Source organism: Pedobacter antarcticus (assembly GCF_900103515.1).
Taxonomy (GTDB): Bacteria; Bacteroidota; Bacteroidia; order Sphingobacteriales; family Sphingobacteriaceae; genus Pedobacter; species Pedobacter antarcticus.
Map to the genome: position 1 here is coordinate 115,344 of NZ_FNGZ01000002.1, position 57,671 is coordinate 173,014.

At 40.1% G+C, this 57,671-nt stretch carries 46 protein-coding genes and 1 tRNA gene (2 of these 47 cut by a window edge); 32 read left to right on the forward strand and 15 right to left on the reverse strand.

The features are described from left to right. Positions 1-968, forward strand: partial view of an alpha-ketoacid dehydrogenase subunit alpha/beta gene (locus BLR53_RS04135; RefSeq protein WP_074587488.1) — the end only. Its footprint begins 1,456 nt before the window's first position; 968 of the gene's 2,424 nt are visible here — the last part of the coding sequence; its start codon lies off the left edge, out of view; the stop codon is at positions 966-968. Between the two features lie 40 nt (positions 969-1,008). On the opposite strand, the gene aroC is transcribed toward BLR53_RS04135, so the two are convergent. The 7 genes from aroC to BLR53_RS04170 all read right to left on the reverse strand — a co-directional run bounded on the left by aroC (position 1,009) and on the right by BLR53_RS04170 (position 7,847). Next, complete coding sequence (gene aroC / locus BLR53_RS04140) at positions 1,009-2,097, reverse strand: chorismate synthase (RefSeq protein WP_037443747.1); 1,089 nt, start codon at positions 2,095-2,097, stop codon at positions 1,009-1,011. After that, positions 2,097-3,368, reverse strand: a complete 1,272-nt coding sequence (gene aroA / locus BLR53_RS04145) for a 3-phosphoshikimate 1-carboxyvinyltransferase (RefSeq protein WP_074587490.1) — start codon at positions 3,366-3,368, stop codon at positions 2,097-2,099. The genes aroC and aroA overlap by 1 nt, the downstream gene beginning before the upstream one ends. 12 nt (positions 3,369-3,380) lie before the next feature. Next, positions 3,381-4,520 (reverse strand): chorismate mutase, encoded by a 1,140-nt coding sequence (locus tag BLR53_RS04150; RefSeq protein ID WP_037443741.1) that lies wholly within the window; start codon positions 4,518-4,520, stop codon positions 3,381-3,383. A 61-nt stretch (positions 4,521-4,581) separates the two neighbouring features. Continuing rightward, positions 4,582-5,415 carry a prephenate dehydratase gene (locus BLR53_RS04155; protein ID WP_037443739.1) on the reverse strand — a complete coding sequence of 278 codons (834 nt, stop codon included), beginning with the start codon at positions 5,413-5,415 and terminating at the stop codon, positions 4,582-4,584. A gap of 266 nt (positions 5,416-5,681) precedes the next feature. After that, positions 5,682-6,584: a sterol desaturase family protein gene (locus BLR53_RS04160; RefSeq protein WP_037443736.1), complete on the reverse strand. Its 903-nt coding sequence runs from the start codon at positions 6,582-6,584 to the stop codon at positions 5,682-5,684. Continuing rightward, complete coding sequence (aroB, locus tag BLR53_RS04165; RefSeq protein ID WP_074587493.1) at positions 6,574-7,641, reverse strand: 3-dehydroquinate synthase; 1,068 nt, start codon at positions 7,639-7,641, stop codon at positions 6,574-6,576. Before aroB ends, BLR53_RS04160 begins: the two co-directional genes overlap by 11 nt. Next, positions 7,641-7,847 (reverse strand): RNA-binding S4 domain-containing protein, encoded by a 207-nt coding sequence (locus BLR53_RS04170; protein WP_037443732.1) that lies wholly within the window; start codon positions 7,845-7,847, stop codon positions 7,641-7,643. Before BLR53_RS04170 ends, aroB begins: the two co-directional genes overlap by 1 nt. Before the next feature lie 102 nt (positions 7,848-7,949). Between BLR53_RS04170 and BLR53_RS04175 the strand changes: the two genes are divergently transcribed. After that, entirely contained in the window at positions 7,950-9,128 is a 1,179-nt protein-coding gene (locus BLR53_RS04175) for a proline dehydrogenase family protein (RefSeq protein WP_176763516.1), read from the forward strand. Positions 9,129-9,203: 75 nt separating this feature from the next. Here the strand turns inward: BLR53_RS04175 and BLR53_RS04180 are convergent, their stop codons facing one another. The 3 genes from BLR53_RS04180 to BLR53_RS04190 form a co-directional block, all read right to left on the reverse strand. Then, positions 9,204-10,712 carry a catalase gene (locus BLR53_RS04180; RefSeq protein ID WP_037443730.1) on the reverse strand — a complete coding sequence of 503 codons (1,509 nt, stop codon included), beginning with the start codon at positions 10,710-10,712 and terminating at the stop codon, positions 9,204-9,206. A gap of 92 nt (positions 10,713-10,804) precedes the next feature. Beyond that, complete coding sequence (locus tag BLR53_RS04185) at positions 10,805-11,131, reverse strand: Mpo1-like protein (RefSeq protein WP_037443728.1); 327 nt, start codon at positions 11,129-11,131, stop codon at positions 10,805-10,807. A 1-nt stretch (position 11,132) separates the two neighbouring features. Then, positions 11,133-11,771 (reverse strand): HAD family hydrolase, encoded by a 639-nt coding sequence (locus BLR53_RS04190; RefSeq protein ID WP_170844846.1) that lies wholly within the window; start codon positions 11,769-11,771, stop codon positions 11,133-11,135. A gap of 65 nt (positions 11,772-11,836) precedes the next feature. On the opposite strand from BLR53_RS04190, the gene BLR53_RS04195 reads away from it, so the two are divergent. The 3 genes from BLR53_RS04195 to BLR53_RS04205 all read left to right on the forward strand — a co-directional run bounded on the left by BLR53_RS04195 (position 11,837) and on the right by BLR53_RS04205 (position 14,051). Beyond that, positions 11,837-11,910 (forward strand) — tRNA-Ile (locus BLR53_RS04195). Between the two features lie 637 nt (positions 11,911-12,547). Continuing rightward, positions 12,548-13,198 carry a type A chloramphenicol O-acetyltransferase gene (gene catA / locus BLR53_RS04200; RefSeq protein ID WP_074587499.1) on the forward strand — a complete coding sequence of 217 codons (651 nt, stop codon included), beginning with the start codon at positions 12,548-12,550 and terminating at the stop codon, positions 13,196-13,198. A gap of 16 nt (positions 13,199-13,214) precedes the next feature. Then, entirely contained in the window at positions 13,215-14,051 is an 837-nt protein-coding gene (locus BLR53_RS04205) for a GNAT family N-acetyltransferase (protein ID WP_037443722.1), read from the forward strand. Positions 14,052-14,104: 53 nt separating this feature from the next. Here BLR53_RS04205 and BLR53_RS04210 read toward each other — a convergent pair whose 3' ends face one another. Then, positions 14,105-14,299, reverse strand: coding sequence for a hypothetical protein (locus BLR53_RS04210; protein WP_143007823.1), 195 nt, complete (start codon positions 14,297-14,299; stop codon positions 14,105-14,107). A gap of 41 nt (positions 14,300-14,340) precedes the next feature. Between BLR53_RS04210 and BLR53_RS04215 the strand changes: the two genes are divergently transcribed. Further along, positions 14,341-14,865 carry a GNAT family N-acetyltransferase gene (locus BLR53_RS04215; RefSeq protein ID WP_074587508.1) on the forward strand — a complete coding sequence of 175 codons (525 nt, stop codon included), beginning with the start codon at positions 14,341-14,343 and terminating at the stop codon, positions 14,863-14,865. A gap of 128 nt (positions 14,866-14,993) precedes the next feature. Here BLR53_RS04215 and BLR53_RS04220 read toward each other — a convergent pair whose 3' ends face one another. Further along, positions 14,994-15,197: an ArsR family transcriptional regulator gene (locus BLR53_RS04220; RefSeq protein WP_074587513.1), complete on the reverse strand. Its 204-nt coding sequence runs from the start codon at positions 15,195-15,197 to the stop codon at positions 14,994-14,996. A gap of 392 nt (positions 15,198-15,589) precedes the next feature. On the opposite strand from BLR53_RS04220, the gene BLR53_RS04225 reads away from it, so the two are divergent. The 9 genes from BLR53_RS04225 (at position 15,590) to BLR53_RS04265 (ending at position 25,235) form a co-directional block, all read left to right on the forward strand. After that, positions 15,590-16,054 carry a GNAT family N-acetyltransferase gene (locus BLR53_RS04225; protein ID WP_176763517.1) on the forward strand — a complete coding sequence of 155 codons (465 nt, stop codon included), beginning with the start codon at positions 15,590-15,592 and terminating at the stop codon, positions 16,052-16,054. Positions 16,055-16,326: 272 nt separating this feature from the next. Then, positions 16,327-17,013, forward strand: coding sequence for a hypothetical protein (locus BLR53_RS04230; protein ID WP_074587516.1), 687 nt, complete (start codon positions 16,327-16,329; stop codon positions 17,011-17,013). 192 nt (positions 17,014-17,205) lie between these two features. Beyond that, positions 17,206-17,697, forward strand: coding sequence for a peptide-methionine (S)-S-oxide reductase MsrA (gene msrA / locus BLR53_RS04235; RefSeq protein ID WP_037443712.1), 492 nt, complete (start codon positions 17,206-17,208; stop codon positions 17,695-17,697). A gap of 31 nt (positions 17,698-17,728) precedes the next feature. Beyond that, complete coding sequence (locus BLR53_RS04240) at positions 17,729-18,466, forward strand: hypothetical protein (protein ID WP_074587519.1); 738 nt, start codon at positions 17,729-17,731, stop codon at positions 18,464-18,466. A 270-nt stretch (positions 18,467-18,736) separates the two neighbouring features. Next, entirely contained in the window at positions 18,737-19,675 is a 939-nt protein-coding gene (locus BLR53_RS04245; protein WP_074587523.1) for a GLPGLI family protein, read from the forward strand. Then, complete coding sequence (locus BLR53_RS04250; protein WP_074587528.1) at positions 19,672-22,329, forward strand: peptidase associated/transthyretin-like domain-containing protein; 2,658 nt, start codon at positions 19,672-19,674, stop codon at positions 22,327-22,329. The genes BLR53_RS04245 and BLR53_RS04250 overlap by 4 nt, the downstream gene beginning before the upstream one ends. A gap of 130 nt (positions 22,330-22,459) precedes the next feature. Further along, a complete protein-coding gene (locus BLR53_RS04255; protein WP_074587532.1) occupies positions 22,460-22,960 on the forward strand; it encodes a GNAT family N-acetyltransferase in 501 nt (166 codons plus the stop codon). A 29-nt stretch (positions 22,961-22,989) separates the two neighbouring features. After that, positions 22,990-23,910, forward strand: coding sequence for a LytTR family DNA-binding domain-containing protein (locus BLR53_RS04260; RefSeq protein WP_074587535.1), 921 nt, complete (start codon positions 22,990-22,992; stop codon positions 23,908-23,910). Positions 23,911-23,996: 86 nt separating this feature from the next. Then, entirely contained in the window at positions 23,997-25,235 is a 1,239-nt protein-coding gene (locus tag BLR53_RS04265; RefSeq protein ID WP_074587537.1) for an acyltransferase family protein, read from the forward strand. On the opposite strand, the gene BLR53_RS04270 is transcribed toward BLR53_RS04265, so the two are convergent. Then, positions 25,211-28,273: a beta-L-arabinofuranosidase domain-containing protein gene (locus BLR53_RS04270; protein WP_074587540.1), complete on the reverse strand. Its 3,063-nt coding sequence runs from the start codon at positions 28,271-28,273 to the stop codon at positions 25,211-25,213. The genes BLR53_RS04265 and BLR53_RS04270 overlap by 25 nt on opposite strands. A gap of 307 nt (positions 28,274-28,580) precedes the next feature. On the opposite strand from BLR53_RS04270, the gene BLR53_RS04275 reads away from it, so the two are divergent. The 14 genes from BLR53_RS04275 (at position 28,581) to BLR53_RS04340 (ending at position 52,072) form a co-directional block, all read left to right on the forward strand. After that, on the forward strand, positions 28,581-31,331 hold the full coding sequence (locus BLR53_RS04275; protein ID WP_244889449.1) for a DUF5695 domain-containing protein: 2,751 nt from the start codon (positions 28,581-28,583) through the stop codon (positions 31,329-31,331). 3 nt (positions 31,332-31,334) lie between these two features. Further along, the gene (locus BLR53_RS04280; protein ID WP_074587544.1) at positions 31,335-32,732 is read left to right on the forward strand and encodes an aminopeptidase P family protein; all 1,398 of its coding nucleotides are present in this window, start codon (positions 31,335-31,337) and stop codon (positions 32,730-32,732) included. Positions 32,733-32,744: 12 nt separating this feature from the next. Beyond that, on the forward strand, positions 32,745-34,436 hold the full coding sequence (locus BLR53_RS04285; RefSeq protein ID WP_218122970.1) for a M1 family metallopeptidase: 1,692 nt from the start codon (positions 32,745-32,747) through the stop codon (positions 34,434-34,436). 123 nt (positions 34,437-34,559) lie between these two features. Beyond that, positions 34,560-35,477: a dihydrodipicolinate synthase family protein gene (locus tag BLR53_RS04290; RefSeq protein ID WP_037443691.1), complete on the forward strand. Its 918-nt coding sequence runs from the start codon at positions 34,560-34,562 to the stop codon at positions 35,475-35,477. An 11-nt stretch (positions 35,478-35,488) separates the two neighbouring features. Next, a complete protein-coding gene (locus BLR53_RS04295; protein WP_074587549.1) occupies positions 35,489-37,069 on the forward strand; it encodes an aldehyde dehydrogenase (NADP(+)) in 1,581 nt (526 codons plus the stop codon). Then, a complete protein-coding gene (locus BLR53_RS04300) occupies positions 37,066-38,064 on the forward strand; it encodes a 4-hydroxyproline epimerase (protein WP_037443687.1) in 999 nt (332 codons plus the stop codon). The genes BLR53_RS04295 and BLR53_RS04300 overlap by 4 nt, the downstream gene beginning before the upstream one ends. 27 nt (positions 38,065-38,091) lie before the next feature. After that, positions 38,092-39,333, forward strand: coding sequence for an NAD(P)/FAD-dependent oxidoreductase (locus BLR53_RS04305; protein ID WP_074587552.1), 1,242 nt, complete (start codon positions 38,092-38,094; stop codon positions 39,331-39,333). A 110-nt stretch (positions 39,334-39,443) separates the two neighbouring features. Further along, complete coding sequence (locus tag BLR53_RS04310) at positions 39,444-42,419, forward strand: SusC/RagA family TonB-linked outer membrane protein (protein WP_074587554.1); 2,976 nt, start codon at positions 39,444-39,446, stop codon at positions 42,417-42,419. Positions 42,420-42,435: 16 nt separating this feature from the next. Beyond that, positions 42,436-44,034, forward strand: coding sequence for a RagB/SusD family nutrient uptake outer membrane protein (locus tag BLR53_RS04315; protein ID WP_074587556.1), 1,599 nt, complete (start codon positions 42,436-42,438; stop codon positions 44,032-44,034). 170 nt (positions 44,035-44,204) lie between these two features. Continuing rightward, on the forward strand, positions 44,205-45,104 hold the full coding sequence (locus tag BLR53_RS04320; RefSeq protein ID WP_037443679.1) for an AraC family transcriptional regulator: 900 nt from the start codon (positions 44,205-44,207) through the stop codon (positions 45,102-45,104). Between the two features lie 48 nt (positions 45,105-45,152). After that, the gene (locus BLR53_RS04325; RefSeq protein ID WP_074587559.1) at positions 45,153-46,970 is read left to right on the forward strand and encodes a DUF885 family protein; all 1,818 of its coding nucleotides are present in this window, start codon (positions 45,153-45,155) and stop codon (positions 46,968-46,970) included. 2 nt (positions 46,971-46,972) lie between these two features. Further along, on the forward strand, positions 46,973-48,385 hold the full coding sequence (locus tag BLR53_RS04330; protein WP_074587561.1) for an APC family permease: 1,413 nt from the start codon (positions 46,973-46,975) through the stop codon (positions 48,383-48,385). Next, positions 48,382-50,679, forward strand: coding sequence for a S9 family peptidase (locus tag BLR53_RS04335; RefSeq protein ID WP_074587564.1), 2,298 nt, complete (start codon positions 48,382-48,384; stop codon positions 50,677-50,679). Before BLR53_RS04330 ends, BLR53_RS04335 begins: the two co-directional genes overlap by 4 nt. 82 nt (positions 50,680-50,761) lie before the next feature. Beyond that, on the forward strand, positions 50,762-52,072 hold the full coding sequence (locus tag BLR53_RS04340) for a POT-type proton-dependent oligopeptide transporter (protein WP_083331997.1): 1,311 nt from the start codon (positions 50,762-50,764) through the stop codon (positions 52,070-52,072). A gap of 16 nt (positions 52,073-52,088) precedes the next feature. Here BLR53_RS04340 and BLR53_RS04345 read toward each other — a convergent pair whose 3' ends face one another. Beyond that, complete coding sequence (locus BLR53_RS04345) at positions 52,089-53,951, reverse strand: MGH1-like glycoside hydrolase domain-containing protein (RefSeq protein WP_074587569.1); 1,863 nt, start codon at positions 53,949-53,951, stop codon at positions 52,089-52,091. 227 nt (positions 53,952-54,178) lie between these two features. Between BLR53_RS04345 and BLR53_RS04350 the strand changes: the two genes are divergently transcribed. Both BLR53_RS04350 and BLR53_RS04355 read left to right on the forward strand, forming a co-directional pair. Then, on the forward strand, positions 54,179-55,156 hold the full coding sequence (locus BLR53_RS04350; RefSeq protein WP_143007824.1) for an alpha/beta hydrolase: 978 nt from the start codon (positions 54,179-54,181) through the stop codon (positions 55,154-55,156). Positions 55,157-55,221: 65 nt separating this feature from the next. Then, complete coding sequence (locus tag BLR53_RS04355; RefSeq protein ID WP_074587573.1) at positions 55,222-55,737, forward strand: phosphoglycerate mutase family protein; 516 nt, start codon at positions 55,222-55,224, stop codon at positions 55,735-55,737. A 19-nt stretch (positions 55,738-55,756) separates the two neighbouring features. On the opposite strand, the gene BLR53_RS04360 is transcribed toward BLR53_RS04355, so the two are convergent. Beyond that, on the reverse strand, positions 55,757-56,605 hold the full coding sequence (locus BLR53_RS04360; protein ID WP_037443668.1) for a hypothetical protein: 849 nt from the start codon (positions 56,603-56,605) through the stop codon (positions 55,757-55,759). A 76-nt stretch (positions 56,606-56,681) separates the two neighbouring features. Here BLR53_RS04360 and BLR53_RS04365 point away from each other — a divergent pair, with 76 nt between their 5' ends. Beyond that, positions 56,682-57,671: the start of a mechanosensitive ion channel domain-containing protein gene (locus BLR53_RS04365; RefSeq protein WP_244889450.1), read on the forward strand. 1,497 nt of this gene lie beyond the right edge of the window; the window shows 990 of its 2,487 coding nt (coding positions 1-990); it begins with the start codon at positions 56,682-56,684; its stop codon lies off the right edge, out of view.

Below are 57,671 nucleotides of genomic sequence, written 5' to 3' on the forward strand. Positions count from 1 at the left end.
ATTTCAGACGCGATCCGAGATTGGTTGCGTTCGGAGAGGATCTGGGTAGCATCGGTGACGTAAATCAAGGATTTGCAGGTCTTCAGGCTAAATTCGGAGAGTTACGGGTCACTGACACCGGAATCAGGGAAATGACCATTGTAGGGCAGGGGATAGGCCTTGGATTAAGGGGCTTAAAACCTATAGCGGAAATACAATATCTGGATTACCTGCTTTATGCGATTAATATTTTAAGTGATGATCTGGCCAGCCTGTCTTACCGGACTAAAGGCGGACAGAAATCTCCTGTAATTATCCGTACCCGCGGACATCGTCTGGAAGGGGTATGGCATTCAGGATCACCTATTGCAATGATTCTCGGTTCGTTGAGAGGCCTGCATATCTGCGTACCGCGTAATATGACGCAGGCAGCCGGTATGTATAATACACTTTTCCGTTCAGATGAACCTGCTTTGGTTATTGAGTGTCTGAATGGTTACAGACTGAAAGAAATGATGCCTGATAATGTTGGTGAATATACAGTTCCCTTAGGCCAGGCCGAAGTGATTAGAACCGGAACCGATATTACTGTCGTTTCTTATGGTTCAACGCTCAGAGTGGTAGAAGAAGCTGCTGAGGAATTACTGAAAATGGGGATCTCGGTAGAGATTATTGATCCGCAGACTTTACTTCCTTTCGATCAGGAACAAGTATGCCTGGCTTCTCTTCAGAAAACAAATAAATTACTGGTTGTTGATGAAGACGTACCAGGAGGAGCGTCTGCCTATATTCTACAGCAGATTATGGAACAGCAGGGCGGATATTATTATCTGGATGCACAACCACAGACTTTAACAGCAAAAGCCCACCGTCCGCCTTATGGTTCTGACGGTGATTATTTCACAAAACCTTCCGTGGATGACGTGGTAGAAACTATTTATGGGATGCTGAATAAACATAACCAACAAAAATACCCTGCTATTTATTAATAACAGGGTATTCAATTGATATTTAAAACCAGTCGGCTAATTAAAGCTTGCTGGTTTTATTTCTTAAAAGCAGATCTGCGATAACCAGGGCCGCCATTGCTTCAACAATGACAACTGCACGTGGTACAACACATGGATCGTGTCTTCCTTTTCCTTTTATTTCTGTAATCTCTCCAGCCGCATTGATGGTTTGCTGGCTATGCATGATCGTAGCAACCGGTTTAAAAGCGACATTAAAAGTAATTTCCATTCCGTTGGAGATACCACCTTGTATACCCCCCGAGAAATTCGTCACTGTTTTTGCCCTTGTTCCACCAGATAGAAAGATATCATTATGCTCAGAACCACGCATTTCGCTTCCTGAGAAGCCAGAACCATATTCAAAGCCATGTACAGCATTAATGCTCAACATCGCTTTACCCAGCTCAGCATGGAGTTTGTCGAAAACAGGTTCTCCGATTCCTGCAGGGCAATTACGAATAATACAGCTGACTTTTCCGCCGACTGTGTCACCATCCTTCCTGATGCCGTCAATGAATTCAATCATCTCTTTTGCTACTGCCGGATCGGCACAGCGAACGATGTTTTCTTCTCTGATTTGCAGCAGTTCCGGAATTTCCAATGCCTGTAGCTGCGGCGCCTGTATGGTACCAACAGCAGAAACGTGTGCGAATATCTCTATCCCGTGATGCTTTAAAAGGAGCTTGGCAATTGCACCTGCCGCAACTCTGGCCGCCGTTTCTCTTGCTGAAGACCTCCCTCCGCCACGGTGATCACGAATCCCATATTTTGCGTCGTAAGTATAGTCTGCATGTGAAGGACGGTATACAGTTTGATTATGGTTATAATCTTTTGAACGCTGGTCTTCATTAGGGATTAACAGCGCTATCGGTGTCCCTGTACTTTTTCCTTCAAATATTCCTGACAGGATTTGTACAGTGTCACTTTCCTTTCGCTGCGTGGTAATTTTACTTTGCCCAGGTCTGCGTTTGTCGAGCTCTGCCTGAATAAAATCAAGGTCCAGCGGCAAGCCTGCGGGGCAGCCATCAATGATAACGCCAATAGCAATACCATGAGACTCCCCAAAAGTAGAAATGCTGAATAATGTTCCGAATGTATTGCCTGCCATTATGAATGAATTAAAGTTTCAACTTCTTTTACCGTAAAGCCAGCTATTTCCAGGTCTTTCCAGAAATCCGGATAAGACTTTTCTACAACATGATAATCTTCAATTTCAACCTCTTTAATCAGCAGGCTGAGTGGTGCGAATGCCATTGCCATCCGGTGATCGTCATAGGTGCAGAATGTTACCTTTTCCGGAAAAGCCAGCTTACTGCAGTCAAGGGTGTAAATTTCCTGCTCTTCTTTTAGAAGAACCCCGATTTTAGCTAATTCCTGTTGCAGGGCGAGTACACGATTGGTCTCCTTAATTTTAAGGGTCTCCAAACCGGTAAAGGCGAGATTCAGTCCTTTAGCTGCTGCACAAACAATAATAGTTTGCGCAAGGTCCGGACAGTTTTTAAGGTCAATGATTTGATCTATCTGCTGTGAAGTGCCGGATTTCAATGAAATACCTCCTTGTATATGTGCAGTTCTTACACCAAGATCAATCATTAATTCTTGAATCTGGCTGTCTCCCTGCAAGCTTTCCTGCCGCAGGTTGGATAAATTAATTACTGCGTTATCAGCCAGAGAAGCAATACTGTACCAGTAAGATGCAGCGCTCCAGTCGGGCTCTACAGTTAAGGTAGCAGGCTGATGATTTTGTTTTTCGATTCTGATTGTATCTGCTGTCCAGGTATGCGAAATTCCAGCTGCGGCGAGCATGTCCAGTGTCATTTCCAGATAGGGTCTGGAGGTTAATCCGCCTTCGATATGAAGGGTTAAACCGTTTGTTAGGCTGGAAGCAATGATCAGCAGCGCAGATAGATACTGGCTGCTGACATTTCCTTTGATAAATACCTCAGCTGATGGAGCGTTCAATCCACCTTTAATATGCAAAGGTGGATATCCGTCATTTTTCGTATAACTGATATCCGCACCGATACTTTTTAAAGCGTCAACCAGAATTCCGATTGGTCGCTCCTGCATCCGGGAAGATCCTGTGAGCAGGAATTCTTCATGGATAGTAGAAAGGTAAGCTGTCAGAAAGCGCATAGCTGTTCCGGCATGACCAACGTTTACTGTTCTTAGCCCGGCAGCAGGCGTTTCCAGTTCCTTCAGTATTCTTTGAAGGGTAACGGTATCAGCTGCGTCCGAAAGGTTCTCTGCTTTAACCACTCCGCCACTCAAAGCAGCGATAACCAGCGCTCTGTTGCTTTCGCTTTTAGAGCCGGTCAGGGAAATCCCGGCTTGAATGTCTTTAGGTCCTGTAAAGGAAATAACTGCGTTTGGTTTCATCAGGAATCTTATTTAGTTTGTTGCTTCTTCTGCTGCTGCTTTAGCTACTTCTTCTTCAGTTTTACCTTCATTCATAATCTCGTTTTGTTTACGGATTGATTCACCGTGTACCAATTCAAGGAATTTTTCTGTGAAGTTGAGGTCTAATTTCATCGCTCTTGCAAAAGCACTTCCTTTTTTAAGGATTTCATCCCAACGGTTAACCTGAAGGATAGTTACTTTGTTATCTCTTTTGTACTGACCGATTTTTTCAACGATAGCCATACGCTCGCCTAATTTCGTAATCAGTGTATCGTCAATCTTATCAATTTGCTTACGTAATTCTGCCAGTTTATCTGAAAATGCCGGATTTGTAGATTCTGGTTCACGCACACTTAATCTACTTACTAACTCTTCCAGCGCAGCAGGAGTTACTTGTTGTTTCGCGTCTGTCCATGCAACTGAAGGATCAATATGAGATTCGATCATCAGACCTTGCATATCCATATCCAGTGCTTTTTGTGAGATATAAGGAATCAATTCACGGTTACCACAGATGTGTGAAGGATCATTGATGATAGGAAGTTCCGGGCAATGTGTTTTCAACTGGATAGCAAGTTCCCACATTGGTTCATTGCGGAAAGAGCTTTTCTCATACGAAGAGAATCCGCGGTGAATTGCACCTAATTTGGTAATTCCTGCATTGTTAATTCTTTCCAGTGCGCCGATCCATAAAGAGATATCAGGATTAACCGGGTTTTTAACTAATACAGGGATGTCAACGCCTTTCAATGCATCAGCAATTTCCTGTACTGTGAAAGGATTTGCAGTAGATCTTGCACCGATCCAAAGGATATCAACGCCTGCTGCCAATGCTTCTTCAACGTGTTTCGCAGTTGCCACTTCAACAGCTGTAGGAAGGCCTGTTTCGGCTTTTGCTCTTTTTAACCATTCCAGTCCAATGCTGCCAATACCTTCAAATTCCCCCGGACGGGTACGTGGTTTCCAGATTCCAGCTCTTAAAACAGATACTTTTCCGGTTGCTGCCAGTAAATGTGCGGTAGACAGTAATTGTTCTTCAGTCTCTGCACTGCAAGGACCAGAAATAATAAGAGGTTCGCTTTTAAGGTTTATCCAGCTGCTTAATGGTTGGATGTTTAAATTCAATTTCATGTTAAGGTGATTTTAATTCGTTTATTGTTGTTTAATTGTGATTTTCTTGTTTTTGACGGGATTATACTTTATCGTTCTTCTCGTATTCACCCATAATATTAAAGTTTACCGTATATTTTAATGACCTACGGATCGCTTCGTCATATTTGGCTATGTCTGACCACTCCATGTCTACATAGAAGTAATAATCATTTCTTTTACCCAGAACAGGCATAGATTGAATTTTACTTAGATTGACATCTTGTTTTGCGAAAATATTCAGGACTTCAGAAAGTGCTCCGACATGGTTGCCCACCTGAAAACAGATAGATGCTTTATTGATAATGCCAGGGTTTTCTGCTTTATCGTTTTTTAGGATAAGAAAACGGGTGTAATTCTTTTTATTTGATTCTATTCTTCTTTCAATAATATCCAATCCGTATAGCTCTGCAGCCATTGCATTCGCCACAGCGACAGTATCAGTTAACTGCTCTTCTTTTATTTTTTTGGCACAAGCTGCCGTATCTACACTTTCTACTATTTTTAAATGAGGAAATTCATCGAAGAAATCAATACACTGACGGATTGCAATAGGATGGGAGGTTACATATTTAACATCTTCTATTTTAACACCTGGTAATGCCATCAAATGTAACTGAATACCCAGGTAAACTTCTCCGGTAACTGCAAAGTTGTACTCTCTGATCAAAGTGTAGTTCGGTAACAGGCTGCCGGCAATGGAATTTTCAATTGCCATTACCACATAGTCAGCTTCACCTGCAGCAAGCACATCACAGGTTTGCTTGAAGGAATTACATTCTATGGTCTGGATATCCTTACCAAAGAATTTGAAGGCAGCTTCTTCGTGAAATGAGGCCTTGATTCCCTGTATAGCTACTTTTGTCAGTTTTTTCATTGGTTTATCTTCTTTTTAATTTTTTTTGATAAAAAAAAAGTCCCGGCGTTTTGCCGGGACTTTTCATATACAATTATCTTGATTATTTTGATTGCATATCAGTCCCGGCTCTTACTAAAGAAGTAAAAGTTAAAAAACCAATATGTAGTGATATTTCTCATTGTTTGTTTCTTGTGGATATTCTTATTAAAATATCTGTGTTTGTTGTTTTCGTTCTGCCAAATGTAACAACAAAATTTAATTTGTCAATATTAAAATAAAAAAAATTATTTTTTGTTCTCCTGTTCTCTTAATTCGTCCTGCAATACTTTCGCGATCTGTGTGCTGCCGTCGTGGCTCCATCCGGGAGGACAAAACACATATTTTATCTTATTCTTCCATCCAGGTGCTTTTCTGACATCTGATGACAGGGCGAAAAACTCATGGAAAACCGTACTTACCGGCCCGGTATCATCAGGTTGATGGGTGAGACCATAGGTGATGGGTTCTTGATCTTCAGGAAGTTCTTCCTGGAACGTTCCAAATAATCTGTCCCATATGATTAAAACCATACCCATGTTTTTATCGAGATATCTGATATTACTGGCATGATGAACGCGATGATGGGACGGGGTTACGAAGATATACTCAATCCAGGGATGTAATTTTCCTACAGTCTGCGTATGAACAATATTTCCATAAATCTGTGTAATCAGGTATGCATACAGGATATCCAGTGCGGAAAACCCCATAAAAGCGAGCGGAAGGTAAAAGAATACGCGATAAAGAGGTTCAAACACTGTAGACCTGAACCCTGTTGTCAGATTGAAATAAGACGAGGAATGGTGGGTGACATGCATGGCCCAGAAGAACCGGATATAGTGACCTGAGGTATGGAGAATCCAGTAAAGCAGGTCCTGAATTAAAATTAAAGTCAGCCAGTATAGAAAGACATTTTTAATTTCGAACAGACGGAACTGATAACAATAGTCTAATAAAAAAAAGGTCCCTGCCTTAGTTGACAGGTTGATGAGGAATGCGAGCCCCATCAGGTAAACGTTTGTCCAGGTATCCTTTTTTGTATAAAGCTTCCTATCGTGAAAATAACTAAAGTACATTTCAGCTATGGAAACCAGAATTACGGTGCCGAAAAGTGTTCCTATCGTTAAACTTCTAGAATCAAGTAGCATAAATTGAATTGTAAAACCTTAAACTCTCATTAATGTCGGTTTCAGAAACGCGACAGTTATAAGTACACTTACCAATCTTTTCTAAAAGGGAGAAAAGAATATGACCATTTTCATTTTTCTTGTCACTCTGCATCAATTTTGCCAATGCTTTGAATGACTTCTCTTTAATGTGGTAGGCTGGGTAAACTGAGGCGATGTAAGTTTTAACTTCTTCGAGTTCAGTCTCAGTCAGTGTACTGTTTTTCCAGGAAAGCCAGGCTTCACAAATCATACCAACAGCGATTGCTTCGCCATGGGTAAGAGATTTTTTATCATTATTTAATGAATAACTTTCAACTGCATGGCCGATTGTATGGCCAAAGTTTAAGATCTTTCTGATATTCTTTTCGAGCGGATCAGCAGTGACGACTTCATTTTTAATCTGCACCGAACGGTAAATTTCCTCTACTGGAAGCTCATTGAAGCGCTGTGCTTTTAATCTTTCGAAGTAAGCACTGTCGGCAATAAGACCGTGTTTGATCATTTCAGCAAAACCAGAAAGTAATTCTCTCTCCGGTACTGTTTTTAGAAAAGCAGACTCGATAAATACAGCTTTTGGTAAAGTGAATGTACCGACCATATTTTTTACATTATCGATATCAATTCCCGTTTTGCCACCGACTGAAGCATCTACCTGCGATAAAAGTGTGGTTGGAATATTTATGAAATCAATTCCTCTTTTATAAGTGGAAGCGACAAAACCACCCATGTCTGTAATAACACCACCGCCGAGATTAATCATCAGCGCTTTACGATCGGCACCGAAATCAAGTAATGTTTTCCAGATACCGATGCAGAAATCAATGTTCTTATTTTCTTCACCAGGATCGGTTTCAATCAGATCAAACTCGCTGAAATCATCGAGCATTTCACGGAAAACAGGTAAACAATGTTCCGATGTATTGATGTCAGCAAAAACAAACACCTTACTGTATTTTCCTTCTTCAATTAATGCGGTTATCGGCTCAAGGGAAGTCTCGAAATGTATATAAGTACCTGCACTTTCTAACTTCTCCATTAAACTACTTTTACTTTTTGTCCCATAAAATCAATCAGATCTCCCTGACGCACCTTTAAGCGTTTACGGTAATCTACTTCGCCGTTATATTTGACCAGCCCATCTTCTACAACAGTCTGTGCTTCACCACCACTTTGAACAAGTCCGGTGGCCTTTAACAGCTGTATCATGGGGATAAATTCGCCTTCTAATTTAAATTCTATCATAGCACAGCAAATTTACAATTAATTTCCAGACAGATATGCCCTTGTAAGTATCGGAATTTATATTTTTGCCTCCGATTGACCAATTATCCAATTAAAAACCAAATGTCTCAGGGAACAAAATTAAATTTTGATAATACGGAAATTGCTTTCCGTAGTAAATCTAAAGCCGAATTGAACAGTGCTTACTGGCTGTTTAAAATTATGAGCAGCAACTTTTTAACCCAGGTGGGGCCGCCGGTTACCAATCTGATGTTAAATGTAGGCCTGCCAATTCAGGGAATTATTAAAAAAACTATTTTTAAGCAGTTCTGTGGCGGTGAAACCATTGCTGAATGCGAAAAGACAATCGCTCAGTTAGGCACTGTAAAAGTTGGTACAATCCTGGATTATTCTGTGGAAGGAGAGGAGGAAGAGCATGTGTTTGATTATACCTGTGCAGAAATTATCCGTACAATTGACAGGGCAGAAGGAGATCCCAGGGTTCCAATCACAGTATTTAAAGTGACAGGTATCGGGCGTTTTGGATTATTGGAGAAACTGGATGCGAAAGCAGAATTAACAGCGGATGAGACGGCGGAATTTGAAAAGGTAAAAAAACGCTGTGAAAGAATCTGTCGTACTGCTTACGAAAAGAATGTTCCGATCATGATAGATGCAGAAGAGACCTGGATTCAGGAAACAATTGATCAGTTGGCGATTGATATGATGATGTTATTCAACAAGCAAAAACTGATCGTTTATAATACTTACCAGATTTACCGTCATGATAAGCTGGCCGATCTTAAAGCTGACCATCTGATAGCTAAGGAAGCGGGTTTTATTCTCGGCGCCAAAATCGTAAGGGGCGCCTATATGGAGAAAGAAAGAAAAAGGGCTGCAGAGATGGGTTATCCTTCGCCTATACAGCCCGATAAAGCAGCTACCGACCGGGATTATGATGCTGCGATTACTTATTCGGTTGAAAATGTAGAACAAATTGGCATCGTCTGCGGAACGCACAATGAAAATAGCTGCCGTATTCTTGCAGATCTGCTAGATAAATATCAGATTCCACACAATCACCCGCATGTTTACTTTGCACAGCTACTGGGTATGAGTGACAACCTGAGCTTCAATCTGTCCGATTCTAACTATAACGTGGCTAAATATGTTCCATATGGTCCGGTAAAAGCTGTGATGCCGTATTTGTTCAGAAGAGCACAAGAAAACACTTCTATTGCCGGTCAAACCAGCAGAGAACTGGATTTAATTTTACGGGAGAAAAAAAGAAGAAATATCTGATTATAAAATATGCTTTAAGCGAAAAGCCTGCATCTCAGCTAATGAGTGCAGGCTTTTTGCTTATTGGTGTGTTTTTTAATGTTGTTGTTTTTGCATTGCTGCAGCGGCATCAATCCCTAAACCACTTGCAACGGCCATTCCCAGGCTAATGTCAGCTCTAAACCAATGGCAAAGCTGTAAATTGATTATTTGATCTCTTCTCGGACCGCTTATACCGCTCATCGCACCTACAATGTTATTGATGAGGTTCTGACGGTCAGCATCAGTCATTACTTTACGGAAAAGGTCACCAGGTTGTGTATAATGGTCATTATCGCCTTCACCTTCATTTCTGTCATACCAGTCTGCAACATTCGATTCAAGCTCCCATGCTGGTTCTTTATAACTTTCATCAGGGACAACATCGCCGAAACTATTTGGATAATAGTTAGGGTCTTCATTACCATTTCCATCTACTCTCATCTGACCGTCCCTGTGATAATTGCTGACCATAAATGGACAGGCATTTACCGGGATCTGCTCGTAGTTAACGCCCAGGCGGTAGCGATGTGCATCTGCATAAGAGAGAATCCGCCCCTGTAGCATTTTGTCAGGTGAGAATCCAATCCCATCGACCAGGTTTGATGGCGCAAAAGCAGCCTGCTCCACATGTGCAAAGTAGTTTCTTGGTACTTCATTCAATTCGATTTCGCCTAAATCGATTAAAGGAAATTCTCCATGAGGCCATATTTTTGATAAATCGAACGGGTTCCAGCGGAAAGTTTTCGCTTCTTCTTCTGTCATTACCTGAATTTTAACACTCCATTTAGGGAATTCTCCGCGGTCAATTGCTTCTACCAGATCTCGCTGTGAATGATCCATATCCTGTGTGCGCATGGCATCTGCTTCAGGTCCGGTGAAGTTTTTAATCCCCTGCTGGGTTTTAAAATGGAATTTAACCCATACGCGTTCATTTTCGGCATTAATCATAGAATAGGTATGACTACCAAAGCCATCCATATGACGGTAGGAGTAAGGGGTTCCACGGTCGCTCATTAAAATCATAACCTGATGGAGGCTCTCCGGATTTAAGGACCAAAAATCCCACATCATGGTCGGGCTTTTCAGATTCGTCCTTGGATCACGTTTCTGTGTATGTATAAAATCACTGAATTTTTTCGGGTCTTTAATAAAGAAAACCGGTGTATTATTACCAACCAGATCCCAGTTTCCATCTTCTGTATAGAATTTTAACGCAAAACCTCTTGGATCTCTCTCGGAGTCTGCACTTCCTTTTTCACCTCCAACGGTAGAAAATCGCAGGAATATCTTGGCAGTTTTGCCGATCTGATTAAATATTTTAGCTTTCGTATACCTGGATATATCATGGGTGACTTTAAAAGTTCCATATGCACCTGTTCCTTTTGCATGGACAACACGTTCAGGAATCCGTTCCCTGTTGAAGTGCGCCATTTTCTCGTGAAGTATAAAGTCTTGTAATAAAAGCGGACCTCTTTTTCCAACTGATTGGGAATTTTCGTGCTCTGCATAAGGTCTTCCGGACGCAGTTGTCAATTTTCGGTTAGTCTTTTTGAATTCTTCCATGATTTTTCTGTTTACGGTGATAAAAGTAGCTCCTATTTAATGAGTGTCAAAACACGTAATTTCTATAGTGGTATAGAGTGAAACTATATGGGCTAAAATTTCTGTTTTCCCATCATCAGGTCACCAAATAATGCGAAATCGCCTATTAATGTCCATAAAGGATATTTAAATGTGGATGGTTTGTTCTTTTCGAAATAGCGATGTCCTATAAATGAGAAGACTGAAACTGATACAGGCATCAGGGCAAAGAAGATGACTTCATGGAAAAGCATTGCCGCAACAAATAGTAATGCCGCGAGTCCTACGCCTGTAAAATGAAGAGCCCTGTTTGTCGAGTTCTGATGTTCAGCCAGATAATAAGGATAGAATTCTTTAAGTGTATTGAATTTTTGAGGTTTGCTTGTATTGTCTTGAATCATTTTAAAAGTTTATTCCATTATTCTTAAGGAAAGAGCCCAGATTTGCGGGATTCTCCGTCATCAGTAAAGTATGTAATCCGGCAGCTTTAGCTCCAACAAGGTGCTGCGGACTGTCGTCTATAAATAGCGTCTCAGCGGGCTCTAGATTATTCTCCTGTAATACTTGCTGGAATATTTCCACATGAGGCTTACGCAGCTTCATTTCATGGGAATAATAGGCCTTTTCAAAGAGGTGACTATTGTCCGGTACCTGAAACTCATCCTGCAGATATTGCATAATATAATCAAAATGAATCTGATTCGTATTACTTAACAGAAATGTCCGGTATTTTTCTTTCACCTGAAGTAGCACATCCTGTGTTTGGGGCTTAACTCCTATGAGTAAACTATTCCAGGCAGCATCAATTTCCTGATCCGAAAGCCCATTTTTTTGTGCTGCAGAGCGAATTCCATCACGAAATTCCGCAGTTGTAATGGCGCCGGTCTCTAAAAGATCAAATAAATTATTATGCCCTTTATGTCCGAAAAAGGTGTCAACGTCCGGTATACCTAATTGTGCCAGAGCATTTTGAGCTATCCTGAAGTCTATCTCAAAGATTACATTCCCATAATCGAAAATGATATTTTTAATTTTTTGCATTAAACTATTTTTAAAATCCGTTACAAATATGTAACATTGCACTCGCAAAATCTAATAGATTTTCGGGGCCTATAGCTCAGTTGGTTAGAGTAGAAGACTCATAATCTTTTGGTCGCTGGTTCGAGCCCAGCTGGGCCCACAAACCCTCTTTACAATCCGTAAAGAGGGTTTTGTTTTTTTGTCGGAATATTTATAGGCCTTGATAGTAGTGCAAAGGCTGTTTTATGATTCGAGCCCATTGATAGCTATATAATCATCTTGCATAAATAATGCTGAGTCTTATGAGCGGTCTGTTTTGATAACCTGCATATATTCAACAAAAGACCAAACCATCGAAAATTTGCAGGCAGCCTTAGACAAAGTGTCATTTACTTCGCCAGCGTTAATTATTCATCACTCTATCCTGATTCAGCCAGTCCTATAATTAATCCTACTGGCAATTACAATCCCATGTGCAAAATTGGATATGCTTTGCCCTGCCCAGCTAATTCTGACCTTTTTAATTACAAATGATACAGAATAGTGTAAATTAGCTTTCCTTTCTAAAATGGAACAAAGGCAAACAATTGGTCGAATAGATTATAAATGCTTTAAGAAAATGAAGTTCCGCCTTTTGGCAGGTGTTGTGAACTCATGAACCAGTTATCTCCTGAGATTAGAAAATCAATCGTGGAAGTCTGCAACGGGATTTTCAAAACTCTGGAAGAATTAATGCCATTTAGACTGGAAAACATAAACCGGACAAAGGCAATAAAAATTAAACACAGCATCTAAGAATGAATACAACATATCAAGCAATTAATATCGAAGAATGGAAACGGAAAGAGCATTTTAATGCTTATCGTAATACGGTAAAATGCGGATTTAGCCTGACTTTTAAGCTTGATATTTCACATGTAATTCCGTTTATTAAGGAACAGGGGTATAAATTTTATCCAGTGATGATTTATCTGCTTTCAAAAGCAGCAAATAAACATCCTGAATTTAAAATGGCAATGAAAGAGGGTGAATTAATAGTCTGGGATCGGGTAGATCCGGTCTACACTGTCCTGCATCCGGAAACGAAAACTTTTTCGGCACTTTCGTGCCGATACACCGAAGAGCTGACGAAATTTGTAAAAGCGTACGATCAAACGGCAGAGCAGCACCACAACGACTATCGTTTTTTTTCAGAAAAAGCGCCAGAGAATCATTTTAACATTTCGGCAATTCCGTGGATCAATTTTGACAGTTTTAACCTGAACATTGCTGATTTCACCGATTATTTTGCGCCTTCTTTTACAATGGGGAAATACCAAAAAGATGGAAACAATATCTTGATGCCCATGGCAATACAGGTTCACCATGCAGTATGTGACGGGTTTCACGTGGCCAAATTCATTGAAACCTTGCAGGAATATTGTTTAAATATTGAAAATTTTAAATAAACCTAGAACATAAATAGTGCAGATACGTAAATTAACACAACAAGATATCCCTGATTTATTAAACGTTATTAACGGTGCTTTTGCCGATTATATCGTACCATATCAGCTGAATACAGAACAGTTACAATTTAAAATGGCATCGGAAAACATTTTGTTAGAATGGTCCGTTGGTGTTTTTGAAGCAGAAAAACCGGTTGCCTTTATCATGCACGGGGTACGGATAGCGGAGGGCAAAACTGTGGTGTACAATGCCGGAACAGGAGTACTTCCTGAATATCGGGGACAAGGTTTGGTGGGCAAAATGTACGACTATATACAGCCGTTTTTTGAGGAGAATAAAGTGAATCAGCTTGTCCTGGAAGTACTTGAATGTAATCAATCTGCCATTCGTGCGTATCAGAAGAACGGTTTTGCCATTCGTCGAAAACTATTATGCTTTGGTGGTGAATTAAAGCCAACATCTCACTCAAATACAGCAACGATTAAGCCTTTACAAGATTTTATATGGGAGGATTTTCGTTCCTTTTGGGATATCTCACCAAGCTGGCAAAGTGCCATTCCAAGCATGGATATTACAAAACCCAATGCTTTCGGTGCCTTTATTGATGCAGAACTGGTCGGATATGTCCTTTTTAACCCGGCCAATAAACGCATCTACCAAATTGCCGTAGCTCCTAAACATAGAAGAAAAAGCATTGGCACGCAGCTACTGACAGCAGTACAGCTGCAAATGTCAGGCGAAGAAGTAAAGCTCAACAATATGGACGAAGAAGCAGAAAACTTGAAATTATTTTTAGAAAAGCAAGGTTTAAGCAACCACATCAATCAATTTGAAATGCTAAAGAGTTTATGATGATACGGGTCGTGACATTGATGATTTTGATATAACAGTAGATACTGGACACCTTATATCAAAATCATTTTCTTGTTATTCCTCCAAGAGTTAAATAAATCTGCCAATGGCAACTGCCATTCTATGAATTGATCTGGCTCTGCTGGTTTCGCTGACGGAACCTCAGCATTTATAGCAAAGACGGCTTTAATTGCAGCATTAGATCCGTTTTTTATCGTGTTTGAAGACTGTAGTTCTGGAATTACCATATAGAGATTTAAAGGCATATATTCGTTCAATATAATAACCTATGTGGTCTCAGATAAAAATAGAAACCAAAAGATTAAACCTGATATCTGTATCTGATAAATATAAGGATGAGATTCTTATTGAGTTTACACCTCAGATTACTAGGTATATGCCTTATACACCTAATGGTAATGAGGGGGAAGTTCAAGATTTTTTGGACAAAGCTAAACTAGGCTTAATTAATGGTACCGATTTTGTTTTCGCTGCTATTCAAAAAGATAGTGATGTTTTTTTAGGATGTTGTGGGATTCACAATATCACAGAGGATTCTATAGAGCTAGGGCTTTGGTTGAAATCAGATGTGCATGGTCGGGGACTGGGGACTGAAATTATCGAAGGGTTAATCAATTTTATAGAAGAAAAATTGAAATTCAACTATTTGATTTATCCTGTTGATAAGGATAATGCACCAAGTAGGAGAATTCCTGAAAAGCTGGGTTTTTCTATATTTGGAGAGTATAAAAAAGCGAAAGATGAAAACACATTTCTCAATATTATTGAATACCGGAAATATTGTAATATTTAATGTCTCTACGCTTTAAATTCCATCATCTTTTTATTAAATCCACTTCTTTTCCACAAAGTCGTTAAATGGTGTGTACGAACTCCGTGTCCTCTAATAACTTAATCGTATTTTTTATAAATTTCATCAGGTTATGATGTAATTTTTGAGAGGTCAAGCCCAAGTTTAGTGAATTCTGTTTGTCCTTTTTCGGTAATGAAAAAATGTTTATCTGTTGGATCAGTTTTTTGTAGCCAGTCCTCATCAATAAACATTTTCAGCAACATTTCACCCAGTTTACCACCAATATGGTCATAACACGGTTTCGCGGATTTGATAGTTATATTTTTTGTCATCGTCACACTGTTTTATAGTTTCAATGCAAATTTATTTAAATGAGAAAAAGGATAATATGTCCTTTGTCACATAAAAAAATGATTCAGATAAGAATACTCATCATCAGTCCTATATCAGTCTTTTTTCCATTTTCATAGTTTAATGTGTATTTCCTTACCAAAGTCATTTAGTACCCTGTATTTTTGAAGTAAGTGAGGAATGAAAAAATCTAACATTGTTGTTTTTTTCTATTCCATTTCCATATATTAACATACAGCCTTCCCCTATATTAGTGCACGGGTGAGAATACGTAAATGGGAGAAAGAAAAGGAATAAAATGGGGATAAATGCAATTTGCAATGTATGATTAGCAAAGTAGTGGCTAATGATCTGGAAATAATCGAAAATGTATATGAACGCTGATCATATGGCTATGCACATAATTAAATATATTCCGGATTTTCAAGAGCATTGCATTGAAATCTTTAAAAGTAATTCGCCAAAGTTTTTTGATCCTGAAGAATTAAAGCTATTTGACTATTATTTGGTTAATGATGTCGAAAAACATTATTATGTTGTATTTGATGATCAAGAGCTATTAGCCTGCGGAGGAATATTTCTTGATCTTAAATCTGATCAGGCCGGCCTGGCCTGGGGCATGGTACATTCTAACCATCATAGAAAAGGAATAGGAAAGTATTTTACTGAATATAGATTGAATTTGTTAAAAAAGATATATCCTGGGAAAACCTATTGTATAGAAACATCGCAACATACTGCTAGATTCTATGAAAAGTTAGGATTTGTCACGGAACATATTATCACTGACGGCTTTGGAAAGGGCATTGACAAGTACTCCATGAAATTGGAAAATTAAAGCCGAAAATATTAAACGGAAGGATCTCAAAAGAGTTTACAACTATAGTATTACTATCTTAGCAATAATAGAGGCTATCATGGAGGAGGTTGTAAAACACAAAAATATTAGAAGGCCTGATCGGCTGGTTGATTTTATTTTTACTTAACCGTTTACTCAAATGAAACATCTGGAAGACTCAAAATTGTATGCTGAAAACAAAGCGAAAAATTACTTAAAGGAATTGACTGAGTTAGGAAGCTTGGAGTGTAACGGCAGCGAGTAATTAAGTTATGAATGTAATTAATCAAGAATTTGAAACGCTTTATTATAAGGCGGCGACAAATAAGCTGGATTTGAAATATCTAGAAGAAATACAGGCGTTTTGTGATATGTATCAAGCGCATGCAGATATAGAAACTTTTAAGATTAGAGCTAAAAGTTTGATGAGCCTTATTTATGTCGTGAACGGTCTGCCTGAGAAGTCTTTTGAGATTGATTTGGAATTGTTATCAAAATTTTCAGATGAAATGCTCCTTACATATTACCCTAGAATCTCTCATGCGGTAGTTACTAGTACCGATATCGGGAGAACAGATGAAGTCAGGCCCTTTGCCTTAAGGTATTTACTGAACAAAAATGCTGACCATTGGGATAGTCTATTAAGCATCTTAGCATGGTATATTAAACACTATTCCGATTCTCGCGAAGTTTCCGATAAGTTTAATGATGTCTTTTCTAGTATTGCATTGATGATGGGCTATTTGCCTGATCCGTCAGCTTCACTCGCAGATAAGGTAAGTTCTTTATCTGAAGAGCGCGATAGAAATCATAAGAATATGAAGCAATTTAACAGCGCTTATTTTAAAGCAGCAAATGAAGATAAGGGACAGGTTTTATCTGGTTATTTAGAAACAAATCCGTTGCCAGTCTTTAGAGAAATGGCATTAAGAAACTTTAAAAATAATCCTGAAAACTAAAACTCAGATAGGAACTGCAGCTAGCTTTTGCAATGATCAATAATTAATAGCAATCTCAAATTATTATAATCAGAAATGAGTTTCAGGAGGAAAGAATTGCTGCAATATTGATTAAAGCAGTAACGGAATGATTGGATTATATTAAATTTGTAATATAAAATAGTATCAGCGTATTAAACTAACACAGTCAATATGGAAAATTTAAAAAAATCATACATAGCCGGTGGATGTTTCTGGGGAATGGAAGACCTTTTTCGAGTACGTCCCGGTGTAAAAGACACTGAAGTTGGTTATTTAGGGGGATCAAATGAAAATCCTACTTATAGGAACCATCCCGGTCATGCCGAAGGTCTCGAGATCACATACGATGCTAATGAAACGTCGTACAAGGAACTATTAGATTATTTTTTCAGAGTTCATGACCCAAGCACTGTAGACAGGCAAGGGAACGACAGGGGTTCCAGTTATCGGTCTGCATTATTTATTCAAGATGAACAAGAAAGAAATGAAGCGCAGCAGGTTATCGACATAGTTGATCAATCGGGACGTTGGCCAGGCAAAGTGGTGACTACGCTAGAGCCTTTTACTAAATTTTGGCCCGCTGAAGATGAACATCAAGATTACCTTGTAAAACAGCCAAACGGGTATACTTGTCATTTTGAGAGGTTTGGAACCTTCTTGTAAAAAATCGTTATAATCGCAGAATTTTTATATTATGAAAAGATATCCTTTACTACTGCTATTATTCGCGACATTATCGGGATATGCTCAGAATACGATCAACAACTACAAATATGTATTGGTGCCGGAGCAGTACAGCTTTTCTAAAGAGGTTGATCAGTATGGTCTAAATAACCTGACTAAGGACTTGCTGGGAGACAAGGGGTTTATGGCTTATTTTGATGATAAAAATTTACCGGCTGATATAGCTAATGATAGATGTAAGGCAATGATCGCCGATATTATCGAGAAAAAAGGAATGTTTACGACAACACTTACACTGATCTTAAAAGACTGCAAGGGTAATGTGGTTTTTAAGGGTATGGAGGGAAAAAGCAGGGAAAAGGATTTTAAAACTTCTTACAATGATGCTTTAAAAAAAGCCTTTATTTCGTTAAATGATGTTCCTTATACTTTCATAGGTGAAGTTAGCAAGGTTGCGAGCGTAAAAGTACCCGATGCTGTTGTAGTTTTAAAAGATCGGGCTGCAGAAGCAGATGATAGTACCGGACCCTCAGAAACATTATATGCTCAGATAACAGAAAATGGTTTTCAGTTGATAGATACCACACCAAAAAAAGTGCTGACTCTCTTTAAAACTTCTATACCGGATTGTTTTATTGCCGACAATGGACATAACAAAGGCGTCGTGCTAAAAAAAGACGGGAAATGGCATTTTGAATATTACGAGAATGACAAACTAATTTCAACAGGACTACAGATTAAATTTTGATTCTTAAATTAAATAATATTATTGAAGGGCATCTGAAAAGATGCCTTTTTTATTTATCCGGTAATCCTGGTTTTTTTTTATTTGTGGAGGTATTTCCTGTGTAATTTCTTTGTTTACAGCTCGGTAGTGTAAATGAATGTTACGAAGTGTAAATCAAAGCGACAATTTGTTAATGAGGGTTAAAGTGCCGTTTTAACAGGATTTACATCGATACATTTGGGTAAAGACGACTTAGCTAATGGTAGCTGAGTGGACCAAACTACAAACCCAATGAAACATTTTTTATTCTGCATAATTATAGCAGCAACCATGTCCTGTTATGCTCAAACTACCGATAAGGTGCTGGCAAGAGTGGCTTACAATTTCAGTCATCTTCGGGATACGACTAAAAGAGATCAGGTACATATTGAAGAAATGCTACTTATGATCGGTAGAAATTCATCACTCTATACGAGCGCATTTAACGTTGCTCAGGCAGGCGAAATAAAACGGATGAAGTCTAAGTCGACCGCCCGGCAAGGCACCTTTATGTCTGTTAGTTCAACTGTACGGTCTACCGTATCTGCAACTGCTGGCGGTAGTTTCGAAAGTATTGCTATGCCTACCTTAACTGATTATTATTTCTTTTCAAAAACGCATAAATTCTATACAAAAGAGCAATTGGGTAGGTCATATCTTGTAGAAGAAGACGCGCCGGAGATTAATTGGAAAACTTCCAATGACACAATTAGCTTTTCTGGTATAGTTTGCCGGAAAGCAACAGCGTACTTTAAGGGGAGAAATTGGACTGCCTGGTATGCAGAGGAAATACCTTTTCAAAGCGGTCCCTGGAAGCTTAATGGACTTCCAGGATTAATTCTAGAAGCCTATGATGACAGTAGAGAGGTGCAATTCAAATTTGCCGGAATAGATAAAATTAACTCAGAAACTGCCGGAATGCAGCTGGAAATTCAGAATTGTATTAACGATATGAATTCTTATCAGGGAGGTGAGATCAGACTTCCAGAAAACATCATAAGAACGGACGTGTCAGGAATAAATAAACTTAAAAAAGCAATGGAGAGAGATCCAGAAGGTTTTTTTAAGTCTCAAATGGATGCCGCACCTCTCATTTCTGGCAGAATAGCTATGTCAACGGTATCTCTGAACAGCGGTTTCACTATTGGAACTCAGGAAAACAATCCAATTGAGAGACCTGAGAATAAATGAACAAGCAATGTTTGTTAACTGTATTTTTACTACTGGGACCCCTTTTATCTGTTTTTGGGCAGAAGCAGATAAAAGGAAAAATTATCGATATTAAAGGTGAGCCCATTGCTGCGGTAACAGTCACTTTAAAATTGAAAGATGATAGCATTTTAAGTTTTGGTTTTTCAACAGAAAAGGGACTATTCAGTTTAACAATGCCTGAGCTCGACGACAATGTATTTCTAACTGCAAGTGCAATCGGCTATGAGAAAAAGACCATTACAATAGCTAAAGGCCCGGATAAAGATTATGAGTTCGTTTTGCTAGAGCGTGAAATTAACCTCGAAACAGTAGAAATTAAAAACAGGCCTGTATTAGTAATTAATGGAGATACCCTCAACTATATAACGGCAGATTTTAGCAGTGCACAAGACCGAACAATTGCAGATGTGCTAAAGAAGTTACCAGGTATGCAGATCGAGGACGACGGTAAGATAAAATTTAATGGGAAAGGCATTTCTAATTTATATATAGATGGCGATAATATGTTAAACGACAGATATAATGTCGGGACAAAAATTCCGCATGGAGCTGTGGCTAAAGTTCAGGTGATAGAAAAGGATCAACCCGTTAAACTGCTCCGTAAAAATAACATAAGCCGGGATGTGGCCATTAATTTAGTCATTAAGGACGAAGCAAAGCTGGATATTATAAAAGAGGCTGGCTTAGGTATTGGTACTCCAAAAAAGGTTGATGGAAACTTTACGGCTATGTCGTTTGGCAAAAAACTGAAATTCATTTATAATCTTACTGGAAATAATATAGGAGCGGACCCCGGTATTGAGATTACCGCGCATAATAGGAATAACCATGGAAATGAGAATAATAAACACTCAAATTTTCTCTCAACAGGGACCGGGGGTAATCCTCCGCTTCCGCAAAGCAGGTACTTATTCAATAAATCGGAATTGATAAACCTGAACAATTTTTATAAGATCAATAAGGATCTTGATGCTAAAGTCAATTTCTCTTACCTATATCATCAGGAACACCACAATGTACTTACTTCATCAGATACTTATTTGAATAACGGGCAGACAGTCAGCTATGGAGAAGTTCAGCAAAGCAAAGTTATTCAGCAGAAATTATATGCAGATCTAAACATTACAGGTAATACTGATAATTATTTCTTAAGTAATAGTATGATTCTGAGTTATGAACCTAAAAAAATAAATTCAGGTATAAATATTAATAATGTTTACGCAGATCAGGTACTTAGACAGAAGATGTTGGATATTTCAAATGAACTGAACTATAGAAAAAAGCTTAAATCGTCAAACACGCTCAACTTTTACTCTTATCTGAATAGTACTATGCAGCCAGAATCTCTTAAAATAAGACCTGGGGTAAATGACTCGATTTTAAATAGTGGACTGCCCTATGCCGGATTAAATCAACAGTTGAGAATACCGACACTTTTTACTGATAATCATTTATCCTATGGTGTAGTTAGGGGAAGGTTCACCCAGTATTATAAAACGGGATTCAACGTTCAAAATCAACAGTTTACTTCAGATTTATACAGTATTCAGAATGACGGAGCAGACGAGCCGGTGAAAAACATGAACAATGACTTACACTGGCTTAAATTGAAAATATATACTGAAGTTAGTTACGAATATAGCGGGCAGAAGTTAAAAGCGGCGCTTAATCTACCTGTTGGATATAATAGTATTCGTTTTAATGACTCGGATAAAGGGCTGGATAGATCTTTAAACAGGGTATTTGTAAATCCTTCACTAAACCTGGACTATAAGCTTGGATTGGAAAATTATGTCTCTGCTGATTATAGTTTTAACAATAAATTCGGCGGAATAGATGACGTTTACAAGGGTGGTGTCTTAAAAAACTACAGGTCAATTTTTGCTAATGACGCACCTGTGTCCGAACAAAAAAAACATAACGCGGGTGCAGCATTTAAATTTAAAAAACCTTTACAAATGTTCATGTTTGGCATTTCTGCCAGCTATGAGCACATAATATTTAATACCATTTCTTCCTATATTTTAGCTGATAATCTGCAAAAGAAAATAGTATTGCCGGTAAAGAACCAAAGTAATGCATGGTCTTTTGAGTTAAACGGAAGCAAGTATTTGTTCGATATCAGAAGTACGGTAAACGGGTCGGTAAATTACAGTCTAAATAATTTTAAACAGATGCAAAATGGTGTATTTGAACCTTTTAATACTTCAGCTATATCTTATAGCTTAGGTATTGAATCCAGGTTAATGAGTTTTATAAATTGGTCTTACAAGGGAAACTATTCCGCCATCAATAATGTTGGTGGAAATAATGCCCAGATAAGAATAAACCCTAAACAGTTCAATCAAAAATCGACCTTAACGGCTACTGCATTTAAAAGCTTATTTATCTCTTTATCTGGCGAACACCGGTTTACCCGGCAAGCTGGTCAGTTAGATTTAAGCTATCTATTTACAGATTTTAATTTACGGTACGTTTTTGTGAAATTTAAGACAAATCTGGAATTTAGTGTCACTAATCTGGCTAATATTAAAAAGTTTGAAACCATTGATTTTTCTCCGAATGCGTTGACCTTATCCAGCTATCGTATTCCAGGAAGGGTCATGATGATCAAGTCGACATTTAACTTCTAACATTTTAATGATTTTCTTGCCAGTATAGCCCATACGTAAACGATATTGAGTTACTTATAATTTGTATAATTCCGGGCTAAAGTGGTAATTTCACCCTGGAAGTTAATTATGAACTTATTTAAAATTTACGATGGAGATTATTGCCGCCCGATTAGAAGATATTAGTCAGATTATGTTCATTATTGACCAGGCGAAAAGTATCATGCGAGAGAATGGTAATCAAACGCAATGGATCAATGGCTACCCGTCAAGGGAAATTATAGAAGCAGATATTCTTAATCAACACGCTTTTGTGTGTGTAGAAGATGCAGAAATTGCAGGTTACTTTTGTTTTATAATGGGAAGTGATCCCGATCCAAACTATAAAGTAATTGAAGGAGGCGCCTGGCTCAATAATGCGCCATATGGTGTTATACATAGATTGGCCTCATCAGGCACGGTAAAAGGGATTGCAAGAAAAGCATTCGAATTTGCTTTTAGCCGCATCAATAATGTCAGAGTTGATACCAATCACGATAATATTCCAATGCAAAATTTCCTGAAGAACAGTGGCTTTGCTTACTGCGGAATTATATATGTAAGCGATGGAACTCCCAGAGATGCTTTTCAGAAAGTAATAGCCGACGATTAGGTTTGTAGTTAGTTATTTGACCTATATATATGACTAAATATAACGAGGGGCGGAATACTAAAATGCAGTATATAACAGGGTTGGGTAAACAGATGTATCTGTATGATATTTATCAGCTGAATAAAACTGCGAAAATGGCTGGTTTATTATTTTCAGTAACCTTGCTGTTCCTTTTCCTTTTTAAACCTTTTGTTGTTAATGAAGCGGAACTTAAATATTCATATCTGTTTATCTGTTTAGTGCATGCTGTATCCCCGGCTCTTATATTTATAGGTTATTTTAAGATAGTTGGGTATGTTAAAAATGAAGAATTACTAGACAATGGACAGATAACTTTCCATCTGTTTTTTTCTCTGGCCAGTATTTTCTTGATTATCGGAGTGGTGAGCTTCTTGTTAAGAGATTTGATTTATAATAATCCAGATAACTGGTCTTTGCGGTATTTATGGGAGGAAATTAGAAATACCTATCTGGCCGGTGGTCTGTTCAGTTCGTATTTCCTTTTTGCAAATTATTATTTCAGGTCGCAGGAAAACCGGAAGCAAGAGTATAATCTTCAGGAGATCAAAGAAAATGATATACAGGTGCAGCCCGATGTAGTTTTTATCAAAGCGCATGTTAGAATGGATGATTTCAACTTCAACCCTTCGGCATTTTTGTTCGCTCGTGCTGAAGGAAATTATATTGAAATAACTACGCGAAATAGTGACAGGTTAAAAAAGGAGCTCAACAGGATTTCGTTAAAACAGTTTGAGTTACAGATTTCTGGTATTGATAATCTGATCAGATGTCATCGGACTTACCTGATCAATATCGGGCAGGTAAATCATGTGTCGGGTAATTCACAAGGATATCTGCTATCTTTTCAGGGAACGGAAGAAACAGTTCCGGTTTCCAGAAACAATCTGGGGATTTTTGATCGATTATATAAAGAACTAGGAATGGACTGATTTTTAGATGGTTGCTATTCATCACAAACTTTAGTTACTGGTAACAAGTTTCGATCGCAATGATGAGCTTTGATTAAGTTTGACATATGAATTCTCCAATTAATCGCACCTCAAATACACTACGCTATCCTTGGCTGGATTATTTACGAGGCTTTCTAACCTTATTGGTTGTCGCACACCACTCTTCCCTGGCCTACACTACTTTTGCTAATTTTAACAAAGAAATGTACGTCAGTTCAACTAATCCTGTTGTCGATATTACACGTTGGCTGGGAATGGATTATTTTGAGGATTTCAATGACATTTTCTTTATGGCTCTTATGTTTCTCATAGGAGGGATCTTTTTAATGAGCAGTATTCAAAAAAAAGGGCAATCATCGTTTATTTCTGATAGATTTTATAGGTTGTTTATTCCATTTCTATTTGGCTCGACAGTGCTTATGCTCATTGCTTACCTTCCATCTTATTATCTCGCATATGGAAATTTTAACTTGCGCAGCTATATTATCGATTTTTTTACTGTCGAATCCTGGCCGGCAGGCCCAATGTGGTTTATCTGGCTTCTGTTTTTATTTAACCTGGTATTTGCAATTTTATTTCCGTTGGTCAAATCACTTATGAAAAGGATTGGGCGCAGCATTGGTAATCATGCACACAGACCATTAAAAATTATCCTGGGTTTCTATCTGATCGCGTGGTTAAGCTATGTTCCAATGGTAATGTTGTCCGGGGCCGGAACCTGGACCGGAGTTGGACCTTTCGATTTTCAGGTATCCAGGGTTCTTCTGTATTTCAGTTTTTTCATCATCGGGATTATTCTTGGTACTTCCGGGATTGATCAGGGGATCTTTGGGGAGAATAGCTTCTTCGTTAAGAAATGGTTTTTATGGGTAGCCGGATGCATTTTAACTTATTTATTGCTGAAATCTATTGAAGCACCATTAACCCTTATATATAAACAGCAAAAGTTAAGTGAGGTACAAGCCTTCTTGATTTACCGGTCAATATGGATATTGTCTTGCGTATTTAGCAGTTTAGCATTTCTGGTGCTGTTCCGAAAAGTATTTAATTCTATAAGCCCCTGGTGGCAAAAGCTCTCTGATAATGCCTACGGTATTTACCTGATCCATTATATTTTTGTCGTCTGGTGCCAATTTGTTCTAACCTATATAGATCTGCCTGTAATAGTTAAGTTTACTATTACATTTGTTATTTCGGTAGGGGCAAGCTGGGCTGTAAGCTTTTTTTTAGGAAAAATAGAAGGATGGCGCAGATGTACTAATAAGGAGATCACCATGCCTTATTTTAAAGTGAAATCTAAGTAAACAGAATTACGTCCGTATGTCTCGTAAAACGGTTTAAAAACTACATCACCAATCGTAAATGTTAACTGCTGCGGATCGCCTTTAATTGACTTGCTTATATCTTTAGCATCCAAGGTTACTTTACGCCATTCTTTTCTAGCTTCGGGCTCTTGTGCTGCCAGCAGAATGGGTCCATAAAACAAACTAGCTATATTCTGCTGGTCCATAACTGGATCCAGATGAAATTCGAATGGCATTTTTAGCTCTATAATATCGCCATCTTTCCATTTACGGTTTATTTTCACGTAGCTGCCCGGTTCAGCGTGAAGCTTTTGTTCTTTACCGTTGATCTTCACGAAGAATCCTTTGGTAGCCCAGCCCGGCACACGCATATTAATATCGAATTTTCCATTACCCTTGATAGTCAAGCGGGTATGGTCTTCCTTTGGGAAATTTGTTGTTTGTTCTACGGTAATATTACGTTGTGTCCAATTTAGTGTTGAGGGTATATATAGATTCACATAAAGTGCCTGGTCATCTTTACTCTTAAAGTAAATTGAATTTTGCAACTTGGTGCTACTCTCTATTGCTGTACCGTTGCAACACGTAAAGCCTGTCATATCCGGATTGCTAAATTGTTTGACAGAACTAGGGCCGAGCGGGATATGATAAGTGTTTGCGGGGCTATCTTTTGCTACAGAAGCCAGAATATGATTGTACAATCCACGCTCGTAATAGTCCATTAACTCTGCCCGCTGGTCGAAGAGAAACAAGCTACTTGTTAATTTTAGCATATTGTAGGTCGCGCATGTTTCATTTTGCCCTCCTGCAGAGAATCCATTTTCATATAATGTTGCAGGTTGACTAATAAAACATTCTGCGTTTGCCGGATTCCTTGCACCTGCAACCCCTCCAATACTGTACATATAATCATTAACGGTCTTATACCAGAAATTATCGGCCACTTTATAATATTCCGGCTTGTGGGAGACACGGTACATCTCGATACTTCCCACAATTTGAGGTATGTGTTGATTAGCATGCAGCCCACGGAAGGTATCTACATTTCTGGCCAGTCCATGCGAATGTGCTGTGTCGCCAAAGAACACTTTTATATTATCAAATAATTGGGCTGTTTTCATATACTTCTGATCACCGGTAATCCGGTACAGGCGGGCCATTGACTCATTCATGCCTCCAAATTCGCCTGCAATGTATGTATTCCACATTTTTATAAGGGTCGCCGTCGGCAATTTACTCAAGCGGGCATATACCCAATCACTCATGCCGGCGGCAGTTTCAAGGGCTTTTTTATTGCCACTTACTTCATATACATCTAACAGGCCGGCCAGAATTTTATGCAAGGTATAATAGGGTGCCCAAACCTGGTTATTTTTGCCCCCGTAAAGAGCACCATTTTCTAACATGATAAACTGATCTGGAGGATAAGCGCTAATGAACCCTTCTCCCCAGTTCCAATAATCGGAACGAATACCAGCTTGACTAAGGTCAGAATCATAACCAGATTTTCCCGGCCCATGAGGTACTGCGGAGGGGTCGGACACAAAACTGCCACCTGCTTTTTTCATCTTTCCAGATAAATTTGATAATTCATATAAGGTATTCACCATATATTCCATTTTTTTAGAAAAATTATCCTGAAGTTTCTTGTCGTATCCTGTTCCGGCATACGCTTGTGCTATTGCGGTAAGATAGTGCCCGGTAGCATGTCCTCGTAATTTGGTATCCTCGCTGTCCCACACGCCCAAAGGTTTTGATCCCTCAGGTTGTTTCTGACCAAAAGCATGGCGGAACATATATAAGAAGGAATTTGGGTCAGTTTTAGCTAGTGTTGTAATAAATTTATCACGATTTTCGATGAACTTGGTTTCATGGCCATGATCATCGCTTGCTAAAGATACCTGGTTGAGGTTAAATTCCTCCAGCTTTGAATTTGGCGTATTTGATTTGCCGGATCCTTTTACTGTGACATATGCCTTTGGCTGGAAATCCGTTCCTGCGATACGTCCGGTAACGGCATAGCGTCCGGGCTTAAGGACTGCACTATTATCGACAGGAGAAGGCCAAAGAACGCGTACTTTTGGTCCTTTCATTTCATTCTTGTAGGTTCCCGTTAGATAACTAGGTAATCGCGGCAAATTTCCCACTTCTGTTTCCACCTCCACATCGGAAACATGAATCAAATAAGTATTATAAAGTTGTGGTGTAGTTTTAGAAAAATGCGGAAGATCTTCTTCAGACTTGCCTACATTTACCGAACTTTCATTTATACCCTTCTGGGAGTTATTATAAATCCCCGTAACCTGTTTTCTGCTCAGGGGAACACGATAAATACGAAAATCATGTATCAGGGCATTTAGATTAGGGTCTCCAGGCACTAGCGATTTTCCAATATAAAGCAGTTTTTTTTCTCCTGACTGCTGGCCAAACACTTCTTTTAGATCCGGGAGAATATCCTTTGCTTCACCTGCAGGCTTGCCATCGACATAGGTAGTAATAGATTTTGAAGGAACATCTATTACTACGGCAAGATGAATCCATTTATTCCTGGTAATAGTAGGAGACACAGCCCCTTTTTTATTATTTCTCTCTGTTGTTAACAATACCTGATAACCTTCTTGAGCAGTTGTCCCAACTGGTGCTGCAAAAAAATGATTGTTGGCATCCTTTCCAAAGTCGAAAAAACGTTGACCAGGTTGTTCTGAACGTAAATTTATCCATCCAGATATACTGATAGATTCAGTATCCGCCAATGCTTCTCCGGGGATGGTAATAAAAGCGTTGTTAGCACCAGAGAGCAGCAATACTTTTCCGAACCGAGCATCATTAATAAAAACCGCTTCGTTACCCTGATATTTGGCATGCAAATTATTCCGGGACCAGTCTTTGACATTTCCATCAAACAAATAACGCGCAATCATCCCCGTTTCACCAATCCCATCTAATATCTGGTCTCCATTTTGCGCTTGGGCGGTATTTATAGGAATTAAAGCAGTGAAAAGTAGGATTGCGGTTAGGAATTTTTTGTGCATTTTCATATTAAATCATTTTAATCGGCAAACTTTATATCTCTCTAATTACCAAATCTTATTATCCACCCCCATACATTGACTTCGTGTCTCCTTTGATTGATAATTTTTTATAAAACTATGCGGAATCCCTGGGTTTGTTTAATTCTATTTTACCTAATAACCACATGATATTAACAGGTGTCCGATTAAAGATTAGTGATATGTATTAGTTAGTGGCCTTAAATAAACCAATACTTGCCGGATTTTGTCCGCTTTGGTTTTTAGGACCTCTGCATATCGCAAAATTTATAGTTTTGATTAAATGAAAATAAAGATGCACAACAAATTGCGATTTATATCTGGCTTATCTCTACTGGCCTTATTTACTTTAGGGACACCTCGACAGGCAATAGCTCAAAAATACTGGGAAAAACTTTCGGCCCGTCCAGCCTCCTTAGGGTTAGCGCAAGGTACGCTTGGTTTTGATGCCGGCGATCTGCAGTTGAGGCTGGTTAAATCTTCGCAAACTGCTGCTGCGCTGTCTTCTAAAGCGGTCAAAGATTTTGATTTTACACCTTCCGAACGTTTAAAGGTTCGGCATAGTGACGGGCTCTATCATTTGGGTGATATTAACCTGATGTTAAGGACTCCAGGGAAGAATTGGCACAAGTACTCTTCAGCAACCAAACGTGCCGCTGTCAAAGTTTTAAAAAGCGGGGGCAAAGTGTTGGCTGCCTCGGATTTGGCACCAACTCTCGCTGCAGATATCCCTTTGCGCGTAAGACGTTATTGGGAAATGAAGGACGGACAACTAGTTTTGCGCTTTGAACTTAAAAATATCAGTAATAAGAATGTGGAGATTGGAGGGTTAGGAATTCCGCTGATCTTCAATAATATTTTAGAAGGTAAATCGCTGGATGAAGCACATGCACAGAACGTTTTTTATGATCCATATATTGGTATGGATGCTGGTTACCTGCAAGTAACCCGGTTGAGCGGCCTGGCACCATCTTTATTGGTTCTTCCAGACGGTGACACCCCCTTCGAAGCTTATAATCCGCTGCTTGATGATCCAACACCACGCAGTATTGTGTTTGAAGGCTTTTATGAGTGGATGGTGTACAGTAAAGCTTATGCCGAACAAGAATGGCAGGGGGTAGAACAATGGAATACGCCACGTTCTATCGTGTTAAAACCAGGAGAGCTACGTCAGGTAGGTTTAAAATTAGTTGTCGCTGGTCAAGTGAAAAACCTAGAAAACAAATTGCAGCAGCAGCACCGCCCGGTAGCAGTTTCGGTTCCGGGTTATGTATTACCACAGGATGTGAATGCGAAGCTATTCCTCAATTATCCTAAAGCAGTAAAATCGATTGCGGTCTATCCGCAGGAAGCTTTAACATTGAAAGCTGCTGAAAACACCAAAAACAATTGGAAAACCTACCTTGTTAACGGCAAAAAATGGGGCAGGGCAAGGGTAACTGTTACCTATGAAGGCGGTTTAGTGCAGACTATGCATTATAAAGTTATTAAACCGGAAAGCCAGGTTATTGCTGATTATGGCAACTTTTTAACAACCAAGCAGTGGTTCGACCAGCCTGACCCTATCTTTAAAAGAAGTCCATCGGTAATCACTTATGATGATGATAAAAAGGAGCAGGTGGTGCAGGATAACCGTGCCTGGATTGCAGGATTGAGTGATGAGGGAGGCGCCGGAAGCTGGCTTGGTGCCATGATGAAGCAATTGGTATCGCCTAAAGCTGCTGAAATAGCATTATTAAAACGGTTTGCCGACAGCACAATGTTCGGGCATATCCAATATGCCAATGGACCGGAAAAATATGGGGTGAAAAAGAGCTTATTTTATTATGCGCCCGATTCTTTACCCAAAGGTACTTACGATCAGCATATAAATTTCAAAACCTGGTCTGCATGGCCGACTAAAGAAGCTAATTCTGTTGGTCGTTCTTATAACTATCCCCATGTAGCCGCTGCGCATTGGGTGATGTACCGCCTGGCCAGAAATTATAAAGGGCTGGTCGATTTCGATAGTTGGAAGACCTATTTAACGCATGCTGCAGAGACTTCTCTAGCCATGACCCGGCTTGCGCCACATTATGCACAATATGGACAAATGGAAGGCACGGTTTTTTTACTAATTTTAAAAGACCTGCAGGCCGAAGGAATGACAGAACTAGCCACTAATCTGGAAACAGAGATGAAAAAGCGTGCATTGCATTGGCGTTCCCTTTCTTATCCTTTTGGGAGTGAAATGCCTTGGGATTCTACTGGTCAGGAAGAAGTATATATGTGGTCTTCATATTTTGGTTTCCAGGATAAAGCAGAGGTGACGCTGAACGCTATCCTGGCCTATGTACCCCTGATCCCTCACTGGGCCTATAACGGAAATGCGAGGCGCTACTGGGATTTCCTTTATGGCGGTAAATTGCAAAGGATAGAAAGAATGATTCATCATTATGGCTCGGCATTGAATTCTATTCCGGTTCTAACCGATTACCGAAATCACCCAAATGACTTTTATTTATTACGCGCAGGATATGCAGGGTTAATGGGTTCAATCGCTAATATCACCGAGGAAGGTTTTGCACCCGCCGCGTTTCATGCTTTTCCCTCGACTTTACGCAATGATGGTATTTCTGGCGATTATGGATCTGGTTTCTTCGGTTATGCCGTTAACACAGGTACTTATATAATTGAGCATAAAGAATTTGGTTGGTTAAGTTTTGGTGGAAACCTGGAGAAAGATAAAAACGTGATCAGGGTTAAACCTGTTACTGCAGCTAAAAACGCAGTATTTATTGCCCCTGCAGGCCTATGGATCAACCTTGAGGCAGGCAGCATCACTGAAATATCCTATGACCTTTTATCGGGCGACGTCCATATCAAATTAGCACCTGGTAATGCATTCACTGTTTCTGCGTCGCTGAGATATGAACAAACGCCCGGCGAGAGCGAAAAAGGTGCCTATGAAATAAGTAAAATAGAAAAAACACCGCAAGGAAGTTACCATATTCCATTACAACAGGAAGCGGCAACTGAAGTAGTTTTTCAAAGAAATAAACTGTAGAATATGTTTGCTAAAGAAGTTTATAATAACAGGCGCAATGAGTTGGCATTGACCTTACGTTCCGGCATTTTACTTTTCATGGGGAATGAAGAAAGCCCTATCAATTTTAAAGACAATACCTATCATTTCAGGCAAGACAGTACTTTTCTCTACTATTTTGCACTCAATGAACCTCATTTAGCGGCGCTGATTGATCTGGATGAGCAAAAAGCAATTGTTTTTGGCGATGAAATGAGTCTGGATGATATCGTATGGATGGGAAGACAGGAAACCCTGAAGGAGAAATGTGCATCCGTTGGACTGGATTTCCTGCAGGCCTCATCCGAGTTAGAAAATTATCTTGGACGAGCTCGGGCGAAAGGCAGGCAGATACATTTTTTGCCACCTTACCGAAGCGAGAACAAAATACGTTTATCTCAGGCGCTCGGCTTAGCGATAGACGAACTACCCGGATCCGCCAGCATAACATTTACTAAAGCTGTTATCGCACAGCGGTCCATAAAATCTGCCGAAGAAATACATGAGATTAATCAGGCAGCGTCTATCTCCGCTGATATCCACCATTTGATCATGCAGACTGCTAAACCCGGGCAGACAGAAAGAGACCTTGTAGCATCCATACAACAGGCCGCTGTGGCTAGTGGTGGCCAGCTGGCTTATCCTGCTATTGTTACCACCAGGGGGCAGATTTTACATAACCATTATTATGGAAATACTTTAAAGGAAGGCCAATTGGTACTCAATGATTCTGGTGTGGAGACTGCTTTGGGTTATGCAGGTGACCTGACCCGTACATTTCCAGTCAGTAAGAAATTTACCACTAACCAAAAAGAGGTATACGATATCGTGTTGGAAGCCTACAACCAAGCCGTTAAGCTCTTGAGTAATGGAGTGCTTTATCTCGATGTTCATCTTAAGGCTTGTAAAACCCTGGCATATGGGTTAAAAGATATAGGTTTAATGAAAGGCAATATTGATGATGCTGTTGCTCTGGGTGCCCATGCCCTGTTTTTTCAATGTGGTACAGGACACATGATGGGACTGGATGTTCACGATATGGAGGATCTTGGAGAAGTTTATGTGGGTTACACAGATAAGCTGAATAAAAATACGACACAGTTTGGGCTGAAGTCATTACGGCTGGCTAAAAAACTGGAATCTGGTTACGTAGTTACCGTGGAACCGGGGCTTTATTTTATCCCAGAATTGATAGATCAATGGGGCGCTTCAAAACAGTTTGGTGACTATATCAATTACGATAAGCTAGAGGCATTCCGGGATTTCTCGGGAATTCGGATTGAAGACGACTTTTTAATTACCCCTAACGGTCATGAAATGCTGGGTAAACACCTTGCTATGACGACAGACGAGATTGAGGCCATAAGAGCCGAAGCCTTTTAATTTTTTATAGAAATGAAGAAAATATTATTACGGGGACTGCTTTGCATGTCCCTTTTTCCATTAAGCCAATCCAACGTTTTTGCACAGGAAATGTTGAAACCTGGAAAATCTTTCAGTCGTGCCGATACTTTACGTGGCAGTTTGTTACCCGAACGTACCTGGTGGGATGTCCAACGTTATGAAATTGGTTTGAAACCAGATTATAACAGCAAAACTATCCAGGGTTCGAATAAGATTGTTTACAATGTAGTGAAAGGCCACGACGGTCGGACCAGGATGCAGATTGACCTGATGGTCCCTTTGGTTATAGATAGCGTATTGTATAAAGATGGCAGCCGGTTAAAGTTTGAACAAGAAGGTAATGTTTGGTATGTCCAGGTTCCTAAACAAGAATTAAAACAACAAAATAGTGTGCATATCTATTATCATGGAAAAGTGCATGAAGCTGTTCGTCCGCCTTGGGACGGCGGGTTTATTTTTACCAGGGATTCTTTGGGACGTCCCTGGATGACTGTTGCCTGCCAGGGATTAGGAGCTTCGGTGTGGTACCCAAACAAAGATCACCAAAGCGATGAACCAGATAAAGGTGCCTCGCTTACAATGACGGTGCCGGATAGTCTGGTTGCGGTAGGTAATGGTCGTTTATTGTTTAAAAAAGATAACTATGATGGAACGACTACCTATAAATATAATGTAGTAAATCCGATCAGTAATTACTGTATCATCCCTTACATCGGTAAGTATGTGAATTTTAAAGAAAAATATGCAGGTGAAAAAGGCCCCTTGGATGTGAATTATTGGGTATTGGATTACAATAGAGAAAAGGCCGGAGACTACCTGCCAGATCAGGTTCATAAAATGTTTAAGGCATTTGAACATTGGTTTGGTCCTTATCCTTTTTATGAGGATGGCTACCAACTGATTGATGCCTCACATACCGGAATGGAACACCAGTCGGCAGTTTCCTATGGAAATAAGTACAAATTTGGATACCTGGGCAGAGATGCATCGGGTACAAACTGGGGGCTGAAATGGGATTTTATAGTCATCCACGAAAGCGGTCATGAGTGGTTTGGAAACAATGTTACGACCAGAGACTTAGCAGACATGTGGGTACATGAAGGATTTACCAATTACAGTGAGACACTTTTTACGGATTACCATTTCGGAGAACAGGCAGGTAATATGTATAATTATGGTATTCGTAGTGGCATTCGCAATGACAAACCAATTATCGCTGCTTATGGCGTTAATGAGATGGGAAGTGGTGATATGTATCCTAAAGGAGGAAATCTTCTGCATACTATTCGCCACAGTATGAATAACGATGATCTTTTCAGGTCAATACTCCGGGGATTGAATAAAGTGTTTTATCATCAGACCATTACCTCAGCACAGGTAGAAGATTATATCGCGAAACAAGGGAAATACGATTATTCAAAGGTCTTTGATCAATATTTAAGAACCACAAATATCCCCACTCTGGAGTTTTATGTAGACAAAGGTAATTTATATCATCGCTGGACTGGTGCAGTCGAAGGATTTAACCTTCCATTGGTGCTTAAAAAAGCTGGTACAGCTACTATGCGTATTATTCCGACGGCAACCTGGCAACAGGTAAAATTAGATCAAGGACAGCAGGCACTGGTAACGGTTGAAGGATTTGAGAAAATGTATTATATCAAAGCGGTTAAAACGAGATAGGTGTAATTACAGGTTGTATTGGTTAATATCAGGTAATAGTTTGGGAGGCTGCAGCTTTAACTTTGAAGAAGAGTAATTGAAGAATTTAAAGCAAATATATTTAATCAGACAAAACTAAAAAACATGAGTATCAATTGGACTGGCGTATTTCCTGCGGTAACAACTAAGTTTACTGCAAATGATGAACTTGATTTTAATGCATTTAATATAAACCTGGAAGCACAGCTGGAAGCTGGCGTTGATGGGATCATATTATGTGGTTCTCTTGGAGAAGCCAGTGTGTTAACTGAAGAGGAAAAACTAGACTTATTATCCCACACTTTGAAAGAAGTAAACGGCAGGGTTCCGGTATTATTAAACATTGGCGAATCGACGACTAAGAAAGCCGTAGATGTGGCAATTAAAGCGAAACAATTAGGTGCTGATGGCTTAATGTTATTACCACCCTTACGCTATTATTCGGATGTTGAAGAAACATTAGCATTTTTCTCTGCCGTTGCAGAAAGCACTGACCTGCCGATTATGATTTACAATAATCCCGTAGATTATAAAATCGAAGTTACACTGGATATGTTTGAATATCTGGCAAGGTACAGTAATATTCAAGCGGTCAAAGAGTCAACCAGAGACATCTCCAATATTACCCGTATGATTAATCGTTTTGGTGATCGTTTTAAAATCTTTACTGGTGTGGATCCTATTGCGATGGAGTGCCTGGTAATGGGTGCCGACGGTTGGGTGGCAGGATTGGTTGATGCTTTTCCGAAAGAGACCGTGGCTATTTTCAGGCTGGTCAAACAGAATAGAATTGCCGAAGCTTTAACCATTTATCGTTGGTTTTTACCGGTTCTGGAATTGGACATCAAGCCTAAACTGGTACAATATATTAAACTGGCTGAAGTAGCTACCGGTATTGGAACAGAGGCAGTTCGCGCGCCTCGTTTGGCGATAAAAGGAGCAGAGCGAGAAAGTGTACTGAAAATTATAAATGATGCCCTTGCGGTCCGCCCACAATTACCTGAAGGCAGCTGGGGAATATAAACAACGATCATATGACATACAGCAATATAGTTTGTTCTACCTACCGGAACTCTTCTGAACCTGGCTTTCATGCCATTAATCCGGCAACTGGAGAGACCTTAACGGGAAGTTTTAATACCGCAAGCCTGCAAGATGCAGATGATGCTTTGAAAGGCGCAGAACTTGCTTTTCAGGAATACAAAAACCTTAATAAAGATATAAAGGCCGCTTTTTTAAGGGCAATAGCAGATGAAATATCTCAGTTGGGAGAAGATTTGCTTTCCCGGGCGGCTCAGGAGAGTGGTCTTCCTATAGGCCGTTTACAAGGCGAAATGGGTAGAACCATCGGACAGCTGCGCATGTTTGCGACCCTGGTAGAAGAAGGATCATGGGTAAACGCAATTATTGATGTCGCCTTGCCAGACCGGAAGCCACTGCCCAGAGCAGATATTCGCCGGATGCTTGTGCCTTTAGGGCCGGTTGTTGTATTTGGAGCAAGCAATTTTCCACTTGCTTTTTCGGTTGCTGGTGGTGACACAGCCTCGGCATTGGCGGCAGGTTGTCCTGTAGTAGTTAAAGCTCATCCTGCACATTTAGGTACCAGTGCCCTGGTCGGAAGTGCTATTTTGAAAGCTATAGAAACTACTGGTGTGCCTAAAGGTGTATTTTCCCTGTTGTATGATGACAGCTATGAGATCGGTACACATCTGGTTAAACATCCAAAAACCAAAGCAGTCGCATTTACGGGTTCTTTTAAAGGTGGAAACGCACTTATCCAATTATCACATCAACGGGAGGTTCCTATTCCCGTATTTGCTGAAATGGGTAGTATTAATCCGATCGTATTATTGCCTGAGGCCCTCCAAAAGAGACATCAGACCTTAGCGGCGCAATGTGCATCTTCTATTATTTTGGGTGCTGGACAGTTTTGTACCAATCCTGGTTTGCTGTTGGCCATAAAATCGCCGTCTCTGGATTTATTTAAAGCAGATCTTGCGGCAGCCATAGTAGAAACACCTTCTGCTACTATGCTTACCCCTGGTATATGCGAAAATTATAACAACTTGTCAAAAGCTGTTCTTCATACAAATGGGATTACTTTAATCGCCGAATCAACAGTAGTTAATCAAGAATTGCAGAGTCAGTCTGTTGCGCGGATTGCAACGGTAAGTGCAGCAACTTTTCTGATGAATAAAGGATTACAGCAGGAAGTTTTCGGCCCTTATTCTTTAATAGTCGTGGCAGAAGATGCAGCGGAACTAACGGCTGTTGTCGAGTCCCTGGAAGGCCAGTTGACAGCAACCATTATGTCGGAAAAAAATGAACTGGAAGACTATTCTGAACTGATCAATAAACTATCAGATAAAACCGGCCGTATGCTGTTAAATGGTGTGCCGACAGGTGTAGAAGTGTGTGCAGCCATGCAACATGGAGGGCCATATCCGTCAACCAACGATAGTCGTTTTACTTCTGTTGGATCGACAGCTGTTTACCGCTTTGTGAGGCCCATGGCCTGGCAGGACTGGGATGATCATTTACTTCCAGATGCGCTTAAAGCACAAAACCCATTAGGCATATATAGATTGATGGATCTAAACTGGACTAAACAATGACCAAATCTTTTTTTTGCGTAGATGCACATACTTGCGGAAATCCAGTAAGACTGGTGGCTGGTGGAGGTCCTGTACTTAATGGGGCTAATATGAGTGAGAAAAGACAGCATTTTTTAAGAGAATACGATTGGATCCGTACAGGACTGATGTTTGAACCGCGTGGTCACGACATGATGTCGGGAAGTATCTTGTACCCACCCCATAATCCGGAAAATGACGTAGCTGTTTTATTTATTGAAACTAGCGGATGTTTGCCAATGTGTGGACATGGAACTATCGGTACCATCACCATTGCTATAGAAGAAGGGCTGGTAAAACCTATTACGCCTGGTATTATCCGTATGGAAGCACCAGCCGGTTTGGTGAAAATTGAATATCAGCAAACCGGAAATAAAGTTACTTCGGTAAAGCTGCAGAATGTGCCAGCCTACCTGGCTGCATCAAATTTAGAAGTCGAGTGTCCGGATCTGGGAACTTTGACTTTTGATGTCGCTTACGGAGGTAATTTTTATGCTATCATTGACCCTCAGAAGAATTTTAAGGGGATCGAGGATTTTACGGGTTCGCAGTTAATAAGCTGGAGCCAGGTAATCCGAAAACGGATTAATCAAAACCATTCTTTTGTTCATCCGCTTGATCCAACGATCAACGGCTGCAGCCATATTCTTTGGGCAGGCGCACCGCTGGATCCAACATCCACAGCAAGAAATGCTGTTTTTTATGGTGATAAGGCAATTGACCGTTCACCATGTGGAACGGGTACTTCAGCCCGTATGGCGCAGTGGCACGCCAAAGGCAAGTTGCAAAAAGGTGATGTTTTTATACATGAGAGTATTATTGGTAGCAAATTTACAGGAAAAGTAGAAGAAGTGATCCAATTGAACGGAATGGACGCGATTATTCCGAGTGTGGAAGGCTGGGCTAAAGTATTTGGTTATAACACAATCAAAATTGATGATGATGACCCTTATGCCTTTGGATTCCAGGTGATTTAATCTTCTTTATATTTAATCAATACATACATGTCAAATATATTAATTATCGGTGGGGGTATTGTGGGCCTGAGTTCGGCTTATTACCTCCATAAAAAGGGTCATACTGTAACCATCTTGGATAAGGGGGATTTGACCGACAATTGTTCTTTCGGAAATGCCGGTATGATTGTTCCAAGCCATTTTGTGCCACTTGCTGCACCGGGGATGGTGCAGCAAGGTATCCGTTGGATGTTTAACCGGAAAAGCCCTTTTTACGTTCGTCCATCTTTGAACCCGGAGCTAATTAACTGGGGAATAAAGTTTTTAAAACATGCCAATTCCCGCCATGTATCCGAATCGGCAGTCCCTTTAAAAGAGCTTAATTTACTGAGCAAGAAGTTCTATACTGAATTGGCTGAAGAACCTGATTTTGATTTCGAACTTCAAAGTAATGGTATCCTTTCCATGTACAAAACAGAGCGCGCTGCTGAGGAAGAGGCACATTTAGCACGGGCTGCTACCGAATTGGGCGTTAATATGTCCATACTTACTGCGGACGAATGCAGGCAGTTGCAGCCGGAATTAAACCTGGATATTTTGGGGGCAGTTCATTTTCGTGATGATGCACATATGAGTCCGCCAAAAGTAATGAATGCACTATTACGTTTTCTTGAAAAGGCAGGCATCAAGATTGTCCGCAACCATGAAGTGACTAATATTGAAACCCAGGGATCAAAGATTACCAAGGTTTATACAGGCACAACAGTGTGGGAAGCCGACCAATATGTCTTAGCTACAGGATCGTGGTCACCGGCGATAGCAAAGATGATGAAGATAAAAGTTTGTTTAATGCCGGGTAAAGGGTATTCTTTTATGGAGCCTGAGCCCTTGCAGCGCATGACTATTCCGGCATTACTTTGCGAAGCAAGAGTGGCCATAACCCCAATGAATGGAAGTATCAGGTATAGCGGCACGATGGAACTGGATAAAATAAATACCCGCATCAATATGGATCGGGTGAAGGGAATAGTAGAATCAGTGCCTAAATATTTTCCTGACCTAACTCCTTCTTTACCAGTTAAAGAAAACATTTGGTTCGGCTTCCGACCTTCATCTGCTGATGGCTTGCCTTATATAGGAAGACACATAAAAAGAGATAATTTGGTGGTCGCTACCGGGCATGGAATGATGGGTATGAGTCTTGGTCCCGCCACGGGGTACTTGGTTAGCCAAATTATTTCAGAACAAAAAACAGATATAGATATACATCCATTTTCACCATCCAGATAAGAGGGTAAAAACCGGGTATTACCTGATAATATACGAAAACTAGATTCATTTTTTTGAACATAACTTGTAGACTACTAGTCGTTTGATTAGTTGAACCAAACAAGATGAACATGAAAGTGAAAAATGAACCTTATCATCAGGCATACAAAAGAATCTGGATTCTTTTGTTGTTATTTTTACCCTGTCAGCTCTTTGCACAGGATGTAAACATTATTAAAGGAAATGTGAGGGATGCCACAGATGCGACCACCCTTATCGGCGTTTCTGTGAAGGAAAAAGGTACTTCAAATGCGACGAGTACAGACCAAAATGGTAATTACAGCCTAAAAGTTTCCAAGACAAATGCACAAATAGTATTTACCTACATTGGTTATGTAGCACAGGAAGTTGCTCTAGAGGGAAGGAGCAATTTAGATATGAAACTGAATGCAGAAAGTCGCGGGCTCAATGAGGTGGTGGTGGTTGGATATGGAACCCAGAAAAAGGGTGAAGTAACGAGTGCTATTGCAACGGTGAAGTCCGAAGATTTTGTGAAGGGGGCGGTGCGTGATGCTGCGCAACTCGTACAAGGAAAAGTAGCTGGTTTAAGGATAACCACTCCATCTGGCGATCCTACCGCGAGTACACAAATAAACCTTCGTGGATTAAATTCTATAAGTGGAGCTTCTGAACCTTTGATCTTAATCGATGGGGTTCCGGGAAGTCTGAATACCGTTTCTCCGGAAGATATTGAGTCAATCGATGTATTAAAAGATGGTTCTGCTGCCGCTATTTACGGTACACGTGCTACGGGAGGGGTTATTTTAATAACCACCAGGCAAAATAAATCAGGCTCTAAATCAACCATTGAATATGCTAACTATGCTAGTGTGCAGCAGATAGCCAAAAAACCAGAAATGTTATCGGCAACCGATTATCGTCGGTTAATTAGTGAGGGCAAGCCCTATATAGACTATGGTGGTGACACGAATTGGTTGGATGAAATCCTTCAAAACCCAGTGAGTCAAAACCATAATGTGACAATTTTTGGAGGTAACAATACCACCAATTTTACAGGATCAGTCAATTATCGTGACTGGGAGGGGATATTTCTCCGTTCTGGTCAGAAGCGTGTCAATGTAAGGGCATCCTTAAATCATGCGATGTTTAATGATAAATTGAAAACCAATTTACAGATTATCAACCGGGTAACCAAGTCTGAACAAGGTGGTGCAGATGGTTATGCGTACCGTCAGGCAATTATCAGAAATCCCACCGATCATATTTATAATGAAAAAGGTAAATGGCAGGAAAGAGACATTTACAATTATGACAATCCATTAGGAAGAATCTATGAAACTACAAGCGATAATACCTTTAAAGAGATGCGTATCAACGGTAGTCTGGCTTATAGTCCTGTCAAAGACTTGAACTTAAAATTAATGGTCTCTAATGTACAAAACACCAATTTATATGGAAATAGCACTACTTTCGATCACGTCAATACAACCAAGGCACAACTTAACGGGACAGCTTCACGTTCCACTTACGCAAATGTAGAGAACCTGGTGGAGTTCACTGGAAACTACAGCAAAACTATTGGAAAGCATAACTTCAGTGTGTTAGGTGGCTATAGTTGGCAGGATGCTGTTTATGAAAGTTTTAATGCTTATAACTTCGATTTTCCAACTGATGCCTATAGTTGGAACAAATTGGAAGCCGGATCGGCATTACAACGAGGTTTAGCCACTATGGGCAGTTATAAAAGTAAATGGCAGCTAGCTGGTTTTTTCAGTCGTTTAACTTATAACTGGGACGAGAAATACCTGTTTATGGCCAGTATCAGGAGAGAAGGTTCTTCTAAATTTGGCGAGAACTACCACTGGGGATCTTTTCCTGCGGCATCTGTGGGATGGCGAGTGAGTAAAGAAGACTTTATGCAGAACGTGTCACTCGTAACTGACTTGAAAATCAGAGCTGGTTATGGGGTAACAGGTACGATAGCTAATGATCCATATATGTCTCAAACCAGTTATAATTTCACCTATGACCAAGGTGCTTTCATTAATGGGAAATGGGTACAGGGTTTTGTGCCGGCAAGAAACTTTAATCCGGACTTGCGTTGGGAAAAGAAAAAAGAGTATAACGTAGGTGTGGATTTTGGCCTGTTAGGCAATAGAATTACGGGATCATTCGATTATTATACCAGAACAGTAGAAGATTTGATTTATAACTTCCGGGTACCGGTGCCACCATATTTAATTGAAAGTATGCTGATTAATGCCGGAACTATGAAGAACTCAGGTTTTGAGGCGCTGCTAAACTTCAAGGTGGTTGACGCCGGAGCTTTCAAATGGAATTCTAACGTAACCTATTCCTCCAATAAAAATAAACTGGTGAACCTGTCAAATGATAAATTTGATGTGACTGCCGATTTCTTTGATGCAGGTTATACTGGTGAGCCGACCCAGACGTCGACTCACCGTGTGAAAGTAGGTGGGCCAATCGGTCAGTTCTTCGTATTGAAAAGCGTTGGTGTAGATGAAAATGGTAAATGGTTGGTAGAAAGTAAAGATGGTAAGGTGATTTCCATTTCTGATTCTTCTCCCGATGACCGTCAGTATTACGGAAATGGTATTCCTAAGTATCTGTTGGGTTGGAACAACTCCTTTAACTTCAAAAATTTCGATTTATCTGTTAACGTCCGTGGTGCTTTCGGTCACGATGTACTTAATATGCAAAGAATGTATTACGAAAACCCTGTGAATAAGGCTTACAATGCTTTAGCTACGGCGTACGACCCTAAATATGGCAAGCAACTAAATAATGACCTGGTTTACGTAAGCGATTATATCGAAAAAGGCGACTATATCAAGATCGATAACGTTACTCTGGGTTACACTTTTGGTGACAAGCTCGTTAAAGGCGTTAAAAATCTACGATTCTACGTTTCTGGCTTGAACCTTATCACCATTACAAAATACAAAGGTCTTGACCCCGAAGCTGTAAGTTACACAGGTGATTTTACCTTCGCTCCAGGTATCGAGAACAGGGATGCTTATCCAACCACACGTACGTTCACCGCTGGTCTTAATGTTTCATTTTAGTTTTAATTATAGAATCATGAAAACGAATATTGTTAAATATATATTTATTGGAGTTTTGGGTTGTGGAGTTACGATCAGTTCCTGTAAAAAACTCGATGAAGAGGTTTATTCAGAGGTACTCCCTTCTCAATTTCAACCTACAGAAAAGGATTTGCCGGCAATTCTGGCACCAGCATACGCATCGTTAAGAACGGTTATGTGTGGGTGGCAGGGATACTTCGATTTGCAGGAAGAAGCAGCTGATGGAATCATTACGCCTGTCCGCCCCAATGGATGGGACGACGCCGGTACTTATCGACGCATGCATCAGCATACCTGGACAACCCAGGAATGGCAACCGTATAATACCTGGCAAAACGCTTTCTCCGCGATCACGAAGGTAAATACAGTGCTGTCGCAATTGGACGAAGGCACGTTAAATCTTGGAGAAATTAAAGGTGCAGCCACAGCTGAACTTCGGGCAGTCAGGGCTTTAGGCTACTATATGCTGATGGACAATCATGGAAATGTGCCGATCGTAGTCGATTTTAAAGATATTTCTCTGCCAAAGCAAAATACCAGGAAGGAAGTATACGACTTTGTCGTTAAAGAGCTTAACGAAGTTTTACCCATGCTCAGTGAAGATGCCGCTACTACTTACGGTAGGATGAATAAATGGGGGGCAAAGGCCTTATTGGCCAAAATCTACCTTAATTCAGGTGTTTATGTGGGTACCCCCGAATATGCTAAATGTATCCGGGAAGCAGACGATATTATCGCTAGTGCGAAGTATCGTTTAGATAATAATTATTCAGACACGTTTAATTATACCAACCAGAATTCTTCAGAGATCATATTTGCAATACCTTATGATGAAATTTATGGTAAAGGCAACCAAATCCATTTGAAAACGCTGGATCCGTTGAGCCAGGCAGTATTTCAGATGACTGCCCAACCTTGGGGTGGAAACTGTGCCGTACCCCAGTTTATCAATACCTATGACAAAGAAGATAGCCGTTTAAAAGACACTTGGATTCAGGGGCCTCAAGTTAGCCCTTTAACAGGGCAGGTGCTCATTACGTATGTTAATTTTGTTCCAGGAATGGGTGGTCTGGATGGAATTGTAGCAGCTGGAAATCAAGGGTACCGTATCGGGAAGTTCGTTATTAAACCCAATGCAACCGGCAATATGGATAATGACTTTCCATTTTTACGTTATGGAGATGTGCTTATGATGAAGGCAGAAGCCCTATTGAGAACAGGAGATGCTAATGGAGCAGCTGCGTTGGTAACTCAAGTGAGACAACGTGCATTTAAGGGAAATGCTTCAAAAGCAAGTGTTACCGGTGCTGACTTGTTAAAGGGTAGTGTTTATCAATATGGATTGCAAAGACCTGATGGTACAGTTGATGCGGTAAACGGTGGTGCAGACATACAGTTTGGTCGTTTTCTTGATGAGTTAGGTTGGGAGTTTGCCGCCGAGGCACACCGCAGACAGGATCTGATTCGTTTTGGTGTATTTTCGACTAAGAAATGGTTTAATCACTCACCGCAGGCGCCAAGCCGTAGTTTGTTCCCAATCCCGCAAGATGAAATTTCTAAAAACCCTAATTTAAAGCAGAATCCGGGATATTAATCAGGAATTATTTGATATTATAATTATGTTTTTATTAAACGTTAAAATGACGTATTTTAGCTAAGTATAACCGGATATTAACCGGTTTAATGCAGTCTTAGGTTGTTGAATGTTAATATTTGTATATTAACGTTTAACAACCTAAATCAACCAAACCAAACCAACCAACCATGAAAGTACTTCCATTTACAATGCTTGTACCGGATGATAAGAGCGTGATATCCGAACACATCAACCTGCCTTTTTTTTATCAGTATCTTCATCGCCATGACGAATGGCAGCTTACCTGGGTGAAAAAAGGGGAGGGGACCCTTATTGCAGGCAATAATATGCACTCTTTTCGTTCGGGCGATCTGTTTTTAATTGGAGCTAATCTTCCACATCTATTTAAATCTAACCCGGAATACTTTACTGATGAAGATAAAAATATAGAGGCCTGTTCCCTGTACTTTAACCCTTCGGGCGTTTTGGGTGGATTGTTTAACCTGCCGGAGATGAATATAATCAGTACTTTTCTGAGAAATAATAAACACGGGTTCATTATCCCTTCAGATTATGCTGCCCAGATCACGACAAAGGTATCTCAGGTGCATGAAGCTTCAGGTACAGATGTCCTGTTTAACCTCGTCGATTTGTTAAATAGCCTGCATAGTATTAAAGAGCAAGTGGTACCGTTGTGTTCACAATTGTATTCATCTGATATTTCGGAAACGGAAGGTGTCAGGCTCAGTAACATCCTTAACTATATCATGCGTAATTACAACAATCAAATTGCGCTGGAAGATATCGCGAATGCTGCTTATATGACACCTCAGGCTTTCTGCAGGTATTTTAAAAAACACACCGGCCATACCTTTGTGTCCTTTCTCAATGAGGTTCGAATTAATGACGCCTGCAAAAGTCTGATCGCCAGCAGTAAAACAGATTGCATTTCTGGAGTTGCCTATAAATCAGGTTTCAATAGCATTACCAATTTTAACAGGGTATTCAAAAACATCATTGGTCAATCGCCGAGAGCATACGTGGATGCCTACAATAATGTAAGTAAGGTTAATCGCTTGTCTGCTTAACAATCTTCATTTTTAATGAGACAGTGCTACTGTCTAAATTCTTGTAAAATGTATATAAAAAATGTGCTGAAAGGCAGCAGGTTCTTCAGGGGCTTGCTTTGCTTTTCATATCTCCTTGTATTGCCTTTTTTTGTGTTTGCTCAACAACAAATACCGGCTAGCTTATACGAACAGACTAGTGAAATGGGTACCACGATGGCCACCTACCAAAGCGACATCGCTGCTATTGAAGATTTTTACTCCCCTTTTATAACCTATCCTGGCAGTCTCTACCAACGCATTGCCCATGTTTATAAGTCACCAGAACAAAGAAAACGTTTACTGGAAGTTAACCAGAATTATTCAGAACAACTTAAAACACTCAATTTTGATGTTTTCAGCATTTACGGTAAAATCGATTATTTGCTGCTTAAAAAGGAGATTAGTGCTAACGTTCATCTCTTGACGATAGAATCATCGAAAGAGAAGGTCATTAGTAAATTTCTTCCATTTGCGCAGGAGATCTATTTGTTAGAAAAACAACGACGAAGGGGCGATCGGTTACAAGGTATCGAAGTTGCGGGGCAAATGAACCGGTTAACTGCTGATGTTTATCTAGCCATTAAGAATTTTAAACTACAGGGAATTACTGAGGGCGATAAGAGAGACCTTCAAAAAGTGCTTTCGGGATTGAAAACCCGATTAAACAGTTTCTATGTTTTTTACAATGGCTTTGATCCCAATTTCACCTGGTGGGTACCTAAACCATACGAGTCATTAGATAAGGCTTTAACAGACTATGAAAGACTTTTGTCGGGTAAAGAAGATGAGCTGCAGTCGATCACTGAAGCTAACAATTATGGGATTAAGGGGCTTCCTGTAGGAAAAGCTGAATTGGAACGACAGCTTCAGACAGAATTTATTCCTTATAGCCCAGAAGACCTTATTAAAATTGCTGAAAAGGAGTTTGCTTTCTGTGATGCAGAGTTGTTGAAAGCTTCCAAAGAGATGGGTTTTGGAGCAGACTGGAAACAGGCACAGGAGAAGGTGAAAAATTCTTATGTACCACTAGGCGAACAACCAGCCCTGATTGTTAAACTTCAAGAAGAAGCTTTAAGTTTTATAAAGGCTAATAATCTAATGGAAATTCCAGCTCTGGCAAATGAAACCTGGGGGATGGTGATGATGTCACCAGAGCGCCAGTTGGTCAATCCTTTTTTTACCGGTGGTAAAGAGATCAGTATTTCTTACCCGACCAATACCATGACTCAAGAAGATAAACTAATGAGCATGCGTGGCAATAATCCTTACTTTTCCAAGGGTACTGTACAGCATGAGCTATTGCCAGGTCATCACCTCCAATACTATATGAATAGTCGGTTTAAAAATTATCGTAGTATGTTTACTACGCCTTTCAGTGTCGAAGGCTGGCCATTATACTGGGAACTTTTGCTCTATGAAAAAGGCTTTGCCAAAACGCCTGAAGAAAGAATTGGAATGCTGTTCTGGCGCATGCACCGTTGTGCACGCATCTTGTTTTCCCTTAATTACCACCTGGGTAAATGGACCCCAAAACAGTGTGTAGATTTTCTGGTCGATCGGGTTGGCCATGAACGCGCAAATGCTGAGGGAGAGGTACGACGTTCCTTTCAGGGCGATTACAGTCCCTTATATCAGGTAGCCTATATGTTAGGCGGTTTACAAATTACAGCCTTGCGGCATGAACTGGTAGATAGTGGTAAAATGACCTTCCCAGCATTCCATGAAGCTGTGATGAAAGAGAACCTGATTCCGGTAGAACTCATTCGTGCTACGCTCACTAACCAAGTACTTACCAGAGATTTTACTACGCAATGGAAGTTTTATAACCTGTCTAATCCTAAATAGAAATGGAGTCCGAAACCACGCGATTTAAACCTACTTTAAAATTAATGGACGCAACTATGCTGGTTGCTGGCAGTATGATCGGTTCTGGGATCTTTATTGTTAGCGCCGACATCACCAGGAATGTCGGGAGTTCAGGTTGGCTGATGATCGTCTGGCTGCTTACTGGTTTTATGACCCTTACTGCCGCTTTGAGTTATGGAGAACTCAGCGCGATGTTTCCCAAAGCTGGTGGTCAATACATTTATTTAAAAGAAGCCTATAATCCAGTAATTAGTTTTTTATACGGATGGAGCTTTTTTACCGTCATCCAAACCGCAACGATTGCTGCGGTAGGTGTCGCCTTTGCGAAATTTACAGCTTATCTTCTCCCGGTGTTTAATGAAGATCTGATAGCTATCGACTTCGGTTTTCTACAGGTATCACCCGCTCAATTGCTTGCCATTGGCGTAATTGTTTTACTCACTTATATCAACAGCAGGGGAGTGAACAGTGGTAAAATTATACAGACCACATTTACACTGACTAAACTGTTGAGCCTTTTTGGATTAATTGTGTTTGGTCTAATCTTTCTCGACAAAGATATTTGGGCAACTAACTGGAAAAATGCATGGGTACTTCAACCACTTTCGGTTGATGGCGATTTGGGTACTTATACCACCATGGCAGCCTTTGGGGCAATTGCTGCGGCTATGGTTGGCTCGATTTTCAGTAGCGATTCCTGGCATAATGTCACTTTTATTGCCGGAGAGATACAGAATCCTAAGCGAGACATCGGACTTAGTTTGGCTTTGGGTACCGTCATCGTCACTATCTTATATTTATTAACTAATATGATGTATACCGGGGTTTTATCGCTGCATGACATGGCTTATGCAGACAAAGACCGGGTCGCAGTTACCGCGTCTAAGGTAATCTTCGGAAGCTGGGGCACAGTTATCATTGCCCTCATGATTATGGTTTCCACTTTCGGATGTAACAATGGGCTTATTATGGCTGGCGCGCGCGTTTATTATTCTATGGCTAAAGATGGTTTATTCTTTAAAAAGGTCGGTACATTGAATAAAAATGCTGTACCGGCTTTTGGTCTTTGGATTCAATGTTTATTTGCCAGTTTATGGTGTTTAAGCGGACGTTATGGCGACCTTCTGGATATGATATCTTTTGTGGTAGTCATGTTCTATATGTTAACTATTGCTGGCATCTTCATCCTTCGCAAGAAACGGCCTGAGGCACATCGCCCCTATAAAGCTTTTGGATATCCGTTCCTTCCACTGATTTATATTCTGATGGGCATGTCCTTTTGTATCTTACTCATGATTTATAAGCCCAATTATACCTGGCCTGGTCTCATCATTACTCTATTGGGCATTCCAGTTTATTACCTTATCGAAAAGTTCAAAAGAAAAAATTTATGAAGCACTTGTCTTTTTTAGCGACTATCGTAATCGGCTGCACTTTATCCGGCCTCTCCCTACATGCACAGCAGAGCCTTAACATCTATAAACCTGATGCGATCCAAATGGCATTAAATTACCAGGAAGCAGATCAGCTGGACACATTATTACGAAAAGTAGAACTCAATAACCAAATATTGCCGGTCTGGCAGGCAGACAAACGGTCATTTTGGTATAAGAGAAATCTATCCGATAAAAACTGGGAATATATTTATGTAAACGCTGGTACCGGTAGTCGCAAAAAAGCTTTTGACTCCGAACGTATGGCACTGGTGCTGCAAAAAGCGACAGCGAAATTGGTAGATCCAGGCCGGCTCAAAATCACGAAGCTATTCTTCAATGAAAAAGCGGACCAGGTAACTTTGAAAACGGATAATCAGTGGTTAAAAGTAAATTTAGCAGATTATCAATATACATCTACCACAGATACTTTAACCGAGATTTACAATGCCGGTAAACCATTACAACGTAATCGTTCTCGTTGGGAGGCTATTCCAGAAGTGTCGAAATCACCAGATGGAAAGAAACAATTGCTGTTAAAGGGCGGCAATGTTTATGTAAAAGACCTGGAGACTGGTAAAGAAGTGCAATTATCCTTCGATGGGAATAAAGAAAAGCCCTATGGAGAATTTACCTGGTCGCCGGATAGTAAGACGCTGGTAGGTTACCGAATTGACCCTAAAAAAATAAAGGAAGTACATTATGTACTCAGTTCTGTAGAAGGCACCACACGTGGAGAATTGAAATCACGTGAATACGCACAACCCGGCGATGATTTTACTAGTTATACACCCACTGTATTTGACGTTATTCATAACAAGCAGGTTAAGGTTAATGCAGAGCCTATTGACTTTTTTGGCCCTCCTGAATTACATTGGCGGAAGGGAGATAACCGTTTTTACACGTATGAAAAAGTAGACCGTGGACATCAGCGTTTCCGTATAATAGAGGTTGATGTGCAGACTGGTAAAACCCGGAATATTCTTGACGATCAAACACAAACGTTCATTTATGAAAATCGTATTTATACCCGATATCTGCCGGAAACTAATGAGATGATCTGGAGTAGCGAAAAAGACGGCTATAATCATCTCTATCTGATAAATACCATCACCGGGAAACAGCAGCCCGTTACCAAAGGCAATTGGGTTGTGCGTGCAGTCGACAGTGTAGATATTGTTAAACGTGAGGTGTGGTTTAGGGCAAGTGGCATCACCAGTGGTGAAGATCCTTACTTCATTCACCACTACCGTATTGCTTTTGACGGAAAGAGACGAGTGGATTTAACACCCGAAAAAGGAAATCATCAGGTAACTTTTTCTCCCGACCGCAAATATTACCTTGATACATATTCACAGGTTAACGTTGGCCCTGTGTCTGTTTTGAAAGAGGTAGCCAACAGTAAACCGGTGTTAACATTAGAAGAAGGTACCACTGCAGATTTCCTTAAAACCGGAGTAAAATTGCCTGAAGTATTTGTGTCCAAGGCCAGAGATGGACAAACCGATATCTGGGGTGTAGTATGGCAGCCCTCCAAAATGGATCCTAATAAAATATACCCAGTTATCGAATATATTTATGCAGGCCCGCACGACAGTTTTGTGCCTAAAAACTTCCTGCCTTACAGCGAAATGCAAAGTATGGCTGAGCTGGGATTTATTGTCGTACAAATTGACGGTATGGGCACGGCAAACCGTTCGAAGGCTTTTCACGATATATGCTGGCAAAATCTTGCTGATGCTGGTTTTCCAGACCGGATTTTGTGGATGAAAGAACTTGCTAAAAAGTATCCTCAGGCAGATATCAGCAGAGTTGGTATTTATGGAACCTCTGCAGGCGGACAAAATTCTACCGGTGCACTATTGTTTCATCCCGAATTTTATAAAGCTGCTGTTTCTGCTTGTGGTTGTCACGATAACCGGATCGACAAACAATGGTGGAATGAGCAGTGGATGGGATATCCAGTGGGGCCGCATTATGGAGAACAGTCCAATATCACGAATGCCGCAAAGCTGCAGGGAGATCTATTGTTAATCGTTGGGGAGGCCGATGAGAATGTGCCACCAGAGTCTACCTTCCGCTTAGCCGATGCCTTAATTAAGGCCAATAAAGACTTTGAATTTTTATGTGTACCTGGAATGGGACATAGTGATGGTGGAATTTACGGAAGGCGAAAAAAACGCGATTTCTTCGTGAAGACTTTGCTGAAAACTGAGCCTCCTAAAAGAAATCTTGAAAACGTAGTTATCAAATAAGCTGATTATTTTGCAGTCCTATCCAAAAAGTTTACCGTACATAATTGCCAATGAAGCTGCCGAACGGTTTAGCTTTTACGGGATGCGTTCAATTTTAACCACGTTTTTGGTTATTCAGTTTTTTAACCCAACACTTCAGGCTGCTCTGCAGCCAGTTGCCGAAGCGAAAGCAAATGAAGCGACCCATTTTTTTGTGTCCCTGGCTTATGCAGTGCCATTTATAGGGGCCCTCGCTGCTGATTGGTTTTTTGGAAAATATAAGGTCATTTTATGGGTATCCATCCTGTGTTGTATAGGACACCTGATCTTGTCTATATTCGAAACCGATCTGGATTGGTTTAGGTTTGGGCTAATTTTAATTGCAATCGGTGCAGGAGGTATCAAGTCTTGTGTATCGGCAAATTTAGGAGATCAGTTTACCGCAAAAAACCAACACCTGCTGTCAAAAGTTTATGGCTGGTTTTATTTCAGTATTAATTCCGGTTCTGCCTTATCTACCTTGATGATTCCCTTGGTTTATACCAATTGGGGCCCCAAATGGGCCTTTGGAATTCCTGGGATACTAATGGCCATTTCCACCACCATATTTTACTTAGGCCGCCATACTTACGTACGAATACCCCCTACTGGGTTGAAGAGGGATAATTTCTTGTTCATATCAATTTATGCACTGTTCAATTTTTATAAGAAGCAACCAAAACAGTCGCTGCTCGATGTAGCCAAAGAAAAGTTTCAACCGGAGAAAGTAGAGGATATTAAAGGTGCCTGGCGCGTGATTGGTGTTTTTAGCTTTATCCCAATTTTTTGGGCCATGTGGGATCAGAACCTTTCAGAATGGGTCTTACAGGCTGCAAAAATGGATCGGTACTTTTTCGGTTACGAGTTGTTACCACAACAGATTCAAACCGTTAACCCCTTTTTTCTGTTGTTGCTTATTCCTGTTTTTAATTATCTGGTCTATCCATTTTTCGAAAAAAGAGGGATTAAGACTACACCCTTACGTCGGATTGGCTGCGGTTTGGTGTTAATGGCTTTGTGTTTCACGGTCATAGCTTTAATCCAAACCACAATTGACGGCGGTGGCAGACCTTCGATCTGGTGGCAGGTATTTGCTTATTTTATTTTAGCAGCTGCGGAAGTAATGGTTTCCATTACCTGTCTGGAATATGCCTACACACAAGCCCCGGCCTCGATGAAAAGTACAATGGGGGCAGTTTGGTTGCTGACGGTTGCAGCAGGCAATGTATTTACTGCATTGGTTAACCGCAGCATTGCACAAGGTGGCTTTTTTGCTTCTCTGCATGGTGCAACTTACTATTGGTTTTTCATTGCTTTGCTACTCTGCATCATCTTTGTTTTTTTTCTGGTTTCTCCACGAATTGCAGAAGTATAATTTACAACTATTTTTTTTACGGATTCAGATCTACATTAAGCTGTTCATTTAAAGAAGAACTCGTTGCTACGAGTTTATTATCTACCCAGACACAGAGTTTACCTTGTTCACCGGGTTTATTGGCATCCCAGTCCTTTTTCCAGATGATATCAATATCATGATTGTGATAACGCAGGTTACCGAGATAAAAATAATCCCATTTATTTTTAGGCAGTAGCGGTTTTACAGAGAAACTATTTTCGTGTACCCCTTTGAAGCCTAAAAGATCTTCAATAATAATATCCGGGAATGTAGAATGGAAATAATCCGCTTCACCGCCAAATTCTTTTCCGGTGCTAGGAATATACCATTCACCTATATTTGGCTTATCACCGTGCATCTTAGCCAGTTTATAGACGTATTCATACAATAGTTCTTTCTCAGGTAGCGTACTAGATTTTTTATAGTTGCGAAGATAATTTGCATATCCCTTATAAACTATGGAATTCTCGAAAGGCCATCCGCGACCATTCCATGCATATGCCTGTTCATTATAATAAGGATGTTGCTGCTCTGCAGTTGTCATGCCCGAAGTATTAAAAAATCCTTTGCGTGAAGCGAGCATTTCCCATGCCTTACTGTAATTCTTATAATCATTAACCGGTATCATATTAAAATACCAGGGAGTATAACCTACTGATTCCCGGACTCTGGCCTCAAAGTCGCGGGCACCAAATATATTATCTCCTGCGCTGTAGGTGTTAAAAAACTGGTCGTCCTTATTCCAAAGTACATTCATTACTTGCTGTTGAACTTTGGTTGCCCTGGAAGCATAATAATCTGCTTTACTCTGCCCATTTTTATTGATGCCGGATGAATCATTTAACCGATATAAATCGGACAGTGCCCGTAAATTCCCGTAAGCATAACTATTGACCGATGGCCGTACCAGATAGAAATCAGGATACCCTTTGCGAAAAGCCTTTGGGTAATTTTTGGCCTGAATTGATTTTTCGGCATTACCTGTAGTTTCCCAGCCCAAATAATAATTGCGCCAGTTGTCCTTAGTGTACAAGCTATACGGACCGTCACTGTTGATCAGCCCGAGCACAGCCGAGAGGCTGAATTCCATCCCATCATAAAGGTCTAATATTTTGTACATACCGGCTGTTTTTGAATCAGATGTTCTAACCGTAAACAAGCTGTCCCATACCTGTTGATGCTTTTCTAGGTAAGGCAGCATCTCATGAAGCCATTTCTTATCGGGGTGGATTTTTAAAAAGGCATCTATCCCATCAACCATCCAGCTCGAAAAATGATGACTCTCCGGTCTGCTCATATAGGTTAGAAAATTGCCGTTTTCCCTTTGATCTAAATGGGAAGCCGATCCACGCATGAAGTAATCTGCATATGATTTTAAAAACTTCTCATCCCGTAACCATCTTACATCATAAAACTGATGCCCGGCCGGACAGGTTATTGCTCCGCTTAAAGAGGCCCATGGTTTTACGCCAAAAAACTCTGTAACCACCCAATAGTCTTTGTTGTCCTGTGGGTCGTGATATGTTTTCAGGTGCTTACTAATCATCCACCAGCGGTAATTATACACTTTGTTTATTGTCATGTCAGAACTGCTGAACAAAGGAATGTTTGACAAGAGAAAGCTCTTATTATTAGTTTTATTGAAAGGTCCGTCAGATTCCGGGCGATTGGGATAAGTGTTGAATTCATCCACTTGTGCTGAAAGCCTGTTCTCCGAGGTGGTCTTCATTCGCTTTAGTTCCTGATCATAAACCAATGATTTCTGTGTTGAGCACGATATGATCAGACAAGCAAGGATAACAGTAAAGCTTAATCTGTAAGCGGATAATATAGGGCTGAGATTGAACAGTTTATTCATATCTGACAAGATACAATTCCATAGGTATCAAAACGATTGAGAAGAAACGGCTTTTCGCTTGACAAGTAAATTTTTTAGAGTGTATCTACTGCACCTTGGAATTAAGAATGTAATTCACATTCGGAGTGATTTCAATATGGCATTGAGTTTTCAACTCGTCTATTATTTGTAATTATTCTAAATAATATGCAGGTTTGTAAACGAACCTTTTAAAATTAACAATAACAATGCGGTGGAGTTTTCTTGTCATGTTTTTTAAATGGAGTTTTTTCTTTCTGGGTACACTCTTATTGATGAGTACCTTATTTGAACATTATGAGAGATGGAGATTGGAGCGAACCTTTAGAGAAGGGAAAACATTTGTTCAGATCAAAGGGCAGCCGTTGCATTATGTTAAAAAAGGACAGGGAAATTGCACTGTCGTATTTCAATCGGGGATGGGCAGTAACCATACGATTTGGAAAGAAGTTCAGGATAGTCTGTCAAAACATGCAGTTACCGTATCGTATGACCGGAACGGATTATTGCTAAGTGAAGCTACCGGAGAGCCTGTTACTAATGACCTGGTAAGTGAGGAATTACAGCTGCTCCTGGAAAAAACAAATTGTCCGAAACCTTATATCCTGGTCGGCCATTCTATGGCAGGAATCTATTTAAGGCCTTTTATTGAAAAGAATAAGGAAGATATTTCTGCAATCATTTTTGCCGAAGCAGCTCACCCTTTACAAATGAAAAAAGCATCTCCGGATCTGCTAAAAGCATTATCTGTACCGCCACATTGGGTAATTAAAACTATAGTTCATACCGGTATTTACCGGGTTTTGTTTTCCTTCCTGCCGTTATCCCCTGAATTTCCAATAACGCACCGATTTCATCAACTGGAAAAGGATTTTTTTTACAGGTCATGTAATAAAATATTAGAAGAAGCTAAGAACGATAATTTGAATTTTGAGGATGCAGAACAATACACTTCCTTTGGAAATATCCCATTGACAGTGATTATGGGTACCTCACCTGTCCGGTACGCAGGTTTTAAAGATCCTATTCTCAGAGATGAATTCAAATCATTGGTAAATGAGGTGCAACTTGATTTACTCAATCTCTCCGGTAAGAGCCGTTTGGTGGAGGCCACGCATAGCGGGCATATTATTCAGGTTAATGACAACCTCTTGCTGACGAATGAAATAATCAGACATTTAAAATAACAAACACCACAATAGCGTAACGACAGGGGGGACTATCAATCAGTAGCAAATTCATATATTTAAGCATGTTAACCAGAAAAAAACTTCTCCTGCTTTTAATATTGATCTGCTGTCTCGCTAACGGCGTACTTGCCCAAAGGATGGATATATGGATTGTTCGGCATGGTGAAAAAGACAAATCTGATCCGGAAGATTCTAACCCAGCTTTATCAGCTGAAGGAAGAACCCGTGCAGAAGATCTTGCTGTTCATTTAAAAGGAATTAAATTCAATGTTGCTTTCAGTACGCCATTTAAAAGAACGCACCAGATATTGGAGCCATTGGTGAAAAAGAATAAGATTGATATAAAAGATTACCGGAACACAGCAGTACTTGCCGATGATATTCTTAAAAATTATATAGGAAAAACGATCATAATTGCCGGACATTCCAATACTATCCTGGAAATTATTGAAGCTTTTGGTCTTAAACGTCCTATTGAAAGAGTAACCGAAGAGGACTATAATTACCTGTTTCATATAATCTTAAATGGTGATCAAAGGAAAGTAGAAATTGATAAATACGGTGAAAAGTCCGGTTAATCCATTCCCCGTAAACCTGCTACTTCCGGTATAATGGAGACCTTTTGATCAAGTATTCAAGCGGACTGCTGTAAGAACCATCTGTGTTTGTAAAGAAAGCTTTGTGACTTTGATTGTAAATACTGGCATTATTATCCATATAGATATGCAGACTTACACTTACTTCGTATCGCTGTTCTGCACTCGAGTAACTGGAATTTGAACCTGATACTCCCTTCACTTTACTATCACCATCTCTTTTCACTTTGGCGTCAGAACTACCGCTCGAATAACTCGTCTGGGCACCTTTTGTTTGTAAGACTGCACCATCAATTATATATTCTACGCCGAGGATATCACAGATCTCTTTCATGGTAAAACCCATTAATTTGTCTTTGGTTACACCTGCCTGAGTTAACTTCGCATTGGTGGTCCTTGGATCCAATATAGTATAACCCGCAGAATGTTTTGCCAAAAAAGCAAAAGTATCTTCCTGCGCTTTGTAACCGACCTGATCTGCACCTGGCTGATTATCTATTAAATAAGTGAATGGCAAAATGGCAATTTTATTATGGTGATCTGCCGGGGTTGCAGACATCGCTACCTGGTCTGATTTGCGGCTCTCTGCAGGTGGATTTGCCTGGCCGAACACTTCAATTCTTCCGCTTGAATGCGTTATCTTTAAGATGTCGGATTTCTTGATAGTATACTCAAGCGTTTCGCCGGAATAAATAAAGGTAACATCGGAATCGGTTATTTTGGTAACCTTTCCTTTTAATTCTTCACCGCTGGTTTTTTGAATAACATCCTGATTAGATGCCAGTCGATTTTGTGCGAAAACGCTGAAGGATAATAATGTTGTGAAAATGAACAAGTATATTGTTTTCATAGTAGATTTATTAGGTAATCTAATATAACCATTTGTTATAAATTTACCTCACTAAAACCCGATAAATGCCGCTGATATGAGCATGATAAAAATGAATTTCCCTTTGTTATTTTTTATATACTTCCTGTACTGTATTCCGGGTTATGCACAGAATAATGATGGATTAAAAAAAGCGGGGGCGAAAGATAGCCTGCGGATGAATTTTGTTGAAAAGATGCAGGCCTTTGCCAAACAATCTTCCAAGAAAAGTTCCGATGATTTTGAGGCCGATAAAGCGTCTGTTTTGCAGATCAAAACTTTCGACGAATTAAGCCGGACCATGCAGAAGGCTAATATTTACCTTAAAAGTAAGCTCGATACAACCGGAACTAAAACCGTTCTTAATGAGATTGATAAGTATTTAATTGTTGCCGGCGATGGTGTTTTTACGAACAAAGGTACAGCGCAGACTTTTCGAAATCTAACTGCGACCTCGAAAATACTATCTCAATTGTTGGCAAAAGCAAATACTAGGAAGGCCGGTTTGGAGCTCAGACAGCAGGAAATAAATAATTTCCGCTATCAGCTTGATTCATTGTTAAGTGTTCCGGCATTATTTAAGTTTCCCACCGATTCCACTACTTTAATGAAATACCTGCAAAAAATACAGGTTATTGCTTATGAAACTAGTCCGGTCGATAGCGCCCTGAGGCAGGCTGGAAATAATATTCAGACTCTACTCAATAAAGTTAACCTGGCTGCTTTTAAGTTACAAAGTAGTCTGGAAGAAATTGAGCTGTATCAGAAAGATATGGCTGAAAATACTTTCAAGAGAGAATTTACTAATATATGGGACCCGGAAATTTTCTACCGCCCTTTTGGGGAGATACTGGATTTCTCTATTACTAAAGGATTACTAACCCTCAGTTTTTATGCAGAAAATAATGCTGGAAGACTCGTGGTGCTTGCTTTACTGACGATTACCTCATTTGTCTATTTGCGCTCACTTAAGAGCATTTATGTAGAGGGTAAACTTCTGAAAAGTGATTTTGAAGGACAGTTGGTGATCCGGTATCCATTATTATCT

What these genes read in the sequence shown, in the direction of transcription:
- aroC (WP_037443747.1), bottom strand. Translation starts at nt 2,097, where the DNA reads ATGGCAGGCAATACATTCGGAACATTATTCAGCATTTCTACTTTTGGG.
- aroA (WP_074587490.1), bottom strand. Translation starts at nt 3,368, where the DNA reads ATGAAACCAAACGCAGTTATTTCCTTTACAGGACCTAAAGACATTCAA.
- BLR53_RS04150 (WP_037443741.1), bottom strand. Translation starts at nt 4,520, where the DNA reads ATGAAATTGAATTTAAACATCCAACCATTAAGCAGCTGGATAAACCTT.
- BLR53_RS04155 (WP_037443739.1), bottom strand. Translation starts at nt 5,415, where the DNA reads ATGAAAAAACTGACAAAAGTAGCTATACAGGGAATCAAGGCCTCATTT.
- BLR53_RS04160 (WP_037443736.1), bottom strand. Translation starts at nt 6,584, where the DNA reads ATGCTACTTGATTCTAGAAGTTTAACGATAGGAACACTTTTCGGCACC.
- aroB (WP_074587493.1), bottom strand. Translation starts at nt 7,641, where the DNA reads ATGGAGAAGTTAGAAAGTGCAGGTACTTATATACATTTCGAGACTTCC.
- BLR53_RS04170 (WP_037443732.1), bottom strand. Translation starts at nt 7,847, where the DNA reads ATGATAGAATTTAAATTAGAAGGCGAATTTATCCCCATGATACAGCTG.
- BLR53_RS04175 (WP_176763516.1), top strand. Translation starts at nt 7,950, where the DNA reads ATGTCTCAGGGAACAAAATTAAATTTTGATAATACGGAAATTGCTTTC.
- BLR53_RS04180 (WP_037443730.1), bottom strand. Translation starts at nt 10,712, where the DNA reads ATGGAAGAATTCAAAAAGACTAACCGAAAATTGACAACTGCGTCCGGA.
- BLR53_RS04185 (WP_037443728.1), bottom strand. Translation starts at nt 11,131, where the DNA reads ATGATTCAAGACAATACAAGCAAACCTCAAAAATTCAATACACTTAAA.
- BLR53_RS04190 (WP_170844846.1), bottom strand. Translation starts at nt 11,771, where the DNA reads ATGCAAAAAATTAAAAATATCATTTTCGATTATGGGAATGTAATCTTT.
- catA (WP_074587499.1), top strand. Translation starts at nt 12,548, where the DNA reads ATGAATACAACATATCAAGCAATTAATATCGAAGAATGGAAACGGAAA.
- BLR53_RS04210 (WP_143007823.1), bottom strand. Translation starts at nt 14,299, where the DNA reads ATGGTAATTCCAGAACTACAGTCTTCAAACACGATAAAAAACGGATCT.
- BLR53_RS04215 (WP_074587508.1), top strand. Translation starts at nt 14,341, where the DNA reads ATGTGGTCTCAGATAAAAATAGAAACCAAAAGATTAAACCTGATATCT.
- BLR53_RS04220 (WP_074587513.1), bottom strand. Translation starts at nt 15,197, where the DNA reads ATGACAAAAAATATAACTATCAAATCCGCGAAACCGTGTTATGACCAT.
- BLR53_RS04225 (WP_176763517.1), top strand. Translation starts at nt 15,590, where the DNA reads ATGAACGCTGATCATATGGCTATGCACATAATTAAATATATTCCGGAT.
- BLR53_RS04230 (WP_074587516.1), top strand. Translation starts at nt 16,327, where the DNA reads ATGAATGTAATTAATCAAGAATTTGAAACGCTTTATTATAAGGCGGCG.
- msrA (WP_037443712.1), top strand. Translation starts at nt 17,206, where the DNA reads ATGGAAAATTTAAAAAAATCATACATAGCCGGTGGATGTTTCTGGGGA.
- BLR53_RS04240 (WP_074587519.1), top strand. Translation starts at nt 17,729, where the DNA reads ATGAAAAGATATCCTTTACTACTGCTATTATTCGCGACATTATCGGGA.
- BLR53_RS04245 (WP_074587523.1), top strand. Translation starts at nt 18,737, where the DNA reads ATGAAACATTTTTTATTCTGCATAATTATAGCAGCAACCATGTCCTGT.
- BLR53_RS04250 (WP_074587528.1), top strand. Translation starts at nt 19,672, where the DNA reads ATGAACAAGCAATGTTTGTTAACTGTATTTTTACTACTGGGACCCCTT.
- BLR53_RS04255 (WP_074587532.1), top strand. Translation starts at nt 22,460, where the DNA reads ATGGAGATTATTGCCGCCCGATTAGAAGATATTAGTCAGATTATGTTC.
- BLR53_RS04260 (WP_074587535.1), top strand. Translation starts at nt 22,990, where the DNA reads ATGACTAAATATAACGAGGGGCGGAATACTAAAATGCAGTATATAACA.
- BLR53_RS04265 (WP_074587537.1), top strand. Translation starts at nt 23,997, where the DNA reads ATGAATTCTCCAATTAATCGCACCTCAAATACACTACGCTATCCTTGG.
- BLR53_RS04270 (WP_074587540.1), bottom strand. Translation starts at nt 28,273, where the DNA reads ATGAAAATGCACAAAAAATTCCTAACCGCAATCCTACTTTTCACTGCT.
- BLR53_RS04275 (WP_244889449.1), top strand. Translation starts at nt 28,581, where the DNA reads ATGCACAACAAATTGCGATTTATATCTGGCTTATCTCTACTGGCCTTA.
- BLR53_RS04280 (WP_074587544.1), top strand. Translation starts at nt 31,335, where the DNA reads ATGTTTGCTAAAGAAGTTTATAATAACAGGCGCAATGAGTTGGCATTG.
- BLR53_RS04285 (WP_218122970.1), top strand. Translation starts at nt 32,745, where the DNA reads ATGAAGAAAATATTATTACGGGGACTGCTTTGCATGTCCCTTTTTCCA.
- BLR53_RS04290 (WP_037443691.1), top strand. Translation starts at nt 34,560, where the DNA reads ATGAGTATCAATTGGACTGGCGTATTTCCTGCGGTAACAACTAAGTTT.
- BLR53_RS04295 (WP_074587549.1), top strand. Translation starts at nt 35,489, where the DNA reads ATGACATACAGCAATATAGTTTGTTCTACCTACCGGAACTCTTCTGAA.
- BLR53_RS04300 (WP_037443687.1), top strand. Translation starts at nt 37,066, where the DNA reads ATGACCAAATCTTTTTTTTGCGTAGATGCACATACTTGCGGAAATCCA.
- BLR53_RS04305 (WP_074587552.1), top strand. Translation starts at nt 38,092, where the DNA reads ATGTCAAATATATTAATTATCGGTGGGGGTATTGTGGGCCTGAGTTCG.
- BLR53_RS04310 (WP_074587554.1), top strand. Translation starts at nt 39,444, where the DNA reads ATGAAAGTGAAAAATGAACCTTATCATCAGGCATACAAAAGAATCTGG.
- BLR53_RS04315 (WP_074587556.1), top strand. Translation starts at nt 42,436, where the DNA reads ATGAAAACGAATATTGTTAAATATATATTTATTGGAGTTTTGGGTTGT.
- BLR53_RS04320 (WP_037443679.1), top strand. Translation starts at nt 44,205, where the DNA reads ATGAAAGTACTTCCATTTACAATGCTTGTACCGGATGATAAGAGCGTG.
- BLR53_RS04325 (WP_074587559.1), top strand. Translation starts at nt 45,153, where the DNA reads ATGTATATAAAAAATGTGCTGAAAGGCAGCAGGTTCTTCAGGGGCTTG.
- BLR53_RS04330 (WP_074587561.1), top strand. Translation starts at nt 46,973, where the DNA reads ATGGAGTCCGAAACCACGCGATTTAAACCTACTTTAAAATTAATGGAC.
- BLR53_RS04335 (WP_074587564.1), top strand. Translation starts at nt 48,382, where the DNA reads ATGAAGCACTTGTCTTTTTTAGCGACTATCGTAATCGGCTGCACTTTA.
- BLR53_RS04340 (WP_083331997.1), top strand. Translation starts at nt 50,762, where the DNA reads ATGCGTTCAATTTTAACCACGTTTTTGGTTATTCAGTTTTTTAACCCA.
- BLR53_RS04345 (WP_074587569.1), bottom strand. Translation starts at nt 53,951, where the DNA reads ATGAATAAACTGTTCAATCTCAGCCCTATATTATCCGCTTACAGATTA.
- BLR53_RS04350 (WP_143007824.1), top strand. Translation starts at nt 54,179, where the DNA reads ATGCGGTGGAGTTTTCTTGTCATGTTTTTTAAATGGAGTTTTTTCTTT.
- BLR53_RS04355 (WP_074587573.1), top strand. Translation starts at nt 55,222, where the DNA reads ATGTTAACCAGAAAAAAACTTCTCCTGCTTTTAATATTGATCTGCTGT.
- BLR53_RS04360 (WP_037443668.1), bottom strand. Translation starts at nt 56,605, where the DNA reads ATGAAAACAATATACTTGTTCATTTTCACAACATTATTATCCTTCAGC.